The organism is Clostridium lapidicellarium, assembly GCF_041224415.1.
Lineage (GTDB): Bacteria > Bacillota > Clostridia > Clostridiales > Clostridiaceae > Clostridium_B > Clostridium_B lapidicellarium.
Genome location: NZ_JBGFFE010000012.1, coordinates 1 through 57,671, shown reverse-complemented (window position 1 = coordinate 57,671; position 57,671 = coordinate 1). Strand labels below are relative to the sequence as shown.

55 protein-coding genes and 4 pseudogenes are annotated in these 57,671 nt (G+C 36.0%); 14 read left to right on the top strand and 45 right to left on the bottom strand.

Annotation, left to right across the window (positions count from 1 at the left end):
• Positions 1-336: 336 nt before the first annotated feature.
• From AB8S09_RS09490 to AB8S09_RS09460, 7 genes are all read right to left on the bottom strand, one after another.
• Positions 337-1,473 carry a phospholipase D family protein gene (locus tag AB8S09_RS09490; RefSeq protein ID WP_294182723.1) on the bottom strand — a complete coding sequence of 379 codons (1,137 nt, stop codon included), beginning with the start codon at positions 1,471-1,473 and terminating at the stop codon, positions 337-339.
• A gap of 148 nt (positions 1,474-1,621) precedes the next feature.
• Positions 1,622-2,602 carry a helix-turn-helix transcriptional regulator gene (locus AB8S09_RS09485; RefSeq protein WP_294182719.1) on the bottom strand — a complete coding sequence of 327 codons (981 nt, stop codon included), beginning with the start codon at positions 2,600-2,602 and terminating at the stop codon, positions 1,622-1,624.
• Positions 2,603-2,659: 57 nt separating this feature from the next.
• Positions 2,660-3,241, bottom strand: coding sequence for a GGDEF domain-containing protein (locus AB8S09_RS09480; RefSeq protein WP_294182718.1), 582 nt, complete (start codon positions 3,239-3,241; stop codon positions 2,660-2,662).
• Positions 3,242-3,378: 137 nt separating this feature from the next.
• Positions 3,379-4,008, bottom strand: coding sequence for a TorD/DmsD family molecular chaperone (locus tag AB8S09_RS09475; protein WP_294182716.1), 630 nt, complete (start codon positions 4,006-4,008; stop codon positions 3,379-3,381).
• A gap of 15 nt (positions 4,009-4,023) precedes the next feature.
• Complete coding sequence (locus tag AB8S09_RS09470; protein WP_294182714.1) at positions 4,024-4,605, bottom strand: DMSO/selenate family reductase complex B subunit; 582 nt, start codon at positions 4,603-4,605, stop codon at positions 4,024-4,026.
• Between the two features lie 23 nt (positions 4,606-4,628).
• The gene (locus AB8S09_RS09465) at positions 4,629-6,971 is read right to left on the bottom strand and encodes a DMSO/selenate family reductase complex A subunit (protein ID WP_294182711.1); all 2,343 of its coding nucleotides are present in this window, start codon (positions 6,969-6,971) and stop codon (positions 4,629-4,631) included.
• Positions 6,968-7,891 carry a DNA adenine methylase gene (locus tag AB8S09_RS09460; RefSeq protein WP_294182709.1) on the bottom strand — a complete coding sequence of 308 codons (924 nt, stop codon included), beginning with the start codon at positions 7,889-7,891 and terminating at the stop codon, positions 6,968-6,970. The genes AB8S09_RS09465 and AB8S09_RS09460 overlap by 4 nt, the downstream gene beginning before the upstream one ends.
• Before the next feature lie 203 nt (positions 7,892-8,094).
• Between AB8S09_RS09460 and AB8S09_RS09455 the strand changes: the two genes are divergently transcribed.
• Positions 8,095-9,900, top strand: coding sequence for an acyltransferase family protein (locus tag AB8S09_RS09455; RefSeq protein WP_294182707.1), 1,806 nt, complete (start codon positions 8,095-8,097; stop codon positions 9,898-9,900).
• A gap of 2 nt (positions 9,901-9,902) precedes the next feature.
• Here the strand turns inward: AB8S09_RS09455 and AB8S09_RS09450 are convergent, their stop codons facing one another.
• Both AB8S09_RS09450 and AB8S09_RS09445 read right to left on the bottom strand, forming a co-directional pair.
• Positions 9,903-11,603 (bottom strand): vWA domain-containing protein, encoded by a 1,701-nt coding sequence (locus tag AB8S09_RS09450; RefSeq protein WP_294182705.1) that lies wholly within the window; start codon positions 11,601-11,603, stop codon positions 9,903-9,905.
• A gap of 2 nt (positions 11,604-11,605) precedes the next feature.
• A complete protein-coding gene (locus AB8S09_RS09445; protein ID WP_294182786.1) occupies positions 11,606-12,520 on the bottom strand; it encodes an AAA family ATPase in 915 nt (304 codons plus the stop codon).
• A gap of 163 nt (positions 12,521-12,683) precedes the next feature.
• Here AB8S09_RS09445 and AB8S09_RS09440 point away from each other — a divergent pair, with 163 nt between their 5' ends.
• The gene (locus AB8S09_RS09440) at positions 12,684-13,529 is read left to right on the top strand and encodes an MFS transporter (RefSeq protein WP_367112690.1); all 846 of its coding nucleotides are present in this window, start codon (positions 12,684-12,686) and stop codon (positions 13,527-13,529) included.
• Here the strand turns inward: AB8S09_RS09440 and AB8S09_RS15845 are convergent.
• Positions 13,483-13,878, bottom strand: a complete 396-nt coding sequence (locus AB8S09_RS15845) for a methyl-accepting chemotaxis protein (RefSeq protein WP_440132417.1) — start codon at positions 13,876-13,878, stop codon at positions 13,483-13,485. The two genes, AB8S09_RS09440 and AB8S09_RS15845, sit on opposite strands and share 47 nt — an antisense overlap.
• A 626-nt stretch (positions 13,879-14,504) precedes the next feature.
• Here AB8S09_RS15845 and AB8S09_RS09430 point away from each other — a divergent pair.
• On the top strand, positions 14,505-15,566 hold the full coding sequence (locus AB8S09_RS09430; RefSeq protein ID WP_294182702.1) for an alpha/beta fold hydrolase: 1,062 nt from the start codon (positions 14,505-14,507) through the stop codon (positions 15,564-15,566).
• 14 nt (positions 15,567-15,580) lie between these two features.
• Here AB8S09_RS09430 and AB8S09_RS09425 read toward each other — a convergent pair whose 3' ends face one another.
• From AB8S09_RS09425 to AB8S09_RS09400, 6 genes are all read right to left on the bottom strand, one after another.
• The gene (locus AB8S09_RS09425) at positions 15,581-16,894 is read right to left on the bottom strand and encodes a class I adenylate-forming enzyme family protein (protein WP_294182699.1); all 1,314 of its coding nucleotides are present in this window, start codon (positions 16,892-16,894) and stop codon (positions 15,581-15,583) included.
• A gap of 6 nt (positions 16,895-16,900) precedes the next feature.
• Entirely contained in the window at positions 16,901-18,043 is a 1,143-nt protein-coding gene (locus tag AB8S09_RS09420) for a thiolase family protein (protein WP_294182783.1), read from the bottom strand.
• A gap of 22 nt (positions 18,044-18,065) precedes the next feature.
• Entirely contained in the window at positions 18,066-18,611 is a 546-nt protein-coding gene (locus AB8S09_RS09415; protein ID WP_294182698.1) for a biotin transporter BioY, read from the bottom strand.
• Entirely contained in the window at positions 18,608-19,198 is a 591-nt protein-coding gene (locus tag AB8S09_RS09410) for a hypothetical protein (RefSeq protein ID WP_369869013.1), read from the bottom strand. Before AB8S09_RS09410 ends, AB8S09_RS09415 begins: the two co-directional genes overlap by 4 nt.
• 213 nt (positions 19,199-19,411) lie before the next feature.
• Entirely contained in the window at positions 19,412-20,497 is a 1,086-nt protein-coding gene (locus tag AB8S09_RS09405; protein WP_367112689.1) for an MFS transporter, read from the bottom strand.
• Positions 20,416-20,637, bottom strand: coding sequence for a hypothetical protein (locus AB8S09_RS09400; protein ID WP_294182692.1), 222 nt, complete (start codon positions 20,635-20,637; stop codon positions 20,416-20,418). The genes AB8S09_RS09405 and AB8S09_RS09400 overlap by 82 nt, the downstream gene beginning before the upstream one ends.
• 219 nt (positions 20,638-20,856) lie before the next feature.
• Here AB8S09_RS09400 and AB8S09_RS09395 point away from each other — a divergent pair, with 219 nt between their 5' ends.
• Positions 20,857-21,432 (top strand): TetR/AcrR family transcriptional regulator, encoded by a 576-nt coding sequence (locus tag AB8S09_RS09395; protein WP_294182690.1) that lies wholly within the window; start codon positions 20,857-20,859, stop codon positions 21,430-21,432.
• A gap of 1 nt (position 21,433) precedes the next feature.
• Entirely contained in the window at positions 21,434-22,210 is a 777-nt protein-coding gene (locus AB8S09_RS09390; protein ID WP_294182688.1) for a sulfite exporter TauE/SafE family protein, read from the top strand.
• A gap of 6 nt (positions 22,211-22,216) precedes the next feature.
• On the opposite strand, the gene AB8S09_RS09385 is transcribed toward AB8S09_RS09390, so the two are convergent.
• The 4 genes from AB8S09_RS09385 to AB8S09_RS09370 form a co-directional block, all read right to left on the bottom strand.
• Complete coding sequence (locus AB8S09_RS09385) at positions 22,217-24,082, bottom strand: heavy metal translocating P-type ATPase (protein WP_369869012.1); 1,866 nt, start codon at positions 24,080-24,082, stop codon at positions 22,217-22,219.
• A gap of 116 nt (positions 24,083-24,198) precedes the next feature.
• The gene (locus tag AB8S09_RS09380) at positions 24,199-24,474 is read right to left on the bottom strand and encodes a metal-sensing transcriptional repressor (RefSeq protein ID WP_294182685.1); all 276 of its coding nucleotides are present in this window, start codon (positions 24,472-24,474) and stop codon (positions 24,199-24,201) included.
• A gap of 134 nt (positions 24,475-24,608) precedes the next feature.
• Positions 24,609-25,367 carry an SDR family NAD(P)-dependent oxidoreductase gene (locus tag AB8S09_RS09375; protein WP_369869011.1) on the bottom strand — a complete coding sequence of 253 codons (759 nt, stop codon included), beginning with the start codon at positions 25,365-25,367 and terminating at the stop codon, positions 24,609-24,611.
• Positions 25,368-25,411: 44 nt separating this feature from the next.
• A complete protein-coding gene (locus AB8S09_RS09370) occupies positions 25,412-25,873 on the bottom strand; it encodes a Fur family transcriptional regulator (RefSeq protein WP_294182682.1) in 462 nt (153 codons plus the stop codon).
• Positions 25,874-26,359: 486 nt separating this feature from the next.
• On the opposite strand from AB8S09_RS09370, the gene AB8S09_RS09365 reads away from it, so the two are divergent.
• From AB8S09_RS09365 to AB8S09_RS09355, 3 genes are all read left to right on the top strand, one after another.
• Positions 26,360-26,803 (top strand): helix-turn-helix domain-containing protein, encoded by a 444-nt coding sequence (locus AB8S09_RS09365; RefSeq protein ID WP_294182680.1) that lies wholly within the window; start codon positions 26,360-26,362, stop codon positions 26,801-26,803.
• Between the two features lie 21 nt (positions 26,804-26,824).
• The gene (locus AB8S09_RS09360; protein WP_294182678.1) at positions 26,825-28,036 is read left to right on the top strand and encodes an MFS transporter; all 1,212 of its coding nucleotides are present in this window, start codon (positions 26,825-26,827) and stop codon (positions 28,034-28,036) included.
• A gap of 299 nt (positions 28,037-28,335) precedes the next feature.
• Positions 28,336-29,331: a sodium:calcium antiporter gene (locus AB8S09_RS09355; RefSeq protein ID WP_294182676.1), complete on the top strand. Its 996-nt coding sequence runs from the start codon at positions 28,336-28,338 to the stop codon at positions 29,329-29,331.
• 25 nt (positions 29,332-29,356) lie between these two features.
• On the opposite strand, the gene AB8S09_RS09350 is transcribed toward AB8S09_RS09355, so the two are convergent.
• From AB8S09_RS09350 to AB8S09_RS09310, 9 genes are all read right to left on the bottom strand, one after another.
• Positions 29,357-30,481, bottom strand: a complete 1,125-nt coding sequence (locus tag AB8S09_RS09350; protein WP_294182674.1) for a radical SAM protein — start codon at positions 30,479-30,481, stop codon at positions 29,357-29,359.
• Positions 30,482-30,506: 25 nt separating this feature from the next.
• Entirely contained in the window at positions 30,507-30,713 is a 207-nt protein-coding gene (locus tag AB8S09_RS09345; protein WP_294182666.1) for a hypothetical protein, read from the bottom strand.
• Between the two features lie 23 nt (positions 30,714-30,736).
• Positions 30,737-30,952 carry a hypothetical protein gene (locus tag AB8S09_RS09340; RefSeq protein WP_369869010.1) on the bottom strand — a complete coding sequence of 72 codons (216 nt, stop codon included), beginning with the start codon at positions 30,950-30,952 and terminating at the stop codon, positions 30,737-30,739.
• A 101-nt stretch (positions 30,953-31,053) separates the two neighbouring features.
• The gene (locus AB8S09_RS09335; RefSeq protein ID WP_294182663.1) at positions 31,054-31,203 is read right to left on the bottom strand and encodes a hypothetical protein; all 150 of its coding nucleotides are present in this window, start codon (positions 31,201-31,203) and stop codon (positions 31,054-31,056) included.
• 234 nt (positions 31,204-31,437) lie between these two features.
• The gene (locus tag AB8S09_RS09330; RefSeq protein WP_294182661.1) at positions 31,438-32,400 is read right to left on the bottom strand and encodes an AEC family transporter; all 963 of its coding nucleotides are present in this window, start codon (positions 32,398-32,400) and stop codon (positions 31,438-31,440) included.
• Between the two features lie 397 nt (positions 32,401-32,797).
• Positions 32,798-35,383: an ABC transporter permease gene (locus AB8S09_RS09325; RefSeq protein ID WP_369869009.1), complete on the bottom strand. Its 2,586-nt coding sequence runs from the start codon at positions 35,381-35,383 to the stop codon at positions 32,798-32,800.
• Entirely contained in the window at positions 35,380-36,063 is a 684-nt protein-coding gene (locus AB8S09_RS09320) for an ABC transporter ATP-binding protein (RefSeq protein ID WP_369869008.1), read from the bottom strand. The genes AB8S09_RS09325 and AB8S09_RS09320 overlap by 4 nt, the downstream gene beginning before the upstream one ends.
• Before the next feature lie 82 nt (positions 36,064-36,145).
• On the bottom strand, positions 36,146-37,135 hold the full coding sequence (locus AB8S09_RS09315) for a sensor histidine kinase (protein WP_369869007.1): 990 nt from the start codon (positions 37,133-37,135) through the stop codon (positions 36,146-36,148).
• Positions 37,122-37,808: a response regulator transcription factor gene (locus tag AB8S09_RS09310; protein WP_369869006.1), complete on the bottom strand. Its 687-nt coding sequence runs from the start codon at positions 37,806-37,808 to the stop codon at positions 37,122-37,124. The genes AB8S09_RS09315 and AB8S09_RS09310 overlap by 14 nt, the downstream gene beginning before the upstream one ends.
• Before the next feature lie 226 nt (positions 37,809-38,034).
• Between AB8S09_RS09310 and AB8S09_RS09305 the strand changes: the two genes are divergently transcribed.
• From AB8S09_RS09305 to AB8S09_RS09290, 4 genes are all read left to right on the top strand, one after another.
• Positions 38,035-38,730: an acyl-ACP thioesterase domain-containing protein gene (locus AB8S09_RS09305; protein WP_294182652.1), complete on the top strand. Its 696-nt coding sequence runs from the start codon at positions 38,035-38,037 to the stop codon at positions 38,728-38,730.
• A 317-nt stretch (positions 38,731-39,047) separates the two neighbouring features.
• The gene (locus AB8S09_RS09300) at positions 39,048-40,367 is read left to right on the top strand and encodes an amidohydrolase family protein (RefSeq protein ID WP_294182651.1); all 1,320 of its coding nucleotides are present in this window, start codon (positions 39,048-39,050) and stop codon (positions 40,365-40,367) included.
• Positions 40,333-40,917: a TetR/AcrR family transcriptional regulator gene (locus AB8S09_RS09295; RefSeq protein WP_369869005.1), complete on the top strand. Its 585-nt coding sequence runs from the start codon at positions 40,333-40,335 to the stop codon at positions 40,915-40,917. The genes AB8S09_RS09300 and AB8S09_RS09295 overlap by 35 nt, the downstream gene beginning before the upstream one ends.
• A gap of 516 nt (positions 40,918-41,433) precedes the next feature.
• Positions 41,434-42,360, top strand: coding sequence for a site-specific integrase (locus AB8S09_RS09290; protein WP_369869003.1), 927 nt, complete (start codon positions 41,434-41,436; stop codon positions 42,358-42,360).
• Here the strand turns inward: AB8S09_RS09290 and AB8S09_RS09285 are convergent.
• The 8 genes and pseudogenes from AB8S09_RS09285 to AB8S09_RS09250 form a co-directional block, all read right to left on the bottom strand.
• Positions 42,357-42,887: pseudogene (locus AB8S09_RS09285) on the bottom strand (restriction endonuclease subunit S); the annotation flags it as partial. The gene AB8S09_RS09290 and the pseudogene AB8S09_RS09285 sit on opposite strands and share 4 nt — an antisense overlap.
• Positions 42,888-43,289: 402 nt before the next feature.
• Positions 43,290-43,535: a type II toxin-antitoxin system prevent-host-death family antitoxin gene (locus AB8S09_RS09280; RefSeq protein WP_294182642.1), complete on the bottom strand. Its 246-nt coding sequence runs from the start codon at positions 43,533-43,535 to the stop codon at positions 43,290-43,292.
• 118 nt (positions 43,536-43,653) lie between these two features.
• Positions 43,654-45,243: a type I restriction-modification system subunit M gene (locus AB8S09_RS09275; RefSeq protein WP_369869002.1), complete on the bottom strand. Its 1,590-nt coding sequence runs from the start codon at positions 45,241-45,243 to the stop codon at positions 43,654-43,656.
• A 152-nt stretch (positions 45,244-45,395) separates the two neighbouring features.
• Complete coding sequence (locus AB8S09_RS09270; RefSeq protein ID WP_369869001.1) at positions 45,396-46,661, bottom strand: restriction endonuclease subunit S; 1,266 nt, start codon at positions 46,659-46,661, stop codon at positions 45,396-45,398.
• Between the two features lie 74 nt (positions 46,662-46,735).
• Positions 46,736-49,945 (bottom strand): type I restriction endonuclease subunit R, encoded by a 3,210-nt coding sequence (locus AB8S09_RS09265; protein ID WP_369869000.1) that lies wholly within the window; start codon positions 49,943-49,945, stop codon positions 46,736-46,738.
• Entirely contained in the window at positions 49,942-50,517 is a 576-nt protein-coding gene (locus AB8S09_RS09260; protein WP_294182633.1) for a restriction endonuclease subunit S, read from the bottom strand. Before AB8S09_RS09260 ends, AB8S09_RS09265 begins: the two co-directional genes overlap by 4 nt.
• A 370-nt stretch (positions 50,518-50,887) precedes the next feature.
• Positions 50,888-51,055 (bottom strand): annotated as a pseudogene (locus AB8S09_RS09255) (ATPase); the annotation flags it as partial.
• 545 nt (positions 51,056-51,600) lie between these two features.
• A complete protein-coding gene (locus tag AB8S09_RS09250; protein WP_367112692.1) occupies positions 51,601-51,816 on the bottom strand; it encodes a TULIP family P47-like protein in 216 nt (71 codons plus the stop codon).
• A gap of 102 nt (positions 51,817-51,918) precedes the next feature.
• Here AB8S09_RS09250 and AB8S09_RS09245 point away from each other — a divergent pair, with 102 nt between their 5' ends.
• Positions 51,919-52,476 (top strand): NADPH-dependent FMN reductase, encoded by a 558-nt coding sequence (locus tag AB8S09_RS09245; RefSeq protein WP_294182631.1) that lies wholly within the window; start codon positions 51,919-51,921, stop codon positions 52,474-52,476.
• A gap of 250 nt (positions 52,477-52,726) precedes the next feature.
• On the opposite strand, the gene AB8S09_RS09240 is transcribed toward AB8S09_RS09245, so the two are convergent.
• Together AB8S09_RS09240 and AB8S09_RS09235 are read right to left on the bottom strand one after the other, a co-directional pair.
• Positions 52,727-52,921 (bottom strand): 50S ribosomal protein L11 methyltransferase, encoded by a 195-nt coding sequence (locus AB8S09_RS09240; protein ID WP_294182630.1) that lies wholly within the window; start codon positions 52,919-52,921, stop codon positions 52,727-52,729.
• A gap of 135 nt (positions 52,922-53,056) precedes the next feature.
• A complete protein-coding gene (locus tag AB8S09_RS09235) occupies positions 53,057-53,488 on the bottom strand; it encodes a hypothetical protein (RefSeq protein WP_294182628.1) in 432 nt (143 codons plus the stop codon).
• A 252-nt stretch (positions 53,489-53,740) separates the two neighbouring features.
• Here AB8S09_RS09235 and AB8S09_RS09230 point away from each other — a divergent pair, with 252 nt between their 5' ends.
• Positions 53,741-53,875 carry a DUF6143 family protein gene (locus AB8S09_RS09230; RefSeq protein ID WP_294182626.1) on the top strand — a complete coding sequence of 45 codons (135 nt, stop codon included), beginning with the start codon at positions 53,741-53,743 and terminating at the stop codon, positions 53,873-53,875.
• A gap of 263 nt (positions 53,876-54,138) precedes the next feature.
• Here AB8S09_RS09230 and AB8S09_RS09225 read toward each other — a convergent pair whose 3' ends face one another.
• From AB8S09_RS09225 to AB8S09_RS09195, 6 genes and pseudogenes are all read right to left on the bottom strand, one after another.
• The gene (locus AB8S09_RS09225) at positions 54,139-54,330 is read right to left on the bottom strand and encodes an IS1096 element passenger TnpR family protein (protein WP_369868998.1); all 192 of its coding nucleotides are present in this window, start codon (positions 54,328-54,330) and stop codon (positions 54,139-54,141) included.
• Positions 54,331-54,607: 277 nt separating this feature from the next.
• Positions 54,608-55,426, bottom strand: a complete 819-nt coding sequence (locus AB8S09_RS09215; RefSeq protein ID WP_294182624.1) for a hypothetical protein — start codon at positions 55,424-55,426, stop codon at positions 54,608-54,610.
• Positions 55,427-55,745: 319 nt separating this feature from the next.
• Positions 55,746-56,120 (bottom strand): annotated as a pseudogene (locus AB8S09_RS09210) (DUF6884 domain-containing protein); the annotation flags it as partial.
• Positions 56,121-56,414: 294 nt separating this feature from the next.
• Positions 56,415-56,654, bottom strand: coding sequence for a prevent-host-death protein (locus AB8S09_RS09205; protein WP_294182781.1), 240 nt, complete (start codon positions 56,652-56,654; stop codon positions 56,415-56,417).
• 139 nt (positions 56,655-56,793) lie between these two features.
• A pseudogene (locus tag AB8S09_RS09200) lies at positions 56,794-57,358 on the bottom strand (ATPase).
• A gap of 2 nt (positions 57,359-57,360) precedes the next feature.
• A complete protein-coding gene (locus AB8S09_RS09195; protein ID WP_208936557.1) occupies positions 57,361-57,531 on the bottom strand; it encodes a hypothetical protein in 171 nt (56 codons plus the stop codon).
• Between the last annotated feature and the right edge of the window lie 140 nt (positions 57,532-57,671).

Sequence of the window (57,671 nt, the reverse complement as noted above, 5' to 3'; positions counted from 1 at the left end):
TAGGAAATAAATCTCTCTTACCTTATATTTTTGCACTACTGAATTCATAAACTTCTTACACCCATTGATTTCCCATTTAAAATTTCATTTAACTTAAAATAAGCAGCAGCCTGACGCCTATATATTGGCCCAAAATCATAGAGGCAATCACAATTTGGGTACAGTATTTCTTCACTTTCACCTATTTTTATATCTACACTATACTTGTCGTTTACTTATACTATAAAAAAATATTCATTATTATCCATTTTATGGGGCTCGACTATGTTTTCATTAATATAATAATTATATCCTCTATTCAGTATCTTTATATCAACATAATTTTCAAAATTATTTCTATTCATTTTGCCATAAATCACCATTTCCACTACAACTCCAGTCAACTATCATATTTGAATCTCTCATTCTAGTCTTCTTGCCATTATAAGCAATTAGACAAGCTTTGGCAAATGACTTCCAATTTTGTTTTTTAAATTTCAATATCTCATCAAAACTAAAGTGCAGGATATAACATTCAATATTTTTAAATGTCCATGGGCTTGAAATATTAGTTAATCGTTCCTTTGAAATCATATATCTCAAATCATATATATTATTTTTAGGATAAATTATCTGAATCCTCGGTTTCTTTCCATCCGGGAAAGATAAAATTCTATAATTCATTATATTCATAGATATGTTTCTGCTTTTTAAGAGCTTAAATTTACAAGAGTTTCTTATACTTTCAGGTATATTTTTTTTAATTAGATCATAAATTTTAAAAATTTCCTGTTTAAACTTTACCATATTAAATTCATCCATCATTAAATTTAAAGCTTTATATTCTGAAATATCATGAACAATTTTATCACTTTGATCGTATTTCTTACTACTCGCAGTTTGATTCTTTTGTTTATATTGATGACTTTTCTTCTGTTTTATAATTTTTTTATCCATTTTAATAACTTGTTCCTTTATATTATCCATCTGATTTTTATTTTTTTTAAAAACATTAAGTTTCTTTTCTATCAAAGCTATTTTTTTATTATTTATTACACCGGCTTCATTCCATAAATTATTTATGTCTTTTAGCATATTACTCAAATCGTCTTCAATTAAAACACCATATTCTAAATTATTGTACATACCACCTTGAGTAAAATTAGCTGAAGTCAATACAGCTTTCTGTTTATCAATAATATAAATTTTGGCATGAAGATTAGAATAATATCTCACTTCCGAGTTTGGATTTTTAACTAACTTACAAATTGTATTTACATCTGAGGAATTATTTAAAAAATCCTCCAGAGAAAATCGTGTTAATATTCTTATTCTTATTTTATTTAAGTCATAAATCGTATCTATTAAAGGGTTACTTGAAATATACGGTGAAACAATTATAACTTCATTTTTTGCCTTAACTACTAAATGTTTTAATTCTTCTCCAATTGAATTAGATATACCATGATGATTATACAAAAATTTTAAATTCATTATAAAATGATCCCCTATTATTAGTTATTATTCAATAAATTATCTATAACTGTTTGTTCTTCTTCCTCATATTTTTTCCTTACTTGTTTATGTTTTAACAATATTCTTTTGGAATTTTTATAATACCAATAAATTCCATATCAACAGTTCAAAGCCTGTACATCTCTCTCATCCTGTCTATGGTCTCTATCATTTCTTTCCTGAATTTATCCGAGCCCAGTACCTCTACGGAATCTCCCTGGCTCAAGAGCCACATTTTTATTCCCCTTCCAAATACCTTGGTTTTCACTATATACTCGCCCGGTTTTTCCCTTATTATTCTGGCATTGGGCAGTTTGTCCAGAACTGCCTCTATAGATCTGCCGGTGTATTTGAACTTCACTCTTTCAAGTTCACCTGCCTGCATAAACTGAATAAGCTTTCTGAACTCCCCATCTTTAAACCTCCTTCTGTAATCCTCTTTATATTTTCTAGCCGTGACAGTCAAATTTTCAATTCTGTCCACTCTGTAAATAGCGGGGAATTCATAACTTGCCCCTTCAATAAAAGCTATAAGATAAAAATAATATTCAGAAAACAATATTCCCTGAGGATAGACAAATCTTTTGGAAATTTTTCTCTGCAGTTTTCCGTCTGTTCCGATTTTAAAGTATCCAATCTCCAGTACGCTTTTATTCTTTATTGCAGAACTTATTTTCCAAAGACTGTCTAGAAGCTCCTTCCCATGTCTTGGAGGAACATAATTCATGAATTCGTTCCCTATTATATATTTGATATTTTCTTTGTCTCCGCATATGCAGTTATCGAGGAGTTTATCGATTATGCCCTTTATTTCCGTTTTTATGAAACCCCTGCTTTCCAAAAGTACCTTTGAAACTGCAAGGACTTCTTTTTCATTCAAGTTTTTATCACAGCTTCCCTTTAAAATATATCCCCCTTTTTTTCTGTCGGATACGATCTCCTCTCCGAAGTATGTGTTTTCTACAAAATCCTTTATATTTTTAATATATCTATAAAACGTCCTTTCATTAACGTGAAATTTATATAATATGTCATTCTTTACAACTACTTTTCCCTCTTTTAATTTGTCGTAAATAAATAACAATACATCAGATCTAAATTTCTTCATGCTGCAGTCCTTCCTTATATTCCCAGAATACTTTGCCAGCTAATTATAAATATATTTTCATAATCTTTTCTTTTTATGTAATTTATCACTATACATCTTAAAATCAGCAGTTTTTATCAAACTTTCGACAGACATTTTATGACCTTTTTTATATTCGCAAAATCCAAAACTCAAGCTTAAATTATAATTTTTGCTATTTTTATTAAATTTTTTCAATCTTCTGTCAATTCTGTTCCAAATTCTATAAGCTTCTTTAATTGTAGTCTCCGGAAAAACCATCAAAAATTCGTCACCGCCCATCCTAATTATAAAATCAGTTTTTCTAATGCTTTCCTTTAAAATCTCGGCTGTATCTATTAAAACTTTATCCCCTTCCTGATGGCCAAATTTATCATTTATTGTTTTCAATTCATCTACATCAACAAAGCAGACAACAAAATTTTTATTACCCATCTTTGAAACATTGAATTCCTTATTCAGCAGCTCCAGACCGGATCTCCTGTTCAACACTCCAGTCATGACATCCGTACCTGCATAATAATTCAACCTTTCTCTTTCCATGCACAATCTTTTAAGCATGATGTCCTTTTCCCTTAAAATCTTAATGAGAGTTTCCCTGTCCATATCTTCATAATTCACGCAGTACCCCTTCCTTTGACATTTATATATCACACTTTAATTATATATTATGCTAATGACATAGACTGTCAGTAACGGCAAAATTTCTTAATAAAAATCCAGTTAAGGCAAGCAAAAGCCACACTTAACTGGATTTTTCAACTTTCCATTTTTTCTAGCTCCCGGAGGTTTTCTTCCACCCAGGTTTTTGTCATACTTGAGAACTCAATCCAAAACATTGTTTTGGCATTGTGCTTTACAGAACTTTCCCAAGTCGGAACCCAGCTGCAAAGGTGATCCCTCAAAAATTTCTCCTCTGCACCTAAAATTTTCATGACGTTTTTCAAATCGCCCCGGAAGCCAAGATCACAAAGCCTTGACATAAACGACAATTCAAAAGCCAGATGATCTGCCGCTTCTTTTGGATTCACTTCCAAATCAAATTCATGGTAAAACATTCTTACAGAAAGTTCCGACCTTCCAAAAATCAACCTGTCGCGGCTTTCATAGGTGGATTCCCAGAGAGGTGCCAGAATATGCGAAGGTCCAAAAAAAAGTCTATAATAGTCTTCTATTAATTCTCCAGTATATTTGGAATTAAAGTTGTCTTTAGATATTTCATTCAATATTGCCCGGGCTTCCGGATACAGATTAGAGTTTTCAAGTTTCTCAAGCAAATCAGTATTTTTTAAAATATCAAATCCGTCTTTTAAATTTCCCCTGTAAAGCAGAGACATTGTAGAATATACAGCTTTTCTTTCTCTAAACCACAGCTTAATATCATCCATTGTATAAAAATCTCCTTATTTTTTTACTGCATCCCTGTGGGGCGAAATGACCAGGGCAGGCTCTGTGATATGACTTCCGGGCATACCCTGTACTTCATTCACCTTCCCATATCTTTCCCTAATCAATTGCAAAGGTCCATATTTTAAAGCTCTCATAGGGCATGCAGCTACACAGGCAGGTTCCTTGCCCTCATCCAGCAAATCCATACAGAAATCGCATTTTCTAACCTTTTTGATGCGCTCGTCATACTGAGGTGCCTTGTAGGGACAGCTTTTTATACACCTGCGGCACCCGGTGCATTTTTCTTCACAAATATAAACAATCCCATCTCTTTTTCTCTTTCTAATTGCCCCTGTAGGACAGCTTTTCATACATGCAGGATCAAGACAATGATTGCAGCTAATTGAAACCCAGAAAGCATATACCTGAGGGAAAACGGCACTGCCCCTTTTTTTATAATTTCCACCGGATACTTCATACACCTTCCTGAAATTCTGTCCTACTTCAAGATTATTTTTATCTTTACAAGCTATACTGCAGGTACTGCACCCCGTACAGCTTTTTTGTTCAAAATAAAACGCCAGTTGTCCGCACATTCTAAAACCCCTTTCAACATGCTTTATACTTTTTTTATTTCAACCAGACTCGTATGGGATGGATTCCCAAAAGCCAGCGGAGTGGGCTTATATCTGGTCAAAACATTTATACATCCACGCCTGTCAGCTCCATTTTTATCCGGAGTCCACCAGGCTCCCTGAGGTATTGATGCAACTCCAGGCATAATTCTGGCAGTGACTTTTACAGGTATTATGACAGTCCCTCTGGAGTTAAACACCTTTACCATGTCCCCATCTGAAATATGCCTCACTCTTGCATCTTCACAATTCATAAAAACCTGCTGCCGCTCAACTTCCTCCATCCAGCCCATATTGTCAAAAGTGGAATGTACTCTCCTTTTGGAGTGATGGCCTATACATTGAATCGGATATTTCCTCGAGATGGGATCCTCAGGGCCTTCCCATGCAGAAATATATTTAGGAACTGCAGGTATTTTTTCGGGATTATTCATCCCCCACAACCTATTGGAAAAAATCTCTATTTTACCGGAAGGAGTTGGAAAAGGGTCGTGCAGCGGATCCTCAATCTGCTTTTTAAAAGCAATAGAAGGCTTTTCATAAGATCTGCGGTATATTCCTTTCTTCTTAAATTCACTGCAGGATGGAAAATCAGGATTCTTCTTTGCCGTCTCTTCTATAAGATATTCCACCCATTCGTTTAAAGATCTTCCCTCTGTAAATCTGTCAAAAAGTCCAAGCCTCTTGGCCAGTTCACCTATCCAGTCATATCCGTTTCTGCACTGGAATACAGTATCCACTGCCTTATTCATAAACAGGAGATAACTGCCGACGTCCCAGGGTGTGACAATATCCTCCCTTTCCATCATGTCATCTGAAGGCAGTATTATATCTGAAAACTTCGCACTTGCAGTAAAGAACTGATCATTGGTGACAATAAACTTCACAAGATCTTCATCTCTCAAGATTCCCGCGGTACCGTTGGAGTCCGTATGCTGGTTTACAAGGCAGTTTCCACCCAGATTGAAAATAAGTTTTATACTGGAAGACAATTTTTTTGCCCCTCTGACACTTAAATCAGCTCCCATACCCTTTCCCCTGACTATGGCATCTGGCCAGCTAAACATGGAAATTTCGCTTTTATTTGGATTGTAATATGGAATTGATGCTGCATATATGTTCTCTACCGGATATCCCGTACCCGATGCCCATCCTCCGCTGATACCTATGTTGCCGGTCATAGCTGCCAAAACAGTTCCGCCTCTTGCCACCTGTTCCCCATAAGCATGTCTTTGAGGGCCAAACCCCTGAATAAGTGCTGCCGGTTTAGTCAGCGCATACTCCCTTGCCAGCTCCACAATGGTCTCCCTTGGAATTCCGGTGATGGTTTCCGCCCAAGCGGGGGTTTTAGATATTTTGCTCCCGTCTTCTCCCAATATATAATTTTTATAGGAATTCCCTCCGGGAATGCCCGAAGGCATATGTGACTCGTCAAAACCAACGCAGTACCTGTCCAGAAATTTTTGATCCTGAAGGTTTTCCTCTATCATAACGTAAGCCATGGCATCCATCAGGGCATTATCCGTAGTGGGCCTGACAGGTATCCATTTATCCGCCAGAGCAACTGCCGTATTAGAATATATGGGATCTATGCTTATTATCTTAGCTCCTGCATTCCTTGCCATTTTAAGATAATATGCGGTATTGGTACCATGTATGGTATCCGCAGGATTAAACCCAAGCAGGATAATCAGTCTTGAATTAACCCAGTCTTCCCTGCTGTTACCAGTATATATTGTTCCAAAAGTATATGGAGTAGCCGTCTGAGTACAAGCCGTACTATAGTTTCCATAATATGATAAATACCCTCCATACATTCCAAGAAGCCTTTTCATCCATGCTTTTTCCGAAAGCTTTCCTTCATTTCCCGTAGCATACTGAATATATATGGAATCAGGACCGTACTTATGCATTATCCTCTTCAAATTATCAGCGGTAATATCCAGTGCCTCCTGCCAGGTTATAGGCTTGAACTTTCCTTCACCGCGCTTTCCTATGCGCTTCATGGGGTATTTAAGCCTGTCACAGTTGTATATTCTATTGCGATAAGCCCTGCATCTCAGGCATCCTCTGAGCTGCGGAACTTTTTCCGTATCAGGAATATCGTCTTCCGTGGATATTCTCACAATTCGGTTGTATTTTACATGTGCTTTTATAACACATCTCCCGCCGCAGTTATGTGAACCAGAAGTGGAAACTATTCTCTCCCTCTCATCATGAGCATCTTCAGATGAGAAAGTATAGAAACCGTCTCTCTGACAGGATTTTTCTATAAATTCAAGGGTATTTTTATCTATATTCAAAAGTTTTATTCTGTCAATTTTCATCTGGCCTTCACCTCTTTATAATTTGTTATCAGAAGCTCTGTGATTTTTCCCCTTTTACTTCCCGTAGAATTTATATTTCTTTTGGCATAAACCCTTTTTATATTGAAATCAGAATATAAATCGTCAAAAAAAGTATCACTCTCATCTAAATTTTTGGGATCCGAATTACTCAACATTAGTTTTGCGCCTTTGACATCCATCAATTTATAAAAATCCCTTAACAAAATCTGTGACTTGTCATTGAAACTGCTCCTGCTGTAGGAAGTAAATCCCCCAACTGTCACAGGCCTGTACGGGGGATCAAAGTATACAAAAGTACTGCCGTCAATATATTCATTCAGCTCATCAAAGTCCCCATTTAAAATCTTAACTTTAAATTTCCCGTCTTTATTTTTTAAATTCAACAGTCTGGAAATTTCCATCAACTGTATTTCATTAAAAAAACTCGGATTTTCATATTTTCCAAAAGGCACATTGAAATTACCTTTTGAATTTTCCCTGTACAGACCGTTGAAACATGTCTTATTTAAAAAAATAAAGTATGAAGCCGATTCTATACTGCTGCAGCCATTATTGAATTTGCTTCTTATTTCATAAAATAATTTTTCCTTACCTTCAATATCCAGTTTCAGATACTCGGATCTCAATCTCTGCACTTCAAAGATTAAATCCCCCGGTCTGTCCCTGATAATCTCATATAAATTTATCAATTTGAAATTTATATCATTTATAATATAATATTCAAAATAATCATTTTCCAGGAAATAAAAAAATACAGCACCTGCTCCTACAAAGGGTTCGACATACTTTTTAAGCTGTCTTACATTTTGAGGCAGTTCTGCAATTATTTCATTTAGAAGCTGTGTCTTTCCTCCCGCCCACTTTAAAAATGGTTTTATATTAAAATTTTCATTTTCCATGTTTAAACTCACCTTATTATGATTTTATCACATTTTATGATATTTCCCATGATTTTTATTCTTGTCTTGACTTCACAAAAATATTTTGTTAAACTTAACTTTAAGTGAAAATTTAGGCTATTAATGTTGAAAGTAGGAAAAAAAGGTATAAATTAAACCCATATGTCAGCATATTAAAGTCCGTTAAAAAAAAGGAGAGTCCCATGTCAAAAAATATACAAAATCACCGATATATAACTGGATTGGACGGGCTCCGAGCTTTTTCAGTACTAGCTGTAATGGCTTACCATTTCAACTTTAACTGGGCTGAAGGAGGCTTTTTAGGAGTTGATATATTCTTTGTGATATCCGGTTATCTCATAACATCCAGCATTTTAACTCAAAAAAGTGAACTCAATTTCAGTTTGCGTAGATTTTGGATCAGGCGTATTCGAAGACTGCTGCCAGCCGCCTATATAGCAATAACTGGTATTTTTATTTGGGCAACAATGTTTAAATCAGAAATAGCAGCCACACTTAAAGGTGACGCAGCAGCTTCCATTTTTTATGTAAGCAACTGGTGGTTTATTTTTCATAAGATCTCTTATTTTGACAGTTTTGGATCACCTTCACCTTTGAAAAATCTCTGGTCGCTGTCCATAGAAGAACAATTTTATATCATATGGCCCCTTATGCTGATAGCAGGTATAAAGATTTTTAAAAAAAGGGCAAAGCTTTCTAACGCTGTGTTTATAGCAGCATTGTGTTCTGCAGTACTAATGGCCGTACTATACAAACCGGGAGAAGATCCGAGCCGTGTATACTATGGGACAGATACACGTGCATTTGAACTTCTTATAGGCGGCTGGCTGGCTATCATATATCCTATTAAAAAAACATATACTGGAAAAATTTCCACCAGGCAAAAAAATAAACTGAATATCACAAGTGCAATTACCCTCTCTATTTTTATCATCAGTGTCGTTTTTGTGAATGAATACAATTCATTTCTATACAGAGGCGGTATGCTGCTTTTTAGTTTAAATGCAGCCGTACTCATAGCATGCATCTGTCATTCCAAAAGCTATCTTGGACATTTACTTTCCTGGAAACCTTTAAGCTGGATTGGTAAAAGATCCTACGGAATCTATCTCTGGCATTACCCTATTATTGTTTTAAGTACTCCAATTTACGAAATGGGAAATCCAACTTACTGGCGTGCCGGTTTGCAGTTGGCCGTCACATTTATTATTGCTGAAATTTCATATCGGTTCATTGAAATGCCCATCCGTAAAAATGGATTCCAAAAAACTTTCAAAAAATATTTGTCGGGCAATATTGCCAGTTCAAGAAAGCCGGCTTTTTCCAGATTAATTTCAGTTATGATACTGATGACTTTAGGCGTCGGACTTCTGACAGCCTGTGTTAAAAGCATCCACATGGATAAAACTCAGGCACATACAGGTAATAAGGCAGGGACAAACAGTTTACAGCAGCCTCAGACAAATAAAGAATCTGGGACAAGCACTTGTAAAAATGGCAGTTTAAATTCTCCGCATTCCGTCAACCCCTACAGAAAAGTACTGGCCATCGGAGATTCCATCATGCTGGACATTACCCCGAGTTTAAATAAAAGATATTCCAATTTTACGATTGATGCCAAAGTTGGAAGGCAGCTCAATGAAGCAATAGGACTGGCATCTTCCTATACGGAGTTTAATAATTCAAACAACGCAGTCATACTTGAACTGGGAACAAACGGTTATTTTACAGACGCTCAGATTGACAAGCTGATTAAATGTTTTTCCAAATCTCACATTTATCTAATAAATACACGTGTGCCGCGCCGCTGGGAGAAAGATGTAAATAAAATTTTGAGCAGAAAAGCTGAGGAAAACAGCAATGTCACATTAATCGACTGGCATTCACGGGCAGTTTCCCATCCCGAATATTTTGAACCTGACGGTGTACATCTAAAACCTGAAGGGGTTGAAACTCTGACATCACTCATAGACAGTGCATTGAAATGAAATCAATCATATAAATTATTCAATTCATTTTGAAGCATGACTCCAACTGTATCGGCAAATCTCCCTGGAGATTTTATATATACCAGATTGCGGCCGTATATTTTTTGAGCGGCAGGGAGATCTTCTTTTCGCCCTGTAAAGACACCGAGAATTGAAATTCCACTTTGAATTCCTTTTCTGACTTCCAGGGCAGTGTCATTCACGCCAACATTATCTGCATAACTGTACTCGACATCATTGGCTTGACCCGGGATGCACTGCATATCATTTGGTTTTCCGTCGGACAGGACTATGAGCATCTTATGGCTGCAGTTTGAATTTCTCATCATGTAAAGTGCGGCACGTACAGCTAAACCGTCCCTGTTACAGCCTGATGAAGTATAATTGAAAATTCTGTTATTTTTATCAGTTTCATTGTAGTCACGGAAAAGATTGAGAATCGTATAATCGTGAAAACTGCAGAAAGAGTAGACTTTTACAGGAATTTGACACCGCGTAAGGCTTTCAGCTATGACGTACCCTTCCTCTGCAATAATTTCCTGACGACTTTCCTGAGACAATGATGAATCCAGCATTATGTCAACAGTTAAATTTCTTACATCATTTTCAATCTTTTTTATGAAAATCTTATTGTCATAAAGATAAAGATTTCTCCAGACCTTTCCTGCTGCAAGTTTCCCTGTTTCCGATCTGCAGGAGGATTCACGATCAACAAGCATCACATTTTTGATTTTATTTGTCAGTTTCATGATACTATTATTATTTCTGGTGAGGTTTTTATTGTAATATAAACTATTTTTTTCTCTCTGTTTTAAAACATCGTCCCGATGTTTAAGCATGCTCCTATTGCTTTCAGAATCAGCATTAAAATTACCCTTTGTAAAATAGATATGACAATTCCTATGATTTCCAATACACAGATTTTTCTCTACAGACTTTATTTGCGGTTCCTGCAAAACAGAAGCCCCATAATATCCGCTCATGAACTTCCTGTCGTATCTGTTGATCTGATCCACAGATTTAAACCAACTGAAAGCCCTGTTTAATTCAGAAGGTATCAAATTAAAATGTTTTAAAAACGAACTGCGCCAAGAATTTGATTTTTTATTATTTATTTGAAGGCTGCCTTTGCTGTTTTGAATCCCGGGCGGCATGTTCCCGTGTAAAAGATGTGCAGACCTATGATAAAAATACACATCTATTATTCTGTTCATACGGGATATAATCTGCCCTGTATCCATATTCTCGTCAAATTCCAAATCATCTAAAATATCAATTACCGATTTCGGCATATTTGTCTTTTCGCCCAGCGCCCTTTGAAAATGTGCTATTTTGACCTGATCCACAATATCAAAAGACAAAGCTGGATTACACCTGCCGAGAAATTTTTTTGAATAATCCCGACGGAGACTCTCAAGGACCGGCCGCTCACATCTTCCTCTCCCATAAGTACAATTTTCCAGACCTATCCAGGTCAATTCTTTCAAGGACTCGCAATTGACATCCTTCCTGAGGTATTTGAAAAAATTATTTAAAAGTGAACAATCATAGTACTTATGAACGGCGCCTATAATATAATTCAAATAAAGATCAGCCTTTCCATTTTCATCATATGCCTTTATTTTTGAATTAAATGAGTAATCAGACGAAGCATTCCATATAATATTGTCAGCTCTCTTTGCTTCATTATTTTCCTTCTGCACAGTCAATTTGAAAAAATCTCACTTCTTTCCACATTTTCCGGTATTCTGAGATGAATAACATCTTCTATGATCTCCCTTTCAAAGTTGTCAAAGGATTTATTTACAATACCCATCTCCAAAGCTCTAGATGCCTTCAATCCCCTGTCGATAAGATGAATGGAAGAAAGAAGACCCCTCAGATCTACAGACTTTGTAGAGATCTCAGAGTTTTCGCTTTTTTTCTGTAGATCCTTAAATAGTCCTGTAAATTGTTCAACATAATTATCTTTCATATTGGGGAACTCCTGCCTAAGCAGCTTCATAAGATTTTCAGAAGAAATAGTAGGCATATCAATAACCATGAAACGGGAAACCAGAGCCTCATTGAGTTCTCTCGTACCTGCATATCCATAATTCATCGTAGCAATGAATCTAGTTGAATCCTTCAGGGGAATCCTGTCATAACCGGGTATGTCAATGACCCTTCGGAAATCCAGGACAGCATGAAGAAGTGCAATGGATTCATTTCTTGCCATATTAATTTCATCAAGGACTCCAAATCCACCCAAGGCTGCACATTCATAAATTGGGCCATGCCTTAAAACAACCTGCCCGTTTTTAAATGTATCCTCCCCAATAAGAGATGAAAAATCCGTGTTAACGTGAAAGGAAATATCCCAGAGCGGCCTCCCAAAAGCAGCTGACAGGTTTTCTGCAAAAACATTTTTCCCGCTTGCCTTCGGACCAACCAGGAGAAGATTTTCGCCACAAATAATAGCTGTAATTGCCTCCTCCCAAATTTCCTTTCCATAATAATTATATTTGGGCGTTGGTATCCTGTATTCTACATCAGGATTTACCTTATAGAAATTCCGATAATGTTTTATTTCAGCAATCAATTTCTCACTAATTTTCTCCTGTCTTAAAAAATCCAATATACCTAATATGTTAACACCTCCAGCTCCAGCTAATATTCAAAACATATGTACATTTAAACATCCATTCATATATTTATATTATGCCATGTTTTAGCTTTAGTCAATACAGCCAAATACTAAACTTTCTCGTCTTTATTTAAGAATATTCGCAATTGCCTCATTTATGAATTTTACAAGTTCAGGCATATTTCGAATCAGTTCTTCCTTTTTTTCCAAATATGCTCTTTCAATTTCCGACATCTCGGATTCATTACACTGCAGCAGCGATAAAAGATATACCTCCAGTGCATGGATAGCAACTGCCTATTTGCTGACTAGTGCAATCACAACCCTATTGTTCAGGAAGCTGGGTAACATGTACGGGCGCAAATGCATTTTTCAAACTTCCATCATTATCTTTCTAATTGGATCAATTTTATGTGGTACTGCACAGAGCGTCAAAATGCTCATCGTATTCCGGGCTTTACAGGGAATTGGTGGAGGAGGGTTAAATTCTCTGACTCAGGCAATTGTAGGTGATATTGTCCCACCTTCCAAGTGCTCCAAATACTTTGCCTATATTGGATCCATGGCAGTTTTTGAACTGATTTCGGGTCCATTTGTCGGAGGACTATTTTCTGACAAAATTTCATGGAGGTGGATTTTCTATATCAATATCCCAATCGGTGTCTTGTCATTTTTTATGATTACATTCAAACTACATTTACCCAGACCAGAACAAAGTGGCAAATTGGATATTGCAGGCATGGTTTTTGTACCTATGTATCTCCAGACTGTATTTCACCTTTCAGCCTTCGGAGCCGGCCTGGCTACTATACCGCAGTTACTGGGCTTAACTGTAACAGCTGGAGTTTCCGGCTATCTTATTTCAAAAACTGGAAAATATAAAATTTACATGATTTTTGGTACAATACTAACTGGAATGGGAACTTTCCTTTTAGGATTGACATCGCAGATCCAACTCACTCCACCTTTGAAATTTCCGTCATTGTCTGAGCGCTTGCAGTAATTTCTTCCAATGTAGCAGTAATTTCTTTCATTGCAGTCACCTGTTTTTCTGAAACAGATTGAACCCGATTGACCGTTTCAAATATGTTCTTTATATTGTTATTTATCTGCGACAGTGCATTTGAAACTTTTTGTGAAGACTCACCGCTCGACTGAGCCAATTTCCTCATTTCACTCGCAACCACTGCAAATCCTTTTCCCTGTTCTCCAGATCTGGCAGCTTCTATTGCCGCATTGAGCCCCAGCAGATTCGACTGTGATGCTATATTCTGAATCATGCTTATTATTTCATTACTTTCCTCTATCTGCTTTTCTGCCTGTTTTGTAATTTCAGACATACTCGTTATCATGCGATTCATTTCTTCAGATCCCGAATTGATCTCTTCAATGCTCGCGCTAGTTTCTTCAAGACCGGAAAACAATGTATCCGCAGATTCTTCCAATTTCACCTGTCTATCCAAACTTCTTCCTACGCCAACAGCACCTATAACATTATTCTCCGCATCCTTAACAGGATATGTAACACCTCTAAAAGGTATACCAAACACTTCCTTTGGAACAACCGCACTATACCCCTTTCCCTCTTTAACAGTTTTATACAATAGATCTTCAACTGGAATTTTACTTCCTATTTTTATTTTTACATCAACATTATTCCCGGGTCTGTAGTATAAAAATGTCGAAGTATCTGTAACAGAAACAAAAACATCTTCCTGTAGTATTTCTTTTAACACGGGCATAACTTTCAAAAAAGGTTCTAAAATTTCCCTGCTCATAAAATTCATTCTCCTTATAATATATTTTGATTCTTAATTCGAACAACCATTATTATATGTATCGAATTTTTATCTCTTATATTTATATATTTAAGCTATCTTTTACAACATGTACCCTGTCATTATCACACGTTAGACAAGACATCTAAAGTCGGTTAAAATATAAATTAAACGAACAAAATATGAAAAGAGTGATAAAAATGTCAATTTCTTTGGGAATTATCCTGATACTTTTAATCTGCGGAACAGTTATTGTAATAAGGTATTTCCATGCCAACATGCATTATGATGAAGCTCTTATCAGCAAAGTAAGGCAGGCGGGTTTTAATGACAAACTTATAAAACTTCCTGATGGTTCTACAATAAGGTATGGAGAAGGTCCAGATAATGGTCCCGCTTTACTGTTGATCCATGGTCAAACCACTGCCTGGAAGGACTACGATACGGTACTGCCCAAATTATCGGAATCCTTTCATATATATGCAGTGGACTGTTACGGCCACGGCAGATCAAGCCATGAGGCTGCTTTATATTCCTGTCAGGCCAATGGAAATGCATTTATCTGGCTTATAGACAATATTATCAAAGAAAATTGCTTCATATCAGGTCATTCTTCCGGAGGCATTCTAGCAGCCTGGGTTGCAGCAAATGCACCAAATCAGGTTAATGGTGTCCTTTTAGAAGATCCACCCTTTTTCAGCGTGACTCCGGAAGAAGTGCAGGAAGCTAAAGGTGCCTGTGCCTGGTATGAAACGTACCTTGTCACCCACAGCTTTTTAAGCAGGCACTTTGAAACTGATTTTACACTCTATTACCTGAAACACAGTTATATTCTTTCCCTCTTCGGCGGTCTGCAAAATAAGATCGTGAAATCGGCGGCAAAATACAGGAGGTCAAATCCCGGTAAACCCATCAAAATTTTCTGGATTCCACACATATGGCTGCGTCCTTTACTTTACATGGATAATTATGATCCCAGATTTGGGGATGCTTTTTATGATGGATCCTGGATGAAAGATATAGATCAGGAAAACATACTCAAAAGCATTAAGTGCCCCGTCATCTACCTGAAAGCAGACACACAATACGGAAAGGACGATGTTTTATATGCAGCCAATACCGATGATGATGCAAATAAAGTTCAAAGTTTGCTCTGTAATTGTAAAAGAATCAACATAAAATCCGGACATGACATCCACCTTGAACATCCAGATGTATTCATATCTGCATGCAAGAAACTTTTGAACAAAAGCCGGAAATAAATGACACCATTATTTTATAAGGCATTCATGTCGATTTTCCCATTTGAGTTCAGCTTAAAATTTTTAACTATTCTTATCTTCCTGGGTTGTAAATAGGGCTTGAGGTGTGTTTTACAATATTCTCTGATGTATTTTTCAGTTAAAGTATCATCTTTTGACAAAATTACCGCACCTGTCTCTTCTCCTTTTACTGGATGTTTTATGCCGAATACCACCGATTTTAATACCGAGGGATGGTTATTCAACACTTTTTCTATATTATATGGAAGTATTTTCACACCACCCTTATTTATAGTGTTGTTTTTCCTTCCCAGAACGTATAAATTTCCCTGCCCATCTATTTTACCTATATCGCCAACTGTAGCTTTAGGTCTGAAATTCGGAGCTATATATGGACTTTTCACCCATATTAAATTATTCTCCAGCCAAAATTTTACCTGTGGAAATGCTTTTCCAACACATCCCTCCCTGTAAGTTTCTGTAAAATCCATATAAGCTACATGTCCTAATTCACTGGCACCATAATATTCACAGATATGGGCATTACTAAATCTATTCTTCAACTTGCAGGCGGTTTTTTCATCAAGTTTATCCCCTGCACTCAATACCGATCTTATTTGATCAAGGTCTTCTCCAAGTTCCTTTAATAATATTCTATAATGTGCCGGAACCATAAATATACTTGTCACGTCATTTTGTTTCATCTCTTTAATCCATGTTCTGGGATAAATGCTCTTAGAAAATACTATACTTCCACCTTCATTTAAAATATGAAGTGCACTGTTGAGGTTTGCCGTATAGGAAAGATAACCCGCTAAAAAAAGTACGTCCTTACGGCTTATATGAAATACTTCACTTTGATACTTAAAAGCACTTGTCCAACTTTTATGATCACGCCATATGATTTTGCTGTGTCCTGTGGTCCCAGAACTCAGAGCTCCAAGAAAAATATACGAATCCTCAATATGTGGAAGTTTTAAGTTTTCTCCCTCTTTATCTAAATCAAAGCAGGATCTGTCATCCATGATAAAGGATGCATTTACCTTTTTCATGATTTCATCCATCTGACATGAAGAAGTTTTGGGATTCACCGGAATGGAAATCAAGCCTGCCCTGGAGCATGCCAAAAAATTAATTATTGTATTAAACGGGTTCATATTCCCTATTACTATTTTTTCACCCATAGTATATTTTCCCGCTAAAAATATCGCTCTTTTATTTATGCTTTCCACAAGTTCCCCATAAGTTATTTTTCTTTCGCCAAAAATCATACATACTTTTTGGGGATTTTCTTCTGCATTTTTAAATACTCCTGAATAAATCAGCATCTTATATCAATCACACCTCTCTATAATGGTTGAGACACCAAGACCACCTGCAACACCTACAGCAGCCATTCCCATTTTTTCATTCCTATCTTTCAAAGCTTCCAATAGATGAAGCATTATAACAGCACCGGAAGCTCCATAAGGATGTCCATAAGCTAGTGCACCTCCAAATACATTCACTCTATCACCGGGAAAATTAAAATATTTTAGAAAAGCCAGTACTTTCACTGCAAAGGCTTCGTTTATTTCTATCAGATCCATGGAATTTATATTCAAGTTCAACGATTCCAATAGTTTTTTCGAAGCTGCAATTGCACCGAGGGGAAACAAATTAGGATCAACACCTGCACTGTCTCCTCCGATCCATAGTGCCTCAGGTTTTAATTTATATTTTTGTACCGCTTTTTCTGACGCAATTACAGTAAGAGCTGCCCCATCATTAGTAAGGCAGGCATTTCCCGCAGTTATAGTTCCATTCCTGCCCAAAATTGGTGCCGCTCTCTCCATAAGTTTCAAAGAAGGATGACGTCTGATATTTTCATCCTGTGAGACAATGCCTTTATCGGTTTTTACACCTAGAATAATATCTTTTAACTTATTCTTACTTCTGGCTTTCAAAGCTTTTTTATGGCTTTCTACAGACCAAGTATCCATAGATTTTCTCCCAATGCCGCAGTATTTTGCAGTATTCTCCGCACCTTCTATCATGTCGGGATCTCCAATCGAATAGGGAGAAAACTGTGCCCTTTTATAAAATACACCTTCTCCCCTATACCTTCTATCTTTAGAATTATATTGTCTGTTAGGTTCTAAACTTGTACTCTCTGTCCCACCTGCTATCACTAAATTTCTCTGACCTGAGTTTATTAGATTTGCAGCTATATTTATGGTCTTTAGACCGGAGCCGCACTGAAAATCCACAGTCATCCCAGGTACACTAAACGGCAGCCCTGCTTCAAGCAGGCTGAGCCTTGCCAGATTTCCTCCCGGACCCACTGCATTTCCAAGAACAACTTCATCAATTGAATCTCCCGGAAGGTTGTACTTGCATAGAAGTCCTCCGATTAAATGTGCCGCCAATTTTTCAGGGAGGAAACCTTTCAAACATCCATTGGTCTTGCCTATGGGCGTTCTCAGCCCTCCAACTATATAAACTCTTCTGTATATAGGTTTAATGCAAATGTCTTCTCATCTCCTTATTCAATCTCAATGAAATAAATGCGGCCACTACGGCCTTTAACAGATCTCCGGGTATGAAGGGAAGTGAACCAAGTACAAAGGCCTTTTTTATTCCGACATTTGTAATAAATCCAAGCCACCCTGCTCCCAGGAAATGAACTATTACTATACCTCCCAATACACAAGCCAGGAACATATTTACAAATGACTGCTTCCTGTGTGATAAAACACTTATTATAACAACACCTATCAGGTACCCTAAAAAGTATCCTCCCGATTTACCAACAATAATTCCAATTCCGGATCTTCCACCGGAAAACACCGGAATACCTGCACATCCCAGGAGCAAAAAGATCAACATGCTGAGTGCCGCCTGAGCCGGTGTCAAAACACAGCCTGCAATCATAACTGCCAAAGATTGTCCGGTTATGGGAATCGGAGTAAAAGGCAGTGGAATAACAAGATAACCTAAAATTGAAGTTACTGCCGCCATTAATGATGAATAGATGATATCTCTTATTCCTAATTTTTTTCTCAACTTAATTTCCCCTCTCTGTTTTCCCCGCGTAATTCTAATTTAAAGCATACTCTATTATCCGTTATCCCGAATAATTCTCTATTACCTTTCCAGTATAAAAATATGCTGCTGCCTGCTGATATTGGTTTAACATAAGTTATTTTACAATCATACATGTATATTTTTTTCAAAGCCAGATAATCCTCTAAAAGCAGCAATATAAGCATAGCTTGTACAACCGGTTTATCACCCCTATGTACATAATTGTAATCTCCGCTTAAATCACAAAACTGTCTTACATCGTCTTTCGTGACAATCTTAAAAAATTTTTTATCGGCCGTACATATAAATTTTTCTTTTAAATTATACTGATCCTTTTTAATCAAAGTCGATTCAAGATCCATAAGGTTTTTATGGCCGTCCCTTACTTCACAATTGCAGATTAGATAGGACATCGATTTAAGTCTCCCCGATTTTTCTATATTGGATTCCAATCTAACTTTTTTGCCGATATCCAGAGTATTGATTTTTATAACCTGTTTGGCAATAAAATATCCATCCTCCACCTTATCTAAAAGCTGATGCATAGCTTCAATGAAAATCATCACAGGTGTACTGTCCATATTCCAGTGATATCTTAGTGAAAAAGCCTTCTTGAAGATACAATACAAATTCCCGTCAATATCATATTCTATGCTATATCCCTCCAATTCAAGAATTAATCAATACATGAATAATACTATAATAAAGTATCCCCATTGTCAACTTTAAATAAATTTAATGTTGACAATTGGGATAAAATAATTTACCTATCTTTATTATTAACCTTCAGCCTGTTTTTCCCACTTTGGTGCAGGTCCCCTCAAATACGACATGAAAGCTGCAATGAGACTAAATACAAATGAAATTGTAAAAGCTGTCCTGAGCCCTCTTATAAACTGAGCGGAAGCCATACCCCTTGTAGAAACATGAGAGTGTACAAACAGTGCCTGCATAGCCGAAAGTGATATACTGGAAGATATTATTGCCATTGATATGGCAATGCTAAGTACCATTCCGGCATTCATGAACATGGTCCTCACGCCTGCAGCAATTCCCCTATTGCCCTCGGGCACATTTGCCATTATAGAACTTGTATTCGGAGAGAAGAACATTCCGGAACCTATTCCGGTAAATACCATGCATACAACCAGGTAAGCCGTGGAGGAAGTTGTATTTATCCTCATAAATCCAAGTAGTCCTGCGGCAGATATGAGAAGCCCTATGGAGCTTAAAGCCCTCGCACCATATTTGTCACACAATATACCGCTTATGGGGGATACAGCCATCATTGCCACTGCAAAGGGACACAGCAGCATACCTGCCGTAATCGGGTCAATACCCCTGTCTCCCTCGAAATAAAATATTAGCAGGAAAGTGACGGCTCCTCTTGCAATACCGTTTAAAAGCGTGCTAATATATGCAAAAGAAAGAAGTCTTGTCTTTAAGAGAGTCATATCCAGCATGGGAAACTTCGTATGATTTTCAATATAGGTAAACAATCCTATAAGTATTGCTGCAATTGTAAACAGTATTATTACAGGTTTGCTTAGCCACTGGCCGAACCCGCCTATTGTAAGTGCTACAAGCAGTGCCAGCATTCCAAAAGTAAAGGAAAAAGTGCCTTTAAAATCAAATTTTTCATTACCTTCAGACTTATGGAGTTCCACAAGGGATACTGCAGCCCATATAGTTCCAAACAAACCTATGGGAATATTTATATAAAATATGGCCCTCCAGCTGAAATTTATAAGAACGCCCCCTAAGATAGGGCCTATAATTGCAGCTACACTCCGAACATGTCGGCTATCCTTCCTATTGAAGGAACGAGTATCGTAAGTGAGAGCATATATCCCATTATCGTCCACATTATTATACCTACACCTGCATTCAAATCCTTCATTATTACAGGAAGTGCAATCATGAGCGTACTTGCACTGAGCACGGAAAAAAGAGCTCCTATAGTAGTACAAGACAGAGCAATCCATTTATAATTTTTCTTTTTCACTAAGGTCATCTCCATTTATTGATTTGTTCCGGCTTTAAATTCTCCAGTTTTCTACTCTATCCAGAGGGCTTTATGCTAAGCTCTTGTAATAAACAATAAAATATATTTTATCCTACTATAATATCAGCGTCAAGATTAATGTTGAATTCTATTTAAAGTATTGAAAAACTAATTATATTAGTTTATAATAACCTTATTATAGTTATAGGGGGAATTTAAATGGGTCCAAAAAGAAGATTGAGCACGGAGTCAATTCTGAATGCCGCTGCAGAATTAGCAGAAGAAAACGGACTTGAAAATGTTTCTTTACTTCAGGTTGCAGAAAAACTGGGTGTAAAATCACCATCACTGTACAACCATTTTAGTGGATTCAAAGAACTTTCATTGGGTATTTCGAAACTTGCCATTTCAAGACTCGGAGATGCTATACGCAATGCAGCAGTCGGTAAATCAAAAGATAATGCGTTAATGGCAATTGCTTTGGCATATCGTAAATTTGCAGGGGAAAACCCGGAACTCTACAAGGCAATTTTAAGATTCCCCACTTACAATGACAGCAGTATTCAAAAATCGGGGCATGCTATCGTCAGTATTCTGTACCAGGTCATGGAACCCTATCACTACAATAAAAAAGAAACCATCCATTTCGTACGTGGATTCCGCAGTGCCCTTCACGGATTTGTCTCTCTTGAGGAGGCAGGTTTTTTCAGAAGTGCCGAAGCCGATGTTGGCAAAAGCTTCAAACGGCTTGTTTCATGCCTGATATCAGCTTTAGACACAGGAAAGGATGATTGACGTGTTTCGATATATTGTCCTGCCTATCGTAGGATTTATAGTAGGTCTGCTGATCATTTCACTTGGCGGCGGTGGAGGAGCCATTTATGTTGGAATTTTGACTGCCTTTTTTAACATTCCTCCTGCCATTGCAGCATCCACTTCACTTGCAACCACAATTCCCACTACTGCAGTAGGTAGTTTCAGCCATTGGAAAGCCGGAAATGTAAATTTGCATTTTGGACTCACCATGCTGATTGGAGGCATAGCCGGTTCAATCATAGGTTCGCTGTGTTCCGGATTGCTGCCGCAGGATATGTATAATAAACTGACCGGAATTATTCTGGTGCTTCTGGCCGTACAAATGCTTTTTTCATATATAAGAAAAAAGAAAAAAAGAGATGATGACATGCAGGACAATGACCAGGCTAAGAAGTCCAATACAATTAAGGCAGTTTGTTTCGGACTTCTTGGAGGAGTCATGTCCGGGCTTGTTGGCTTAAGCGGTGGAGGCCCAATTGTAGCGGGGCTTATGATTTTAGGATGTCAGGCACTTGAAACAGTAGGGACTTCAGTACTTGTGCTTCTCGGCATAGCTGTCACCGGATTTATCACGCACCTTGGATTGGGAAATATTGATTGGAAACTCGTAGGGCTTTTAGCTGTGGGCACAATGTGTGGGGCTTTTGCAGGCCCGTTCCTTCTCAAACGCATAGATAAGAAAAATTTGGAAAAAGTTCTTCGACCGGTACTTTTCATCATGACTGCCACAATGGGTGGAATGCTGATATTTAAATAATAAAGTTCATTTCCCCTTCCAATTTAATAATAATGATGAATTTAAAATGACCAATACCGATCCTGCATTATGCACAAGTGCACCTACTACTGGACCTAATATGCCCAATATAGCTAAAGCAACAGCTATAAAATTCAATGTCATGGAAAATGTCAAATTTAATTTGATGGTTTTTATTACTTTTTTAGACAGGCTTAATAAATGAGGTATACATTTTATATCATCTCTGATAAGCGCAATGTCGGCTGCATCAATTGCTATATCACTTCCAATTCCGCCCATGGCTATTCCAACATAGGCTTTTTTCAATGCCAGGGCATCATTGACGCCGTCACCAACCATACATACGAGCTCGTTTCTACTCTGGTATTTTTCTATTGCAGATATTTTATCTTCCGGCATACAATTGGAACATACGTCATTTATTCCGGCAAGTTTTGCGATATGACATGCTGCCTGATGGTTATCTCCTGTAAGCAAAACACTTTCTACTCCATTTCTCTCAATATCCTTAATCATGTCAGCGGCATCTTCCCTGAGAGTATCGGAAAGTGCTATGAATCCTGATGCATCGCCATTAATTGATATATACATAATTGTACATCCGACACCTTTATATCTGGAGGCTTTTTCCTCCATTTGTTCTGGTATGGAAATATTATTATCTTCCATCATTTCAATGTTTCCAGCAAGAATTGAATAATTTCCTATTTCAGCCAGTACGCCTCTTCCGGCAATCACCCTGAATTCATCAGGCTCATTAATTGAAATATTGGGAATGTTTCTTATATGCTCAATTATCGCTTTCCCCAGAGGATGTTCTGAGCGAATTTCTGCTGATGCCGTCAATTGTAACAATTTTTTCTCGGATATGCTTGAATCAAAACTTTCAACTGTCGTAACGGAAAGTTGTCCATATGTAAGCGTACCTGTTTTGTCAAAAGATATTCTCCGTACATTGGCCAGTCTTTCAAGAGCATCGCCTTCACGTATCAGGATACCATATTTTGTGGCATTGCCTATACCTGCCATTATAGCCGTAGGAGTTGCAAGGACCAATGCACATGGACAAAATACAACCAATATTGTTACAGAACGTATTATTTCACCTGTAGCAAACCACGTGAGAATTGCCGAGCTCAATGCACCTGCCACAATCCAGGTAGCCCACCTGTCTGCAATACCAACTATTTTTGCCTTACTTGCATCCGCTGATTTTACAAGTTTTATCATTCTCTGTAAAGAACTATCTTCACCAAGCTTTGCAGCCTTCATATCAAAAGTTCCAAATTGATTTAAAGTTCCACTAAATACCCTGTCGCCAGTTTCTTTATCAACGGGGAGTGATTCGCCTGTCATTACTGATTGATCAATTGAAGTTTCACCATTTATGATTATTCCGTCTACAGCTATAGTTTCTCCTGCCAGAACTCTTATAATATCTCCTATCCGAACTTTATCTGCAGGAATTATTTGCTCTGTACCATTTCTTATGATTCTTGCAACTTGGGGAGTAAGATGTACAAGTTTCTCAATACCCGCACGAGCTTTACTGACAGTTCTTTTCTCGAGAAATGCGCCTATAGTCATGATAAAAGCAACTTCTCCGGCAGCAAATATTTGATCGATCACTATAGAGGCAATCAACGCTATAGACACCAGTAAATCAGCCTTGATATCAAATCTTGTAACAAATCCAACAATAGCTTCCTTCACAATTGGTATTCCACATAAAATAATTGAAATCCATGCGGTATCCAGAGGTAATTTACCAATATCAAAAAAACTAACAACAAGTGATATACCTGACAAAAATATAAACAAAATAGCACATTTTTCCTCATTCTTAAAAAAATTTTTTATTTTTTCCATAAGCGCTCCCTTATTTTTATATTATACATATACCCCTATATGTATAATATAATCTGTTTATACTTTTGTCAATAAAAAAAAACTGCCTATGTTTTACATAAACAGTTTTAAATACCTTAAGACATCCTACAAAAATGTTCCAGCGCCTTTGAAAATTGTGCTATCGTTTTTTCTGCATCTCCATGCTGAATTCCGTCTCTAACACAATGATTCAAATGTCCCTCCAAAACTATTTGGCCAACCTTATGAACAGCACTTTTAACTGCATTGATCTGTATCAGAATATCTTCACACGGAATATCTTCATCAATCATTTTATCTATAGCCTTAATTTGACCTATTATTTTTTTAATACGTCTGTGCAAATTATCAGAATCCATACATTGTTTCATAATTCTCACCTTTTCTAATATGTATTTTGATCCTATTATATATCAGAATAGATAAAAAATATATGCTGTTCTATCAAAATCACAAATAAACCCAATTTCATCAAGCTAAAAATGTATGTTCATTCAAAAAGTTATCATTTATCCTTTTCTTCCATATACCCGGCAGTCATCTTGCTCATAAGTTTTCCCATTTTTACAGGAAACAGGCAACAGATTAATATTTGTATCTTTTGTCCCAAACTGTGGCATATAATAAAGGATTTACTTCGTATGTGTTTTGCAAGTCCTATCCCAACTTTTTCCGGATCGGCCATAAATTCTTTGGGTACAGGCAGAGGTTCCGCTGATTTCGTTCTGGTAAGAGGTGGATGAAAAATATGAAAACTGATAGCGTAATTTTGGTATTCGATATTAAGACACTTGGCAAGTGCTTCAATTGCACCTTTACTTGAGGAATACGGACTAATATTTATAAACCCCATTATACCAACACAGGAACTCGTAAATATAACCTTGCCATTTCTCAAACTTTTCATATAGGGCAAAACAGCTCTGGATAGATGAAGTGCACCATAATAGTTGACTTCCATTACATCGTGATACACCTGCTCCCCGGTTTGTTCCATACTGCCAAATGTGCACATGCAGGCATTATGTACGGCGCAATCAATGCTGCCGTACTTTCTGACACTTTCACTTACGCAAACTTTCATTTGTTTTAAGTCCCTAACATCACAAGTCAGCGAAAGAAGAGAATCATATTTTTCACACAAACTATCAAGATTATCGGTCTTTAAATCGAGGACAGTTACATTATAACCTTCTGATAAAAGCTGCTTGACCAGATAATAACCAATGCCATTTGCCGCTCCTATAATCAAGATGTTTTTCATAGAAGACCCTACCCTTCAAATATTTAATCGATTAATTCCTTTAATTATTTTGCCATCTGAATACTCTGAATGCATTTTGCACACAAACCATAATATATGATATTTTGGCTTTCAATTTTTACATGGTACTTTTTTTCAATTTGCTGTTCTTCCATGCTTATTTCAGGTAAATATATGTCAGTAATACTACCGCATCTGGTACATATAAAATGTCTGTGCTTATTTTTTTCATCACAGCCTATCAACTGATACTTGCAGCAGTTTCCCTGTACCATTACCTTGTACAAAATACCAATCTTCTCTAATTGAATTACAGTTCTGTAAACTGTTGGAATACCTATTTGTGGAAATATATTTTTGGCTTGGTTCCATATTTCTTCAACTGTTAAATGTTTATTCCTGTTTTTAAAGAGAACGTTCAGAATAACTCTACGCTGAGGAGTTATTCTTATACCTTTACCTACAATGATTTTTTCAAAATATCTGAGATACCTTGCATTTTCCATGTACAAAATCACCTTCTCTCTTAGCGTGGTTGATTCCTCAATTTTAGTAAAGTACCTTACTAATTATATTATACAGGTACCTTACTAAAACATCAAGAGCCTTTTTGATTTGTATTCTCCTTATAGTAAAACTACAATTCCTAGATAATAAGGCACCAGAGAATTATGTCACACTTATATTACTCTATAGTGCCTTCAAAAGATATTTCAGATATTCATGTGCCTGAATTTTACGTTATACTTAAGCAAAAATTTTATCAAGAGTCAGATAAAAGACTTTGTCTATATTTAGACAAATTGCACTAATTTGCAAAAATATGAAATCATATATCCATGAAACGGATGCGGCTGCCTTACACCTTTTTACAAAAATTTTGCTATTAACTACAATCAAATATATATTATATACAATTAACTTCATGTTATATTCATTTATATATTGCGTCAAAGATAAATTCTGCTATAATATATACGAGGTGAAAATATATGGACAATAATATATTAAACGTTGAACAAGCAGTTGAATTTCTAGGTGTAAGTGAAAAAACACTGATAAAATTACTTAGAGAAGAACATATACCTGCCAGAAAAATAGGCAGAGAATGGAGGTTCAGTAAAGAAGCATTAATAAAATGGCTGTCTTCAGGTGATTCACGCAATTATGTCAATAATGCTGAAAGCTATCAGATTTCAGCAGATGAATTTGGTAAATACAAGCAGCTGTTAGATGATATTTGTTCCAATATATCAAGTCTAAAAAATAATAATAATATCAAACTTATTTTAAAAGGCCTTGACAAAGACATAAATATTCCTGAAGATGCAAGTTTAAGAATGAGTTATAAACAAAAAAGAGATATTGAAAAACTTGAATTTAAAATATACTGGCCTCAGAGAAAAGAATACAAAATTGATGCAAATCAAAAATAGAATTTCAAAGGTAGGATGAGTGTGTATATTAATAATGGAAAAGATAAAAAGGTCTTGGGAATTGAACGCAACATCTTCTTTACCGGTATGACCAGCTTTTTAACGGATACAACTACAAAAATGATATATTCCATTATGCCATTATTTTTAATGTCAATAGGTGCATCAAAAACAGAGGTATCTCTTATTGAGGGAATTGCAGAAAGTACGGCTTCGGTCCTTAAAGCTATATCGGGCTGGTGGAGCGATAAAATTGGCAAAAACAAACCCTTTATGATCATTGGATATGGATTTACAGCTATTTTATCCCCATTATTTTCAATAGTAACTTCACCTTTGCAGGTGCTGGCTATAAGATTCAGCGAAAGGGTTGGAAAAGGCATAAGGACTGCTCCAAGAGACAGTCTTGTGGCTGCTTCATCAAGTGATAGTGAGAAAGGAAAAAATTTTGGGTTTCACAAGGCTATGGATAACAGCGGTGCAATAATAGGACCTCTTCTTGCTTTTATAATTTTATCAATATTTCCCAATAATTATCGAAAGGTATTTATATTTTCAGCTCTGCCCGGAATACTCGGATTAATTACCATAATTTTTTTTGTAAAGGAAACCAAGAAAAGCAAAGATTCCCTTCCCAAGAAAATTACCCCCAGGGACTTTTCCCATAAATATTACATGTTTTTAGGTATTGCCTTTATATTCACCCTGGGTAATTCAACCGACGCCCTACTGCTGGTAAAGGCCAAAGACATTGGTATAAAAGCTTTATTCATACCAATTGTATACTTGATATTCAATTCAGTATCAGTAATATTCGCCGTTCCAATGGGTATTCTTTCAGATAAATTTGGTAGGGAAAAACTTATTATCTTCGGATATTTACTTTATTCTGCAATATACTTCGGTTTTGGAAGAACAGATAATAAAATATCGGTGATTTTGCTATTCGTATTATACGGACTTTACAGTGCAGCAACAGATGGGGTACAGAGGGCACTGGTCTCAGACCTTATAGATAAAAACAAGAGGGGTACGGGATTGGGAATATATAATTCACTGATAGGTATAACCTTACTCCCTGCAAGTCTTATAGCTGGTGTTTTATATGATAACGTCAACAATAGCGCTCCTTTTTATTTAAGTTCGGCAATAGCTATGGCTGCTGCAATATTAATGTTCTTGTTTTACATGAAATTCAGAGTTATACGTAATCAAAAGTGCAAACAAATCTAACTTTGATATTGCTTGTGGGTAATTTTTATGGTATTATGAGTAGAAATGAAAATTTTAGAGTTAAAAGGGAGTAGCTACCTATATATTGGTGACAAAGTCAACATACTGATCTCTGATCTGGTTTTGTCATGGCGGATTCCGGTCAAGCGAGACTTTTAACACAATGATTCTATTGTTGTGCTAAAAGCCTTTTTTAGTGTAATTATCACATTAAAAAAGACTTTTAAGATAGAAAATCACTGTGTCGAAAGTCTTTTTGTTTGTATGGGACTCAATATAATTTAAAGAGGATGAGAAAAATGATATCAACGATTTTGATTATGATTGCATCAGCACTTCTAATTTACTTCAGCTGTGAATTTTTCGTAAATGGAGTTGAATGGGTTGGAAAGGCTTTTAATATTTCGCAAAGTGCAGTTGGTTCTATTCTAGCTGCTTTTGGCACAGCCCTGCCTGAAAGCATTGTCACATTTATAGCCGTAGTTTTCGGTACTAGTCCAAAACAAAAAGACATTGGAGTTGGTGCTGCATTGGGTGGACCACTTGTTTTAAGCACAATTGCCTATGCTGTTATTGGAATAACTATATTTATATTTAGCAGCAGGAGAGAATCAGGCGAACACATTAAATGCGATAATAAAAAATTGGCAAGAGATCAAGAATGGTTTATGTGTATTTTTGCATTTAAAATCACATTGGGGTTGGTAGCCTTTACAATAAAACCATGGCTTGGAATATTATTTTTAGCGGCCTATGGAATTTATTTTTATAAAGAAATGAATGTTAAAAATTCAGCAGTAGCCCAAAAATTGAAGCCATTGAAAATTACATCTAATAATAAGGAACCAAAAAAGTCGTTTATTTTAATTCAAACGATAGGAGCACTTGCAGTTATTTTTATAGGATCCCAAATGTTTGTAAATAAATTGAACATCCTAAGCAATTCACTTGGAATAGCCCCACATATGGTTTCATTATTATTAAGTCCCATAGCAACAGAATTGCCTGAAATTTTAAATGCAGTTATATGGGTAAAACAGGGAAAAGAAAGTTTGGCTCTTTCCAATATTAGTGGTTCCATGATGATACAAGCCACTATACCAAGTGCACTTGGTATAATGTTCACACCATGGCTATTTGATAAATATTTAATAATATCTGCTATTATAACATTCATAGCTATTCTTTCTCTGCAGATAACTTTGAAAAAAGGGCATTTATCCGATAAAAGACTGGCCTGTAATATCCTATTGTATGTTTTATTTGTAATAATAATAATTTTTGTAAAAAACTAATTGCAAATAAGACATATAGTAATCTTTAAAAAATCATTTTTCCCGGTTTATAGTCATCAGGCAATTCTTCTTCACTTAAAAATTTGAAATTGTCATCACGCAGTACTGGCAAAAATGCTCCGTATGGAATTCTGGAAAACTCACAGGCATAATTACTGGCTCCGAACCATTTGCCTTCTTTGCCGCCCAGATTTAAATCTCTGGCAAATTTTGTATAGTTTGAACAATCATGAATCACTGGATTCCACTTTTCTTCATCGGCTATTTTCATGAATTTCAGAGTTAATTGCCTGCTCCAAATCGGAGATATATAGCCCTGTCTGGAAATATACATATTTTCCCCGTAATAATTATCTATGTTGTTTTCATTCAAATGCAGTTCTGCACAATTGATAAAATCAAGCTTTGTATCCAAAATAGCTTGTTTCTTCTTAGAAAAATCTTTGAAAAACTCAGGAGTCATTGGAGTTTCAATACCTACATTTTTAATATATTTCTTCGCCGTTCCAATATTTTGAATTACTTTATCCGAGCACTCAGAAGCACCCAGGTTGAAGCGTATCTCGTCAAGGCCGGCTTCACCTAACGCTTTCAATGTTTTTTCTGTAGCTAAAATACCATTTGTATACAGGTGTTGATAAACTTGAGCATCACTAAATTTCTTTATCACAGGATAGTATTTCTCAATTTCCATAAACGGCTCTAAATAAACGTAGCAAATGCCGGTGGGCTTCTTCTGGATGGAAAGAAGCAAATCAATATCCCTGTCATAAAATCTTGTTCCCCCGATTTCCCACATACCTTCACCAATTGGAGGAACATCTTCCAGTTCTCCATAATCATAACAGAACTTACACTCCATATTACACTTATTTGTTTTCCTGATTGCATTCAAACCACTGCCCAGCAGACAGGAACGGCATCCTTTGGGAAATTTACTCTCATCTCCCACAAAAAAAGTTCTATTCTTCAAAGTTTTCAAGCCCTTGATTTTCGACATCAATATATCGTTTCCACGATCAACTGCTGCCTCAATTTGTGCAAAGGTAGAATAAACTACCTCCTGCTGTTTTATCATAATTTCCTCTTCCTCAGGAAGCTTTGAAAAAAATTCAAACCATTTTAGTGCATCTTTCTTTGAAATTTTCATAATATATACTCCTTCAATATAAAATCTATTTAAATATAGAAATAATCAATTTAATTATGAACTTTGGAATGCTGGGATACAATAAAAATATTCCGAGAATTATAACGACTACTTCAAAAAAACCGATACCATAACCTATCTTACCATAAGATTCTTCTTTTAGCTTTTTTCTGAATTCATCAGAAGATTCGGAATTCTTCTTATCGGAAAATTCACTATATATATTTATCATGACATTACCTCCCTGCATGTTCATTATAAAAGGTCATCAGTTAATTTTGCTGGATTTATGAAATGTTCATCATGCCAGATAAGGGCATATGGATTCACAATTCCAGCATTATCTTTTAAAACATTTATATCTCTGCAGATAGATTTTCGCTCTGCCTCAATCCCGTATAATTTAAGCTTTTCTCCAATCTGCACTGCAGTAAGAGGATGTTCTTCATACGTCGACCATAAGATTTCCAATATTTTAAGCAGCTTTAATTTTGCATTTGCCAGTACATCTTACCTACTTTTAATCACATTATAGCACAGTACCCATACCAAAAATCATCTCTATTTACCTATCATTCTTTTTGTAATATCCTATTTGATAGATCCATATAAAAATCCTGTTCTTCTTTCGTTTTTGCCTTTTTAAATAATTCTTTTAAATCCCAATATGAATATTTCAGAAATTGCTCATATAAGCTATTTTGTTGATTTATTTTCCCCATAATAATCCCTCCAACAAATAATATCTTTATTATATCATAGCCTAATAAATCACTTATATAAACAATTTTTATCTACCATGTTGTTAACTTGTGATAATGTCACCTCAAAATTAGTTTTCCCCACTTCAAAGACATGCTTCTCTATCTAGTATACTAAGATCTGCAGAAGGAAAAGGACAAAACTACCACAAAAGCCGATTATCAGACAATGATAGTGTTATTAAAGTATATCTTTTAAACAGGAAATAAAATTCTAGCTATATATATGGCTGATGTAAGTGTAACAGCACTATAAATAGTTGATACCATTACTTCCTGAGATGCAAAGTTCTGCTTATTATTGCATTCAACGGCAATTAAAGCCGTATTGACAGCTGTTGGTACTGAATAAGAAATAAATGCTGTTTGGGCAATAACTCCCTTAAACCTGAATACATATATTAAGATCAGTGCAAGCATGGGTCCTATAACAAGTCGGGTAAAAACTGCTATATTTACATCACTGTCTCTAAAATCAAATCTTGTTTTTGAAAGCTGAACTCCCAACGTTAATAACGCTATTGGCACCAGTCCATCTTTTATATATTTGATTACAGGCCATAATGGTGTTGTAGTTATGTCAATCTTAATGTATTTAAGCAACAATGCAATGAGTATCACATATATAGATGGCATAGTAAATATTTGGTGCATTGACTGTTTTATATTCATGTTGGCTCTTCCAGCATTGTAGAAACCGATGGTATTCATCGTAACATTCATAAACACAAGAATCATAATTTGAACTGTGAGGGCCTGACCTAAATATGGTGTCTTACCATTGATTACGAAAGGTGCACTCCCAAAAATAAGAGTAACAAGAGATACACCTATATTTCCCGTGTTATTAAACATAATGGAATTTTTAAAGGCATTTTCCTGGCTTAAATCATATTTGCGAATTTTGGAAATAACCCTGGATATCAAATCGTTGATTATTAGATTCACTATACAAAAAAGTAAAATCATAAGCATACCATAAGATAAATTAGTCGTATAAAGATTATAAAATATGAATCCAGGTACAAATATGTAAAAATTCAATTTACTAAGTGTAAACACATTCAAAGGAAATTTTTTGCTTATTATGAATCCTAATCCAATCAATATAAAAATAGGTATAATATTATTTCCCAATATATATAAAAAAATAGACATTGTTGTATCCCCCCATTGTATTTTAAAATTTTTATGATATGCTCACACAAATTAAATCCTGAATAAATACTGGGAATAAATATAAATTTGATTTTACACAAATTCATACTCATTCCCCTCTATTTTTTATATTCAAGACTGGATATTATTGTGTATGCTTCACCTGCTCTTTTATTATACACTTAACTGGTGTTCATTCAATAAAATATATTTATCCATTAGCACTAACACCGCATCAAATACAAGAATTTGTCAATATACTGCCGTACTGCCTTCTGTATAATAGTTATTTACGGGCAAAGGTAACTAAATAAATTGAACCGGGACTGCGCTGCGTTTTGCTGAATAAGGTGCAAACATGATTGCTCGTGACACAGCCCAAGAAGAGAATTTTGAATCAATCCATGTCATCCCGAAGTGCGTCAATTATATTTTCTTTTTTGATCTTGCTGACGGCATATATCATAGTGATAAAGATGACAAGAAGCACACTGAACACGCTGATTCCCATACTGAACCACGGAAATACAAAATCGATATTTTCCGCCCCGCCGATGACCATCCCTTTGTAGATCAGCCAGGAAAAGATGATTGCCAGAGGAAGCCCGACAAGCAGTGCCCTCATACCATACAAGGCGCATTCAAAACGCATCATTTTATTGAAATCGCGGTCGGACATCCCCACAGAGCGCAGCATGGCAAGCTCCCGCCGGCGCAGCTTGATATTCGTGGAAACCGTGTTGAACACATTGGCAACCGCAATCAGCGAAATCATAATGATAAAAGTATAAGCAAATACGTTGGCAATAAATATCATATTGCGGTTCTGATCAAGTATTTTATCCATATTGTACAGGTTGTATTCGTCCGTAATTCCCGCACCCTGAATCATAGTTTCCATTTCAGCCGTCGACTGTGAAGGATTCTTCGACTGAAAGGTCATTCCCTTCACAATGATATCCGGCGAGGTATCGAAGGGCGCAAGTTTCTCCTTGAGCGAATATGGAGCCATCACCATAAAAGTATATGGCCGCTGCCCGGAGGTTCCTGCCATTGGCGGTGTATCAGGCGGAACGGTCGCGACAAACGTAATGCTTACATTTTGCCCTTGTTCCTTTTTCGGCTCGCCGTTTATTTCTGGAGTGATGGTAAACCTCATGGAAGGACTCGTGAACATATCACTAAACTGATCAAGCTCCTCCATCCGATTGCTGCGGCCCTGCATTTTGGCAACGGCGATCACTTTTGCATTTTGCCCGGTATATTTCTCTGCGGGCAATCCCAAGCCTTTGATAATATTCAGATAGGTGTTATCATCTAAAAACTGGATTGTCATTGGCAGACTCACTGTTTCGTCCGGCGAATGTGCCCCTGCAGATTTCCAGTAATCATCTGAAAGATTGCTTGCTTTGACAGTGCATAAATATTTCATAACAATTTGATATGAGCTTTTGGTAACACCATCAGCAGTTTTTAATTTGTCATAAAGCTGCAGCATTTTACTATCGTCCATATCCTGTGTGCCAAAACCGATGTCATAGGTAGTGAACACTTCTGCCCTCTCCGACGCCTGTTTCAAATCTGTTACAAAAGCACTGGTCGATATAAACAGCACTACACTTAAAACAAGTGACAGCACAATGCTGCGATAGGATCTCTTGTTTCTTTTAAAATTCTTTAACGCAAGAGTACCTTCCAGGCCGTAAATATGCTCCGCGAGCTTTGAAGTTTTCACGGCTTTGGATTCGATTTTGATCTCGTTCGTCTGGCGAATACACTCCATCACCGGAGTTCTGGCGGCCTTGCGGGCCGGGATATAGGCCGAGATCAAAACAGTGACCATGCTGACTGCCGCCGCGGTAACGATCGCAGGGGTAGACACCGTCAAAGTTAAATGGACATTGCTGTAAAGAATGTTTGCAAAACTTTTGGCAACAACGGAAAGTACAAGCCCCATGCTGCCGATGCCGACAATCACACCGATCGGTATGCCAACCGCACCAATGCAAAGCCCCTCAAACAGCACCGAATTTCGCAGTTGCTTTTCGGTGGCCCCTACCGACGAGAGAATCCCAAACTGATGTGTGCATTCGTTCATTGATATGCTGAACGAATTATAAATCAGAAAAATCGAGCCAAGCATGATGATGGCAACCACAATGCTCCCGATGGAGTACAGAAGCACGTTGAATACGTTATCGTCAGAAAGACCCATGAAGCGCAGCACATCATTATTCAAGACATAAGCACGGCTTCCAGCTACACTGCTTGCATAAGAATGAACCTCCCGCGGATTTTTCAGCGTGACAAACAGGCTGAAGCTATCCACTTTATCTTGTGTACCAGCTTTCGTTATCAAGGTATATCCCGGCGCGGAAGATTCCTCAAAAGCGGGTGTTTGGCAGATACCTACAACCGTATAGGTTTTCTTGTCCTGCGGAACAAAAGTTTCATCTCCCGATGTGTACGGATTATTCTGACCCAATTTCTTGTTTCCATCCATGCGGTTTCCTACAGACAGGGAAATCGTATCGCCCACCGCAAATTTAACGCCGCCCCTTGTCGCAATGCTCCCCGAAGCAAGAACCTCCCCACTGGTTTTCGGCAGCCTGCCAGAAACCAGGGTTATGGGCAAGGTATCAAAAGTTTTCTTTCCGTATCCGGCTATAAAAAGATACGGTTTGTTGGGGGTTTTCACGCCATCAAGTTTTGCATAACCGATATTTTCAAATGTTGCGGTGCTTGCAACTTTGTCGTTACTTACCTGTTTCGCTGCAAAAGAAGAATCAACATTCGGAAACTCCACATGCCAGCCGCCGTATTTCTGGGCCGCACCGTTTGCCATATAGTTCAGCAGGGAAACGCCAAAGGTGGCAACTGCCGTAATCATCGCAGTGGACAAGGCAACTCCGATCACTGTTACAATCGTTCGTGTGCGGCTCTTTTTCATACTTTGCAGGGTGACCTTGTTAAAAATATTCATGATCTCACCTTCTCATCCCGCACTACCTTGCCGTCCGATATGCCGATAATGCGGTCCGCTTGTAAAGCAATGTTTTCATCATGTGTGACGACGATAAGAGTCTGATTGTATTTTTTATTGCTTTCTTTCAGCAGTTTGATGATTTCATGTCCATTTTTGCTGTCCAAACTGCCGGTCGGTTCGTCGGCAAGCATGACCGCCGGGGCGTTCATCAAAGCGCGTCCTATAGCAACACGCTGCTGCTGTCCGCCCGAAAGCTGATTGGGCAAATGCATTTTACGGTCTTTTAGCCCAAGCAAATCCAACAATTCATTCAACCGTTCCTCATTGACTTTTCGTTTGTCCATCAGAATAGGCAAAGTGATATTTTCCACCACATTCAGAGTTGGAATAAGGTTGTGAAACTGGTAAATCAGTCCAACCTGCCTCCTGCGGAATATGGCAAGTTTTTCATTGCTTTGAGCATATACATCCTGCCCGTCCAAATACACCTTTCCACTTGTCGGCACATCCACGCCGCCGATAATGTGAAGCAATGTGGATTTACCGGAACCGGAGGAGCCTATGATTGCAGTAAATCCTCCTTTTTCAATTGTAAGCGAAACATGGTCAAGTGCGGTAACCTGGTTCTCGCCCTTACCGTAGATCTTGCATAAATCTTCTGTTTTTAAAAACTCCATTATGTGATCCTCCTTTTTCACAGTCTACCCATATAATAGAACTTTCAACTTACATCTCTGTGACTTTCAGGTGAGAGATTCGTCACTTTGGGAAACGAATGGAAAATATCGCACCGCCCTGCGGATGATTTTGGGCAGTAATCGTACCTCCCTGCCGTGTTATAATCATCTTGCAAAGAGCCAATCCAATACCATATCCTGTGGCAGCTGTATTTTTTCCACAATAGAACCTGTCAAACAGGAAGGGTAAATCTTCTTTTTCAAAGCCCGCGCCGCTGTCGTGTACGACAATCTTGGTAAACAGCGGGTTGGATCTGCAGACAATCTCAATCTTCCCGTTATCGCCTGCACTTTCCACGCAATTTTTGATGATGTTTTGAATTGCTTCCGAAAACCAAGCAGAATCGCCCTGAATAATTATCCCTTTCGGCACGTCTATCTGCAGAGCAATATCGTGCAGCTCCATTGGGATCAAGAACGGGTGAAGCGCGGCGTTTATTAAAGTGTTCACATCTACCTGCTCGCTTTGGAAAACAACAATGCCTGCATCCAGGCGGGATAATTTCAACAGGGAAGTAAGCAGCCAATCCATTTGTAAAAACAACTCCTTCATCTCCCGTATCAATGCTTTCCGTTTATTTTCGTCAGGATTATTCTCCAACAGTGATAGAATGAGATTTACCGATGTGAGAGGGGTGCGGAGCTGGTGAGCTATGTCGGCCAGCGAATCGGCAAGACGTTCTTTTTCTTTTTTTAGTGCGTCGTTTTGCTCCCGGATACGCAGCGTCATTTTTGTTATCTCGCTTTGCAGAATGGAAAGTTCGCCCTCTTCCGATTCGCCAATATACAGACGGTCGGCATTATGAAGCACAATATCGATCTGATCTGAAATCCGCACAATACTTTCATATTGGGCTTTGGTAAACGCAAAAAACGCTGCTCCAAAGGCGGCAGCGGAAGCAATAGCAAGAATTCCAGCCAATCTGTTGATTGCAAATCCCAGCGTCACAGCGGAGGCAGTTATTAAGGAGAACAAAATGGCAAGCTGCCGAAACTCTCTATTTTGAAGCATACATGTCACCCAATCTATATCCCATCCCGCGAACGGTCAGAATTATTTGCGGGTTTGCCGGATCGTTCTCTATCTTCTCCCTCAAGCGTTTAATGTACACAGTCAATGTATTGTCATTGACAAACTCGCCTGCAGCATCCCACAATTCATCAAGCAGCCTGCTCCTCGTGATAATACTTTCGGGGTTGCTAATAAATACCAGCAGCAAGCGATATTCTAAGGCTGAAAGAAAAATCTCACTGCCGTTCTTTTTCACAACACCACTTGCCATATCGACATAAAGCCCACAGATTTCAAAAGCCGATGGAGGACGTCCACTTTTTCGCAGAGCTGTCCTAATTGGTGCGATCAGTTCACGCGGACGAAAGGGCTTGGTAATATAGTCGTCCGCACCTATGTTCAGCCCGGTAACAACACTTGCTTCATCGCCGGAGGCCGTCAGAAAGATAACGGGAAAATCTTGTGTTTCTTTGATTTCCGTGCAAACTGTAAATCCATTTCCATCAGGCAAAGAAATATCAATCAACGCCAAGTCAAATTTATTTGCTGCAAGTGCGGCAAGGGCGTCATCCCGCGTAGCAGCGTGAGTTACTGTAAATCCCTCTGAATGGAGCAAAAGGACAAGGTTTCTGGCGATTTCCTTATCATCTTCAACCAAAAATATCCGTTTCATTTATTTTCACCATCCTTTGTTTTACTTTTTCCATAACGCTTTCCCCTCCGATAAATATATCTTTTACTATATTGTACCCTAATATATTACTCCCATAAATAGTTATACTTAACTGAACTTAAATTTCCAAGAATTTCACTTTTCTTCATACAGACATTTTAGATCTATAATAAATTTATAATTTATAGATATTGCAATTTGCAATATCTTAGGAGGATATTTTATAATGTTAGAATGTCAAAGTGAAGTTTTTTTGTCAGAGGTCGGTTATAATTCTGAAATAAAGCCAGGATCCTTGATTGATAAATTTCAAGATGTCGGATGGGTGCATATGCAATCAATTCTGCAGAAACTGCCTAAATTAAATGCCAACATCGGTTTTTTTGTATCCGATCAAAAAGTTAAAATTTTGAAGCCGCCATTTTTATCTGATAAACTAATTATTCAGTCTTTCATTATCGATGCCAATAGAAGAAAATTTACGCGGTTAGTTAAGATTTTAAATGATGTGAACGAATTGTTAGCCACACAAACAGAAGATGCTTTTGTCGTTGATCGTTCAAATAACAATTTAGTCAGTTTGTCAAGGGATTTTCCAGTATCCAAAATTATCGATCCAAATATGAAATGCCATGTTTTGCGGGAAAAAATCCAGTTGCCATTGGCTGCAAAGGAAGAAATCCATCAATACACTGTTTTAGGACGGGATATTGATAACTATGGGCATATGAATAATGCCCGCTATCTGGATTTAATCTCAGAACAGGTTAGTCAAATTGAACAAATTACCGTTAATTATATTAAACCAGTCAAAGAAGGAATGGTACTAGACATTGCACGTGAATCAGCGGCTCATAAAGTTTTTTACAAATTCATGAATCAAGAACAACTTCTAGCCAAAATCCAAATCATATTAAAGTAAATCTAGAAAACATGAATTTATGACCTATACTAGAAGAAAAGAAAATATCACCTGGATATAAAGCTGCAGAGTATTTTGGAACTTGAACCCACAAAAGGCCGTGAAGATTCGATCCCTTTCATCGAGAGGCTTTTCATTAGATCGAGAGAACTCAACAAAGGAAAGATTGAACCCCTGCTCCGTTCGATGGATAAAATCACGGACGCCCATGGCAAAGTACTTGTTATCAAAAACATTGACATTGATAAAAAAGTACATTATAATCAAACCAAACGATATATTTTAGTTTGATTAGTTTGATTATAGGAGGAAATTCAATGAATTTTTATGGAATTAGATGCGGAGTACTAATTGACGGTACCGGTAAACCACCATTGAAAGATGTTATAGTTATCGTTAAGAATCATCATATTGCCAGAATTGAAAGAAACTCTTCACTGATTGACCCGAACATCCCCATAATTGATGCAAGAAATTGTACAATTATACCGGGTTTAATTGACTCACACAAGCACGTTATGAACTGCGGAGGCTTTGGAATCGAAGTAGGATTCAATTTGCACCAGCTAAAAAGAAATTTATCTGAAATATCAAAAGGAGGAGTAACCTCTGTCCTTGATTTGGGTTCTGCCAATATAGCTCCCTATTTAGAAAGATTAATTGGATCTAAAACGCGAATTTATAATGCAATTTCTATTTTAACCTGTAAAGGAGGTTACCCACAGGAATATATGCCGCAAAAGTTTTATAAGATGGGATCGGTGATTGAATGTGACGGATTAGATGAAATTAAACGGAATGTGCGGAAACTCTATAAAAAAGGAGTGTCTGTAATCAAAACAGCTGTGGTCAGCAGAACTTTTGATAATAGACCGCAGGTAAACTGGACAGATAGAGAGCTAAGATGTCTTACAGATGAGGCCCACAGCTATGGTCTTAATGTATGCGCACATATCACATACATTAAAGATTATGAGCAGGCTGCAAAATGTGGAGTAGACAGTATACATCACGCTGCATTTGACGGAATTGCCGATAATAATGTACTGGAAATAATGATAGAAAAAGGAATAATATTTGTTCCTACATTAAGCCTTGTAGACTTGATTGTAACAGGTTTGAAAGAAAGATGGATTTTCAGGCCTGACTATGATCCGGCTGTTAACGAAAAAATTAAAGTAAATATGCGTAATTTTACGGAAGCATATACCCATGGTAATCCGAACAAACCTATTGGAGATTTCTTTGTAAAACTTCCTAAATCCCAACTTGAAGAAGTTTCTGCAATTCAACTTGAAAATGTCAGAAGATATATTGCATTGGGAGGAATTGTAGCAATGGGAACGGACTCCGCGCTGGGCTTTTCTCTCCATAATACACCGACCCGTGAGATAGAATTGCTCATGAAAGCTGGATTATCTTTGACTGAGACAATTAAAGCTTCTACTTTAAACTCTTCAAAAGTATTTGGAATGCAAAAGGAGATTGGTTCTATAGAACCGATGAAGCGAGCTGATATGCTAATTATCGACTCCAATCTGGAAAATAATATTGCATCTATTGACAAGATCAAATCTGTTATAATAAATGGTAATATCGTCTATGAAAGGAGTAAAAATAGTGAAAAAAAACAATGAAGAATTTAGACACAGGATCCGCCTGGCAACCTGTAAATTGATTAAGACTTATGGTGCCAAAGGCTGGACAATGGACATGATATGTGAAGAAGCAAACATTGCAAAAGATACATTATATAGAATTATAGTAAACAAAGAAATTTTAATTTCAGAAGTAATTGAAGAGATTCTAGAAGGTCATGAAAAGAAAATAGAAGGGATTATATGTTCTGATGCAGATTTTTTCTCGGCTATTAACTCACTTTGTGAAGCCTTTTGTGACCTTCTCAATGAATTTGGTACACCGCAGTTAAGAAGCCTTTTCAAAGAATACCCCAAAATCAAGGAATTGGTTAGCAGCTGCATGAATAAATTGACCCAAAATATAGCTGACTATTTAAATCGAGGAAAAACTCTGGGCTTAATTCGCCCGGACACAGATACACTTTTAATGTCCAAATCATTAAATTACATTATATTGGGCCTTTTAAAGGATGAATCAATTGAACATATTGATGATGCAACTACAAAACTCCTTAAATATTTCATCAATGGTATTAAAATTACCTAAAATCTATGCTTAAAGTACATTATAAAAATGTAATTGAGTTCTCTGCAATGAAAAAAATGGTAGTTCAGAACTACAGGTAAAATCTGTGATATCCTGAATACAAAAAAACGCTGCCGCGTTAGCTTGTTTTTTATGCTAATGCGACAGCTCCTTGGAATTCTGCTAGTTTATATTATTATGCAAATATGCAGGTTTATATATATTCTTTCATTAATTGAGCCAATCCAATAAGTAAGGCTATGCTTTTTCACTATTCCTCTTTTACTTGCTTCCTTTAGTGCGGTGATTACTAGATGCAGACCTCCAACCTCGGTTAAGATACCTGTTAAGAATAACGCTGAGGTAAAATACTAACTACTAAATTCTAATATATGGTTATACTAAGAAAATAGGTGCGTTTTTCCAATTATTGATTTATGCACACACTAATTATTTCAAAAAGAATTAAGCAAGCAATATCTCATTTAAATGATCAGCGTGAGGCAATTTTCGATAAATCAAAGGGAGGAATTAATAATGTTAGAAAAAGTAAAAGAAACTGATCTATTTTACCAATATTATGGGCAATGGATTACAGTCTACAAAGATGGTGCTGTAAGAAAAGTGACTATGGATAAATATCTTATGACGAAAAAGTGGCTTGAAAAACTTATTCCAGACCTTATAATTTGCGATTTGAATCGTATAACCTACCAACAATTACTTAATGACTATGCTGCATGGCATGAGCGTCAAACAACGATGGATTTTCATCATCAATTAAAAGCTGCGATTTTGGATGCAGTGGATGAAGGTCTAATTGATAGGGATCCTACGCGAAAAGCAATAATTAAGGGAAAAACTCCAAGGTATAAAAAAACAAAGTACCTGAATCAGTTTGAGCTGCATACTCTATTAAGCAATCTTGATTTAAAGTCTGAAGTAAGCTGGGATTGGTTCATACTATTAGTTGCAAAAAACGGGATGCGCTTTTCAGAAGCATTAGCACTTACACCTAAAGATTTTGATTTTTCACATCAGATTCTTTCAATCAGTAAAACATGGAATTATAAAGGAAGCGGCGGCTTTCTTCCGACAAAAAATCAATCCTCTGTACGCAAAGTAGAAATAGACTGGCAAACAGTAATTCAGTTTTCTGAATTACTAAAGGGATTGCCGGAAGATAAACCTATATTTACAAAAAACAAAGTATATAATTCAACTGTTAATAATATATTAACAAGACACTGTAAAAATGCAAAGGTTCCAGTAATTTCAATTCACGGATTACGCCACACCCATGCCTCCCTTTTGTTATTTGCTGGTGTATCAATTGCGAGTGTCGCAAGAAGGTTGGGGCATGCTAGTATGACAACAACCCAAAAAACCTATTTACATATTATTCAGGAACTTCAAAATAAGGACGTAGATTTAATTATGCGTTCATTGTCAGGGCTAAGTTAACAAGGAATCATTATCAAAAATGACTCACGCTGATGAAGGGTGATAAGGTCATCTATGTTACTAAAAAACTCACCAATTTTCTTCTGTTCAGCTTCATTTGGTATCTGAATTGGAATTACTGATAAATCACCAAGATAAATTCCAGGTTGAGCAGATACTACTTGTCTATTCTTTAATTCACGTTGGAATCTTTCAGTCTTGATTGTCGTAAAGAGAAATTCTGATGTAATCTCATCATTCGGTCTAAGGTATGCAACACTACGTTGAAACGTTATACCCACAGGATTTTTAAGAATTGCAGTTTCTCCAATAGAACCAACAATAGTTAAAAGGACATCTCCTCTTTTCAAACTGAAATTTTTATGAATTGCTTTATATTCTTCCTCAGATATTTTTCTATCCGTTTCATCAATAAAGATTTTCCCATTTTTAACGTTTTTTGCACTAAGCAAGTACACACCATAATCAACATCTTTATGAGTTCCGTGAGTGCCATCTTTAAGCAAATCAAGAACTTCCTTAAGCTTACGCTGTTCCCAAGCAAGTGTGAGAAAGTAAACGCATTAGCTCCAGATCCAATTTTTAATTATATCAGCAGGAGCTTCTGGTTTCTTATATTTTGCAATATCAATTAAAAGACAGATATCATAATTGGGTATAATCATACTTGTAAATTCGTTTAGCCGTTTAACTGTCTCCATAAGCATTGTGGAATTCATGGTATCATCATTTTCTCAGGCATAAATAATAAGCACCTACCATAAAAAAGTAAATACTTATTTATGATTTTCTATCCAGGATATTATATCTTTCTGATTTAACTTTCCGGATGCTATATCCACACCTAAATCGACTAATTCCTTTTGATCCACCTGTAATATCTATCATCTTATCATGCAATTTTATTATATATTCCAAAGATATATATTTCATCTATCAGCCAGTTCCTTAAAAGCTTCTATATTTTCTTCAAGAATTTTATCTGCAGTCCTATCAAGGGTCTGTTCTTCAGATACAGCTTCTTTAGTGAATTCTTCAAAGTCCAAAACTACATATTTGGGCTTGTTATTTTTCATAATAACTACCGATTTGTCCTCATCAACCATCTTGGCTACTTTAGAAAAATTCTGGTTAGCCTCTGACATTGAAACTATCTTTTTAGTATTTATCAGCATTGAAACTCCTCCTAATACTATAATATGTTTATATTATACCATAAGTAGGATAAAAATATCCTACTTATATAAAATTTAAAATCACATCTAACTCACACTGTTCCCACCACCAGCAAATCTAAATTTTTACACCTAAAATCTTCAATTGTTCATTAATCTTTGCTTCGAGTTCTGCGATTTCCTTATTGTCTTGCTTTAATTGCTTATTTACCTCTTCCAAATCAATTGGAGCTTCTTCTTCAAAAGTATCAACATAACGTGGAATATTCAAGTTAAACTCATTTTCCCTGATTTCCTCAATTGATGCCACGTGAGCATATTTATCAACATCTTTACGTTCTTTAAATGTATTGATGATTTTATCTATATTTTCATCATTTAAGTTATTTTGATTCTTCCCCTTTTCAAAATCACTACTTGCATCAATAAATAATATCTCTTTCGTTTTACGATTCTTCTTAAATACTAAAATGATTGTCGGTATACTTGTCCCATAAAATAAGTTAGCCGGCAGACCAATAACCGCATCGAGATAATTTTTTTCAATCAGAGTTTGACGGATTTTGCCCTCTGCTGCACCACGAAACAGCACACCGTGAGGCAAAACAATAGCCATCGTGCCAGTGTTGTTTAAATGATATATACCATGTAATACAAAAGCATAATCTGCTTTTGAGGCTGGTGCCAATTTCCCATAATCGCTAAAACGCGGATCTTTTAACTTGGTTTTATCATTATCCCATTTCGCAGAATACGGTGGATTTGCGACCACTGCATCAAAACTGCGCGGGTGGTCAATCCCATTTTCGTCTGGCCCATCCGGCCAATCGTTTTCCAAAGTATCAGCATTGTTTAATGTCATATTGTTATAAGACACATTGTGCATCATCAAGTTCATACGGGCCAAATTATATGTTGTTGTATTCAGCTCTTGACCAAAATACTTTATAGGAGTACCATCAGGCAATTCTTGTCCAACAGTAAGCAGCAGGGAACCTGAGCCCATTGTCGGGTCATATACATTGAAAAATTCATTCGATTTTTCTACACCACTCGTGACTATTTTAGCCAAAATCTTACTTACTTGATGAGGTGTATAAAATTCCCCACCCTTTTTACCAGCACTTGCAGCAAATTTACCGATTAAGTATTCATAGATTTCACCTAGAATGTCTTTCCCATCATCTCCCTTGTATTCAATTTCATCCACTAACTTAACTACATTGTTAAGTGATTTTGCACGTTCATTTGTAGAACTTCCAAGACGTGTATCTCCCAGGTTAATATCGTTGAATATACCGCGGAAATCTTTCACCGCTTCTTTATTTAATTCCGCATTCTTATTAAAGTTATCAAAAATAGTTTGATAGTCGCTGGGAATAACCTGTGAATCATTAATTTTATTAATCAAAGACTTCCATGTATCATTCGGCGCAATTGCATATCCCAAACTTGATGAAATATCTTGTAAATAGTCAGCCAAATCTACACCTGCCGCTTGTTTTAGATAAGCATCATTGATAGATTCTCCCTCTGCAGCGTCAATAACATTATTTTTTACCAAATACTGTTCTTGATGTTCCGAAAGATATCTGTAAAACATAAATGACAGGATATAGTTTTTGTACTCCGACGCATCCATTGTGCCGCGCAGTTCATTTGCCATAGCCCAAAGTTTACTAGTAATTGTTTGCATATTATTGCTCATTGTCTTAATTCCTTTCTCTTTTCAAATTATTTCATCCGATAGCTACCTGCCCTAATACTGCCAAAGTGACAGATAAGGGCAGCTACACTCCTGGATAACGATTTCTAAACTTCAGGTGGTGTCAAAAAAACACCTGAAACAAAGAACTCTGTTTATATAAACATCTGTTGTAGTAATGCTTTCTTTTGTTCTTTCAAATGATTTAACTTACGTTGATGAAGGTTGATAAGATTGTCGAAGTTGGAGAAAAACTCTCCAATACACTCTTGCTCTTCTATATTAGGTAATACTAAATCTATTTGTTTTAATTCTGTTTTATTAAATTTAGGTTGACCACTTGATGCCACAATTAGTGATAATTTATTTTGAAAATACTCTGTCTGAAATAATGTATAAATTAATTTTGTATTCTCAGTAGTTTTCAATAGAATCGCATTAGGTCCCAAAACATTATTTTTGTAAGGGAGGTCAACTGGTGATAAATAGTATACTTCTCCAATGTTTGCTCCAATATTAGGAAGAATTATACACTCTTCATCAAGATTAACTCGCCAAAGATATTCAAACGCTTTTTTATCAATATAAACAAAACCATTATTACAAAATTTTTTCTTTATATCTACAGTTCTTACTAATTGCGCATAACTAGGATTGCTATCATATTGTACATTTTTAGCTATATCTGCAAATGAACCTGCTGCAACATAATCTGTAATTATATTCATGACATCTCCTAGCTTACGCTGTTCCCAAGAATCAGTAAATCCCGGGAAACGAAGTTCAGGAAAATCTTCGCCATTTTTCGGAAACATTTTTTGCAACAAACCTTTCTTCTTATCCTTCAAGTGATTTAACTTACGCTGATGAAGGGTGATAAGATTGTCAAGCTTCTCGAAAAAATCGCCAATTTTATCTTGTTCTTCCATACTTGGAATCAAAATCGGCATCTTTGCCATTTGTTTACCGGATATTTCCATAAACGTAGATCCAGCTCCATTTGTTTCACCGTACTGTTTTAATTCGTGAGTACGAGAAAAAATAAAGTAGCTATCTAACTCATCTTTATGCGGAACGATAGATTGAAAACCTTGGTTAGTACATCCTTCTTTTGCTAATATAGCAGTGTTTCCGATACCAGCACGTGATGTAAACAACACAGTGCCAACTGGTAAAATTTTTGCTGAACTCTTTTGCAATCCAAGTTCAGTGATTTTCTTTTGGCTATTATCAACGTAAATTTGTTTACCAATCTCTACAGGAGAATACCAGTCTACGTCACCATCCCAATATTTAGGATTGCCCGTACTAGGAGTGCCTCCACCAATAATTTCAGCAACCTCACCTAGCTTACGCTGTTCCCAAGGGTCGGTAAATCCTGGAAATCTTATTTTAGGTACATTTGCTTTATTTTTATCCATTTTATCTCCTATCTTAACTGTCAATTGATAATTAGCAGTTCAATAATTAATTTTAAAGTTTTATTAGATATAAATTAGCTTTCAGCATGCTCATCGGCCAATTCATAAATGGCTTTACGCAAACCATTACGATACCTGATTTTAGACAAAGATTGTATCTTTTCATCATGTGCCAACGTCTTATAATCCCTGCTTGCTTTGGCAATTATATCCCGGATTTGGCCAGTATCATCCAAATCCTGCATATCATAACGATGATGACTAAATAATTCACGCATCTGGGCACTTGTAATAATATCTGTAATTCCCCACTTCACTCGAAAATCCAGGAACATTCTATCAAGGCTGACATTGTTGGCTGCTTGAATAATTTGTTCACTATCTCTCAATTTTACTGGATATTTAAGATTATAACCTTCCGGTGGAAAATGCCCTTTGATAATAGCAATTGCTGCATTCATAATCTTCGCAGCGTAATTTCTGTCTTCCAAACCAGTGGCAAACTGATCAATTTTCTCTTTCGTAGCTTGCGCTTCCTGACTTTTGCCCTCATGCACCTGGTTTAATAATTGTTCCACCAATTCAGTTAAATAATCATAATCTATTTTCACATCCTTGACGTGGGTCATTCTTAACTCAATTTGATCAAAAGGAATTTTCTTTTTCTTTGCCATATACTGTTTAAGCTCGTTGGTTAAAACTGTGGTAAGCATGGTTTCTTGAGCGCTTGTCATGCCTAATTTTTCAACTAATTCATCAGGATTGTCGTAATTGAAACCTACTGCATTTCCATCAACTTCTTTAGGTGTATATTGTTTTAATTTAGCCACACCGGCATTATAATCACGCAGCAAATCAAACATATCTTCTTTTTGCTTCTCAGAAGGTGGTAATTGCTGAAACTCATCAGTTAAGCCATCTAATTTCTGAACAGCCTCTTTGACTTCATTAAATATATCTTCAAAGGGTTTAGCGATAATACCATCTTTTTGGTTGGATTTACGCCGCTCATTTTCTGATAAAATTGCTGAATCTTTATTGGCATAAATTGCGAGAGCTTCATTCATCAGCTTCTCATTTTGAGCAGGCCAGCGATAGTTCACAATACGCCCCCAGGGTTTTTCCTGCATGTCAGCAATACGATTTGTCCTTGAATAGGCTTGAATAAGTCCGGCTCCTTTAAGTGTTCTATCTACATAAAGTGTATTAAGTTCCGGTGCATCAAATCCAGTCAAAAGCTGATCTACCACAATCACAATATCCAGGAAGTTCTTATCCGTAGCAGTTTTATTCAAACGACTAGTAACATCCTGTGTATATCCAGCTACATCATCCATGCCAAAGCTTGTACCAAATTCTTTGTTATAGGCCTTTATAGCATCATATAAACCTTGATTGGCGACAAGCATGCTATCATTATTGGATGAGTTCTGGCTAAATGTAACTGCTACTTTTAATGTCTGACCACCATTTTTCCTATTCTCATCATTTACTCGCTGAAATTCACTAAAATACATCATTGCCATTGGAGTACTGGCTTTCCCGCCACCAACATGAGTGGTAAAGAGGGCATTATATTTACCTTCATTTGAACGATTTCTCCAGTTCTTGAAAATATCTTCAACTACTAACTTGATATGATCCGGATTTTCATCATAAAAGCTTGGTTCAACTGCGTCATCCATATCTTCCTGACTTAGATTATTGATCTTCTCTTTAATCTGTTGTTCAGTCCACTTCGGATAGCGTTCCCGGTAGAAATTTGGCAGATATTTGGTTTTCATTTGCTCTTCATCAATGGTTGTTTCAAAATCCACTTTAAAACCTAAAACATTTCTGTCTGCAATTGCTTCACGAATAGTATAGGCATGTAGCAGTGGTCCAAAAATGTCTTCAGTTCGCAAACCGCTGGTAGTTTCATCAAACATGGGTGTTCCTGTATAACCAACCCAGGCGGATTTCTTAAAAGCCTTTTGTATCTTTGCAAAACTTTCGCCGCCAGTTGAACGGTGTGCCTCATCCACGATAAATACAATATTTTTATCAGGTGCTTTAAAAGATTTACGTTTCACTAAAGTATCAAGTTTTTGAACAGAAGTAACAATGATACTATTATCTTTGCTCTTTAATTTACGGCTTAAATCAGTAGTATTATTGGTATCTTGAACACTTCCAATCATATCTTCACCAGCATCCGGGTCATAGGCCCTGTAATTTTCATTTGTCTGTTTCGTTAAAGCAATTCTATCCACTACGAAGACAACTTTGTCAACTTTGGGCATGCGGCTTGCAAGCCATGCTGTTTTAAAACTGGTTATGGTTTTGCCGGAACCAGTGGTATGCCAAACATAACCTACTTTATTTGTACCCAGTTCAAAATCAACTTTCTTTAATTTTTCAATTACATTCTGAGTGGCGTATACCTGATATGGACGCATTACTTTTAACATTTGTTTGTTTTTTGTGCCATCCAAAATCATATAATTAGTAGCCATCTGATGTGCCATTGGAATACTTAGCATTGAATCCGCAAACTCTTTCCAATTACGAACAATGGTATTATCACTTTTACGCTGCCAGTTAAAAGCAAAGTCCTTATTGAACTTATCCGGCGTGGTATTAGCCATATACTTCACGTTATTTGGCGTAATTGCCACCAATATTTGCAAGGTGGAAAAAATATCACGATATTGATTTTCTTCAGAATATTGATGCATTTGATTCAGTGCTTCATTGACATCATGCGTATCACGTTTTTCTTCAATTTGTATGATAGGCAAACCATTAATAAGAAGTGTAGTATCAAAACGACGATTTTGTTTCCCGGCAATAACTGCAGGACGTTCAATTTGATTAACTACTTGATAAACTGTATCTCCAGCACCAATTTGCTTTTGATCGAAAACCGTTAAAAACACGTGACGACCGTCATCTAAATCAATTTCGATTTGCGATACACCATTGAGTCCATATAAAAATTGTCCAGCTTCATATGGTGTTTGAATATCAGATATAATCTTTTTAACTTGATTAAATTCAACAGTACTTAGCGGATGATCAAGTGTACTTTGATTGTGCCTCTCAAGAATTTCTTTGAAGTTATCCCAAAGCTGGTCTGTAGTTTTAATTTTTGGTTCATACTTCCACAACTTTGTTTTCACACAGTAATCAGCAGATTTTTCACTAACCATAAAGTTGCTGATTCCTTCCAGGTGTTCAGGTTTAGTTATGGTTCCACTGGTAATATATTGTATTAATTCAGTTTCAAATTGCTCTTCATTCATTTTCCACCTGCCTCCTCTAACTTGGATAATATGATTTTTGTTTCAAGTTCTGCTGCCCTATTTTTAAGGGCCTGCAACCTCAACTGATTAAAATAGACTTGTCCTATAATTTTTTGCTTATCTATGGAAGGTATATTCGGTATTTCAAGTTCTTTAAGCTGCCTGAGAGTATATTTTAAAACTTGCGAACCCTGCAGTCCCAATACAAACTGTTTCTTGATTGTTTTGTTTTCATTAATGAGATAAACCAAGAACTTCGGATCAATGTTATTGCCAGGTAACAACTTAACGTAGTTTTGCGTATAAAGATATCCCTCGTGTTCTTTTCTTACCATTGCTGCAATTCCCGTGATTAAACTAAACACCACATCACCATCGCATAGGGTACTTACTTTGTCATTGGTTCTAACTTGTTTATTGTCCGCACCCTTTGAAACAATACCTACCAGATCATCTGTTAAATCTGTTTGACTATAATAGGTAAAAAGCGGTGTTTTCTCATCAAACACTTCAGTAATTCTAAACTGAGGCGATCCACTTACTAATCCAACTAATTCACTCAACTTTTTCATAAAATATTGTGCCTTTCTAAAATTAACTTTATTTGCTATGATGTAATCATATCACAAGTGAGATTTTATTGCAACTATAAAAATGTAATTTTTAAAAATTACATTTTACGCTTTGATTATTTTTCACTAATTACTTCTGCTAAAAGTCAACATACCTTACACCCTTTTACACACCTCTGGTGCATTTTTACTATTAAGCATTAATTTAAACAAAAATGCTGAAAGCCACTGATTTAAGTGGCTTTCATTAGAACATGTCAAATACTCTATACAATCTTGCAAAAACGCCCTTATAGTTTTTCAACAAAGCATATTTTTACGTAAAAATATACCCCTTATTGCAGAATCTTTCTACTCCAATTGGGAATTATATTTCTTTTCCATTTAACTGTTCCATTGCATATATATGATTTTCAATATAATAATTTATAAGCCTTACAGCCTCTCTTGCACATCTAATTTGAAGATTATTATCTTTCCATGAACCTATTCTTGCTACCATTTCATCTGTATTTATTCTTCTTTTGTTTTTGCCCTTTTAAATAGTTCTTTTAAATCCCAATACGAATATTTTAAAAATTGTTCATATAAGTTATTTTGCTGATTTATTTTCTCCATAACGATTCCCCTCCGATAAATATATGTTTTACTATATTGTATCCTAATATAGTATTCCCATAAATAGCTGTACTTAATTGAATTTAAATTTCCAGAAATCTCACTTTTCTTTATTGGAGAGCAATAACTTTTTCAACCATTTTGATACATGCTCAATCTTTCTATTGATGCTAATATAAAATAAAGGAAAAGGCACAAATTAATAAGTCAATAAAGTGGACAAAATTCTTATCTTTTGTATCTGCAATCAGGACACCTCTCCTATAACTATTCATACTTCTTCGGGAATTTTTCTTTTTCAGGTTGTCACAGATATTTATCTATATCCTTTAAGTTATATAACTCAAGATCATAAAATTCACTATTTTGAGCAAATCACAATTTACATACCTCTAATGATTTAATCATATTCTCTATTCAATTTTTTGTTAAATCCAATTTTATTTAATTTTCTCTTTTAATGCTTTAATCATGGAAAACTATTTGCACCGTAAATAAATAACTCTCCTGCAGAAAAGAATCCCTTAGGCAGACTTTGTTATCATCTATAACTGTTCCGGAGTATTGAATATCCGTTAGCATGAATGCATTATCCTGACAAAATGGCCATTTTACCTGATTAGTGGCAACTTTTACCATGGAAATTATACCAGGCAGTTCACGCGTCACAGCTTGACACATCAATTAATATATTTTGTTTCTTAATACTTCAAAACAATTTCCTAACAGGTACGTGATATAATATAAATAATATATTTTGTATCATACTAAGGAGATGGTATTATGCCAAGCAAGAATATTGGTATTCTTGTCGGAAGTCTACGAAAGAAATCTTATAACAAACTTGTTGCTGAAACATTAGCACCTCTTTTCCCGGAAAATTATAATGTTAAATTCATTAAGCTTGACGATCTACCTATCTATAATCAAGATTTTGATGATGAAAACCATGTTCCCGAATCTTGGAAGACATTTCGAAAAACTATACAATCAATTGATGCCATATTGTTTGTAACACCCGAATATAACCGTTCTGTTCCTGCCGTATTAAAAAATGCTTTGGATATTGGATCGCGTCCTTATGGTCATAGTGTATGGGACAAAAAGCCTGCTGCTATCGTTAGTGTTTCACCTGGTGGAATTAGCGGCTTTGGTGCTAATCATCATTTACGTCAATCTTTGGTATTTTTAAACATGCCAACATTACAACAGCCTGAAGCTTATATTGGTCACATTAATTCATTAATTGATAAAAATGGAAAAATTACAAATAATGATACCTTGAAATTTTTCCAAAAAATCATTGATGCTTTTGTAGAATTGATTGAAAGATATAATTAATGATATGCTCTCCCTAAAGTTACAGATTAAAAAATAAAAATCTGTCACTTTAAGAAGAGCATTTTAATGATAAAAGCTATTTCTTTAGAAGGATGTTTTCTTTGACATTTACCGCATTAATATGTATAAGCTTCACTTTTTGACCGCTTTTACAATCCTGCGGAGTGAGCCGTCAAAAGAAAAGTAAAAAAATTTCACTGATAACCCTTCCATTGTGAAAATTTTACCATATTTTTCTATGTGTGATTTATCAGTAATGATCGCTGTTTCCTGGCAGGCTTTCTTTCATCCATCTTTGATAAGTATTGCTGTGCATATCTCCCGGATTCCAAATATCAATGCCGATGCTCTTTCCCACAGTCAATTTTTGGGCAGCACCAATCATTAAAAGACCTCGCCCGGTACCGATATCAAGAACCTTTTCATACCCTTTCCAATCAATCATGGAAATCATCTTGTCCCTACGGTGTAGTTTACCGAGCTTAACGTAATAAAAATATTACTGTTCTTTAATTAATAACGTGATATTTTATTCCTTAGATAGTTTTGTCTATCTAAGGAATTTTTAGATCATTGTATATCAAGCTTTATTGATATTAGCCTCTTCGGTAAATTCGATCTGCTTATTTGCTTCTGAATTTTCTACAGGCTCAGTATTTGTCTTCGAAATATTTTTCTCAGCAGTAACATCGCAGGTATCTCCTTTATCTAACAGTGCCAGGTATTTTGAAACTTTTTTATTAATTATTCCCATAGATAATAGAACAACTGAAATGCCTCCATATACGGCAATTGGTTCAAATATTCCAGGAAGCAGTTGAGATAGTAATAATTGTTTAATAACGTCAGCAGAGGAATATCCCTGTGCCACATAGTTATTAACAGTAGTTCTAAAAAATATGATATTATTAACTAATAGTGCAATTCCTATAACCGCTACGACTATGGAAACAGTGTATAGAATAACTGAAATAGAAAATTTCCTTGACCTTTTTTTGCCTTTAAGTTTCATAATAAATTATCTCCATTCCTATAGTATACTCCTAATATTAATGAATAATTATTGCATTTGAGTGTCAACATTGTTAATGATTTATAACTAATAGACCAATTTTTTGTGAATAGGCAGGCTTTTTTGCTTAGGTAAGTAAAATGAAAAAATTACGTCCAAATTTAATAGTTGTTTCTTTAAGCAATGTATCATAATCAGTGGTTAGCATATGATTGGGATATTAAGTATTTGAATTCATTTACTTATATATAAATGATAAAAGCTGCTAATGGAGACATATATGCGTGGGCCGGACTTTTCAATCCCTGCAATTCTGAAGTATTACTTTTCGTAAATGTTTTTACCGTTGGCAATGTTACCGAAATTCCATTTTCTTTTCAGGTCTGACTGAATACAACGACGTCAGGAAAGGCGAAACTGACGAATATGCAAAGTCCATCAAACACAGTAATCCGACCTCTGCTGAAACGACCATCGTGTCGGAAGAGGATGGAAAATTCATTTGCCCGCCGGCAGGTACCAGGATTTATTGACTTTCATGAAATTATGATGAATCCTAACTCCCAAGAATATGAAGGAATGAAGGAATGGTCGGGGTATTGGACTATAGAATTAAGTGATTGGGAAAAGCGTCCTAGAGTTATATGGTGCTAGTATGAAAAAACGCCAAGGAAAACTTTGATAACAGCTGCCTTGGAGTACTTGGGGATTATATGCAACATCCCCCCTCCCACATCCTCCGGTAGTGTTTGGCCGCTTGCCTCTAGCAAATATGGTGATTCCTTATCATACTCATCTATTACATTTATAAGCTGGATTTCGTGCTTCCAGTTATCTCCCATATCATATGTCTAATGCTATAGGAATGTTTTTAAGACAAATTGTACTTCAGCGCGGTATTCCATTTGAAATGAAACTGCCTGCAAATGCTCCGGTTGCTTTTGGTTCACTTACCAAAAAACAATTTGATACTGAAATTAACAAAGGTATGAACAATATAAAGGCAGGCAGAGTTTATTCATCAGATACCGTTGAAGAAGATATGGAAATACTATCCGACCTTTTCCAATCACGGGATAAACCGGTAGTCGAACACCGACCCATCGCTCTTGATATAAACTATTTCAACTCAATCAGCTTGTCAAGAATTTGTTTTGTTAAATCCTTTTGTTGCGCCGCTGTTAGATTGGTTGAGGTTCTGATCACAACTGTTCCATGTACTTCGTGAGAACCAGAATTAAACATTTCTGCTCCATCAAACGCTGCCAGGTAAGCGTTACGAGTTTCTGCATCTTTCTTAGTTGGATAAACTTCAATACATCCACCTGCATCAGTTCCTTTACCAACAATATCTTTGCCATCCACTTCTTCAATTACATCTTTGTCAGTGAAATAAACTGCAGCAGTATATCCACCTTGTTTATTAAGATTACCGTTTGGATCGTTATTTTCTGTTGCTGCTTGTGTCCCTGTGATTGAAGGTACTTCCTTCAATCTTTGAATTACAAAACCACTTGTTGGATTCGTAATTTGTTTAAGCTGCTTCACGCTGTTTTCATATGATTCGCTAGCTGATTTCAATTCACTAATTTGTGTTGAATAGTCAATTGGCTTTTCTAATTCTTTGGTAGCTTTTTCGATTGCATCAATCTTTTTAGGAATTTTGGGAATAGATACTAATGCTTTCTTGGCACTGTCATCAGCCAATTTTAGCTTATCCAATGTCGATGTATCATAGGCTTCTTTCTTAGAATTTATCAACTTTCCAGAATTATCAATTAATATTTGCAATTTCTCATTCTTTGTTTCAACTTTTTTCTTTGCAGTATCAAACTGAGTAACAGCTTTTTCACGCGGTAAATATATATCAAAGTAATAACCACAACCACCTGCAGCAATAACCAATAATGTGATAATCCCAATAATAACTTTCTTCATTTTGTTCACCTCGCTTTTTTAAGATAATTCATAAATTTCTTTTCCTCATTTATTTTCATCAGCATCTTTTTTAAATTGGAAAATAGCATCAATTTTTTATCAAAAATCTAATAAGTGTTTTTTGTCCATATCTTCATAATTCACGCCATACCCCTGTCCTCAGCATTTATATATTATATACGATCATAATGACATAGACTGTCAGTAACAATAAAATTATCTATATGTAAAAAGCAAAAAAGCCAATTAAGATGATTGCTCACCCTAACTGACTCCTAAATTTCATTATTAAAAGGAATATCATTAATATCAGTCCAGTTTAAACGGGCATCTTATTAAAAATCTGATGGACTAAAAAGCAATAATTATCTGATGATACACCTCCATCACTTTCCTTTTTCAATAGGATCTTCAGTGCTGATATCCACTGTCCTAATTTTTTACCTTTTAAAGGTAATTCATATTTATTAATATGCTCAAGCAGATATTCATTATAAACAGTTCCTGCCAAAATTAAAAATTCATCATCTCTCAATGAGAATTTGCTTTGTAAATCCTTCAAAACCTTTAAAGACCATTCTTTTCTTTCAGATATAGATTTATCTCTAAAAGTCTCATTATAAGATTCTATTATTTCATTTTCAGGAATCAAGCCATACTTATCCGATAAAATATATACTTTATCACTGTTTTTCTTTGTATATTCTTATGCAAGAGCAAATCTCGGACTCTCCAAATAAAGTTCTGATGCCTTACATTTATATTGTTTTTTCTTACTTGTGCAAGAAATTAGAGCAATTTTCATGATATATCTCCACCTTTACATTTATAAATAAAAATCATATTTCCTTGTTTCATTATACATTATTTAAAATATTTATTAAATTACTGGATAATATTTCAGATAACTTTATCACTCAGATGCTATGATTCCTGCATTTCTTACAATTAAACATAACGGGCACGGTTGGAAACAATAACTTTATGCTTAGATTTCTTTTCCATGTTCTATCTCATCTATAATGCTGTCCAGATACGTGTCCAGTTCATCTGGTGCACTTCCCACACGACCAGCCGGGCGGTCTTCCTCAACAGCCAACAACTCTTCTCTCAGTTTCAGCATTTTTTCACGGCGGTTAAATGCTTTTATATCCATAACCACGAAATCATCCTCACCTTTTTTTGTAAGATATACAGGCTCAGCGAAAGATTTGCATAAAGCCGCAATTTCATTATAGTTCTGCTTTACGCATGCTTATAAAATAGCTTATTGCCTTATTATACTTACTACACACTCCACGTGCCAGTAGACAAGCTTTCGATATAATTATGCAGAAATATTAGGTTTTGCGTAAAGATGTACCCCCTTATTGCAGAATCTTTCTACTCCAGTTGGGAATTGTATTCCTTTGCCATTTAACTGTTCCGTTGCATATATAGGCTACATATTTAAATTCGTTTGTATTATCATATATATTTATTTCATTACATATACCTAGTATCTTTTTTAAATTATTCAATGATTCATAGTATCTTCTTTCTATATCTCTCTCAGAAATGCCATGTCCGCCTTTCATAACTCTAATCTTAACTCTTTCTTTTGCTATATCGCAATTATCAACTCCAATATAATTCATAACTACATAAAACCCTTCCTGCCTCGCTTTTTTTATATTTCTGATAATGCTTTTACCTGAAAGAGTAGTCTCCTGATTAAATGATATATGATTTTCAATATAATAATTTATAAGCCTTATAGCCTCTCTTGCACATCTAATTTGAAGATTATTATCTTTCCACGAACCTATTCTTGCTACCATTTCATCCGTATTTATTCTTTTTTTGATTTTTATCTCTTTTATAATAAATAGATCTATATATGGACGTTTTTCCAGCCCCATTTACTCCTGCGAATATAGTATAAATAGTCATTACTATTTACCTATCACTTTTTTTTGCTCTCTTTGAAGCACTAAATCCGATAAAGCAGCATAAAAATCTTGTTCTTCTTTTGTCTTTGATTTTTTAAACAATTCTTTTAAATCCTCATATGAATACCCCAGAAACTGCTTATACAAACTACTTTGCTGATTTATTTTTTCCATAACGATTCCCCTCCGATAAATATATCTTTTACCATATTGTACCCTAATATATCACTCTCATAAATAGCTATACTTAACTGAATTTAAATATTTTCGGGAACGTTCATAGATTTGTGTAAAATAGAATAGATAGAGTAAAA

What these genes read in the sequence shown, in the direction of transcription:
- AB8S09_RS09490 (WP_294182723.1), bottom strand. Translation starts at nt 1,473, where the DNA reads ATGAATTTAAAATTTTTGTATAATCATCATGGTATATCTAATTCAATT.
- AB8S09_RS09485 (WP_294182719.1), bottom strand. Translation starts at nt 2,602, where the DNA reads ATGAAGAAATTTAGATCTGATGTATTGTTATTTATTTACGACAAATTA.
- AB8S09_RS09475 (WP_294182716.1), bottom strand. Translation starts at nt 4,008, where the DNA reads ATGGATGATATTAAGCTGTGGTTTAGAGAAAGAAAAGCTGTATATTCT.
- AB8S09_RS09470 (WP_294182714.1), bottom strand. Translation starts at nt 4,605, where the DNA reads ATGTGCGGACAACTGGCGTTTTATTTTGAACAAAAAAGCTGTACGGGG.
- AB8S09_RS09465 (WP_294182711.1), bottom strand. Translation starts at nt 6,971, where the DNA reads ATGAAAATTGACAGAATAAAACTTTTGAATATAGATAAAAATACCCTT.
- AB8S09_RS09460 (WP_294182709.1), bottom strand. Translation starts at nt 7,891, where the DNA reads ATGGAAAATGAAAATTTTAATATAAAACCATTTTTAAAGTGGGCGGGA.
- AB8S09_RS09455 (WP_294182707.1), top strand. Translation starts at nt 8,095, where the DNA reads ATGTCAAAAAATATACAAAATCACCGATATATAACTGGATTGGACGGG.
- AB8S09_RS09440 (WP_367112690.1), top strand. Translation starts at nt 12,684, where the DNA reads ATGAATTTTACAAGTTCAGGCATATTTCGAATCAGTTCTTCCTTTTTT.
- AB8S09_RS15845 (WP_440132417.1), bottom strand. Translation starts at nt 13,878, where the DNA reads ATGATAACGAGTATGTCTGAAATTACAAAACAGGCAGAAAAGCAGATA.
- AB8S09_RS09430 (WP_294182702.1), top strand. Translation starts at nt 14,505, where the DNA reads ATGTCAATTTCTTTGGGAATTATCCTGATACTTTTAATCTGCGGAACA.
- AB8S09_RS09425 (WP_294182699.1), bottom strand. Translation starts at nt 16,894, where the DNA reads ATGCTGATTTATTCAGGAGTATTTAAAAATGCAGAAGAAAATCCCCAA.
- AB8S09_RS09395 (WP_294182690.1), top strand. Translation starts at nt 20,857, where the DNA reads ATGGGTCCAAAAAGAAGATTGAGCACGGAGTCAATTCTGAATGCCGCT.
- AB8S09_RS09385 (WP_369869012.1), bottom strand. Translation starts at nt 24,082, where the DNA reads ATGGAAAAAATAAAAAATTTTTTTAAGAATGAGGAAAAATGTGCTATT.
- AB8S09_RS09380 (WP_294182685.1), bottom strand. Translation starts at nt 24,474, where the DNA reads ATGAAACAATGTATGGATTCTGATAATTTGCACAGACGTATTAAAAAA.
- AB8S09_RS09375 (WP_369869011.1), bottom strand. Translation starts at nt 25,367, where the DNA reads ATGAAAAACATCTTGATTATAGGAGCGGCAAATGGCATTGGTTATTAT.
- AB8S09_RS09370 (WP_294182682.1), bottom strand. Translation starts at nt 25,873, where the DNA reads ATGGAAAATGCAAGGTATCTCAGATATTTTGAAAAAATCATTGTAGGT.
- AB8S09_RS09365 (WP_294182680.1), top strand. Translation starts at nt 26,360, where the DNA reads ATGGACAATAATATATTAAACGTTGAACAAGCAGTTGAATTTCTAGGT.
- AB8S09_RS09355 (WP_294182676.1), top strand. Translation starts at nt 28,336, where the DNA reads ATGATATCAACGATTTTGATTATGATTGCATCAGCACTTCTAATTTAC.
- AB8S09_RS09350 (WP_294182674.1), bottom strand. Translation starts at nt 30,481, where the DNA reads ATGAAAATTTCAAAGAAAGATGCACTAAAATGGTTTGAATTTTTTTCA.
- AB8S09_RS09345 (WP_294182666.1), bottom strand. Translation starts at nt 30,713, where the DNA reads ATGATAAATATATATAGTGAATTTTCCGATAAGAAGAATTCCGAATCT.
- AB8S09_RS09335 (WP_294182663.1), bottom strand. Translation starts at nt 31,203, where the DNA reads ATGGGGAAAATAAATCAACAAAATAGCTTATATGAGCAATTTCTGAAA.
- AB8S09_RS09330 (WP_294182661.1), bottom strand. Translation starts at nt 32,400, where the DNA reads ATGTCTATTTTTTTATATATATTGGGAAATAATATTATACCTATTTTT.
- AB8S09_RS09325 (WP_369869009.1), bottom strand. Translation starts at nt 35,383, where the DNA reads ATGAATATTTTTAACAAGGTCACCCTGCAAAGTATGAAAAAGAGCCGC.
- AB8S09_RS09320 (WP_369869008.1), bottom strand. Translation starts at nt 36,063, where the DNA reads ATGGAGTTTTTAAAAACAGAAGATTTATGCAAGATCTACGGTAAGGGC.
- AB8S09_RS09315 (WP_369869007.1), bottom strand. Translation starts at nt 37,135, where the DNA reads ATGCTTCAAAATAGAGAGTTTCGGCAGCTTGCCATTTTGTTCTCCTTA.
- AB8S09_RS09310 (WP_369869006.1), bottom strand. Translation starts at nt 37,808, where the DNA reads ATGAAACGGATATTTTTGGTTGAAGATGATAAGGAAATCGCCAGAAAC.
- AB8S09_RS09305 (WP_294182652.1), top strand. Translation starts at nt 38,035, where the DNA reads ATGTTAGAATGTCAAAGTGAAGTTTTTTTGTCAGAGGTCGGTTATAAT.
- AB8S09_RS09300 (WP_294182651.1), top strand. Translation starts at nt 39,048, where the DNA reads ATGAATTTTTATGGAATTAGATGCGGAGTACTAATTGACGGTACCGGT.
- AB8S09_RS09295 (WP_369869005.1), top strand. Translation starts at nt 40,333, where the DNA reads ATGAAAGGAGTAAAAATAGTGAAAAAAAACAATGAAGAATTTAGACAC.
- AB8S09_RS09290 (WP_369869003.1), top strand. Translation starts at nt 41,434, where the DNA reads ATGTTAGAAAAAGTAAAAGAAACTGATCTATTTTACCAATATTATGGG.
- AB8S09_RS09280 (WP_294182642.1), bottom strand. Translation starts at nt 43,535, where the DNA reads ATGCTGATAAATACTAAAAAGATAGTTTCAATGTCAGAGGCTAACCAG.
- AB8S09_RS09275 (WP_369869002.1), bottom strand. Translation starts at nt 45,243, where the DNA reads ATGAGCAATAATATGCAAACAATTACTAGTAAACTTTGGGCTATGGCA.
- AB8S09_RS09270 (WP_369869001.1), bottom strand. Translation starts at nt 46,661, where the DNA reads ATGGATAAAAATAAAGCAAATGTACCTAAAATAAGATTTCCAGGATTT.
- AB8S09_RS09265 (WP_369869000.1), bottom strand. Translation starts at nt 49,945, where the DNA reads ATGAATGAAGAGCAATTTGAAACTGAATTAATACAATATATTACCAGT.
- AB8S09_RS09260 (WP_294182633.1), bottom strand. Translation starts at nt 50,517, where the DNA reads ATGAAAAAGTTGAGTGAATTAGTTGGATTAGTAAGTGGATCGCCTCAG.
- AB8S09_RS09250 (WP_367112692.1), bottom strand. Translation starts at nt 51,816, where the DNA reads ATGTGTCAAGCTGTGACGCGTGAACTGCCTGGTATAATTTCCATGGTA.
- AB8S09_RS09245 (WP_294182631.1), top strand. Translation starts at nt 51,919, where the DNA reads ATGCCAAGCAAGAATATTGGTATTCTTGTCGGAAGTCTACGAAAGAAA.
- AB8S09_RS09240 (WP_294182630.1), bottom strand. Translation starts at nt 52,921, where the DNA reads ATGATTGATTGGAAAGGGTATGAAAAGGTTCTTGATATCGGTACCGGG.
- AB8S09_RS09235 (WP_294182628.1), bottom strand. Translation starts at nt 53,488, where the DNA reads ATGAAACTTAAAGGCAAAAAAAGGTCAAGGAAATTTTCTATTTCAGTT.
- AB8S09_RS09230 (WP_294182626.1), top strand. Translation starts at nt 53,741, where the DNA reads ATGATAAAAGCTGCTAATGGAGACATATATGCGTGGGCCGGACTTTTC.
- AB8S09_RS09225 (WP_369868998.1), bottom strand. Translation starts at nt 54,330, where the DNA reads ATGGGAGATAACTGGAAGCACGAAATCCAGCTTATAAATGTAATAGAT.
- AB8S09_RS09215 (WP_294182624.1), bottom strand. Translation starts at nt 55,426, where the DNA reads ATGAAGAAAGTTATTATTGGGATTATCACATTATTGGTTATTGCTGCA.
- AB8S09_RS09195 (WP_208936557.1), bottom strand. Translation starts at nt 57,531, where the DNA reads ATGGAAAAAATAAATCAGCAAAGTAGTTTGTATAAGCAGTTTCTGGGG.